The following is a 51,581-nucleotide window of genomic DNA, read 5'->3' as shown; positions in this document are numbered from 1 at the left end:
CATAAACGTCCTGCCTGACCGGCTACTGCTGTTCAGCGGCGCTGACGGCGATCATCAGGTGGGGGAGTTTCAAGTGACCATACCCGGGGGATTTTGACCGACCCACGGGGGACAGGCCGCCACCCGATTTCCGACAACGTTGCTCAGGAGGGGCGCCGCGAGCGAGCTTCACCGGCAATATCGGCGATCACCGCTCCAATCACCAGCGCGCCGCCAATGAGCGCATGCACGGCGGGCAACTCCCGGAAGGCGACCCAGATCCAGAACGGCATCAGCGGCGTTTCCAGCGTCGCGATCAGCGAGGCCTGTCCTGATGGCAGCAAGCGTGAGCCGAGCATGTAGAAGGTCAGGCCGAGCGCAACCTGAAGGCAGCCGAACATCGCGAGGATCGCAATGCCATTGCCGCCGACATGAGCGATGTCGTGGGCGAAGGGAAGGCTGACGAGGCTCCCCATGAAGTTCGACAGCGCCGCTGCCGCCACCATCGAGGTCTCGCGGTGACGCCGGACCACGACGGTCATGGCGGAGATGGCGAGCACCATCAGGCAGCTCAGCGCGACGCCGCCGAGATCGGCGCCGGCCTGAACGCCGCCGACCGTGATCACCACGCCGGCAAAGGCGATCAGGCTCGCGGCCAGCGTACGCCACGTCGCGGCTTCGCCGAGCCACAGCCACGCCAGCGCAGCCGCGACGAAGGGCTGGGTTGCGATCAGCACCGCGACGTTCATGACCTTGGTCATCTGAAGCGCGGGAATGAACGAGACCATGCCGACCGCGGACAAGGACGCGACGAGCAGGCCGCCCCTCCCCGGCACGACCAATTGCCACAGCGCGGCGCGGCCCTGCATCACGACGAGAAACACCGTGATCAGGCTGCCCGCGAACAGTCCGCGCCAGAACAGGATGGTCCACGGGTCGAACGGCAAGAGCCGCGTGAAGAACGGCGCCGTGCTCCAGGCAATTGCCGCGGCGATGACGAGGGCAATGCCGAGACCACGTTCCGAACGAGGCTGCCCCATGTTGATGCGCCCGACTAGGTCGGCTTCTTCGGCCGCGAGACCAGCTCGATCATCTTGCCTTCATCGTCGTCGGGCATCGCGGCCTTGGCCTGCGCGTAGGACTCGACCGCAGCGCGCGATACCAGCGGCTTGTCGGCCAGCAGGCTTTCGGCGAGCTTCACCGCATAGGCCGCATCCTTGTGCCGCAGCGCCGCCGTAAACGTCGCGCCGCTGAAATCGCGGGCGACCATGCGCCTGGAATGACGCTGCACCTGCGGGCTGGCGGCGACACCGGCCTGGATCGATTCCAGCACCAGGTTCATGTCGAGCCCGGCCTGTTCGGCGATGGCGAGGCCTTCGGCAAGCCCGGCGATCTGGATCGCACCCAGGAGATTGTTGATGAGCTTGTAGACGGTACCGGAGCCGACCGCGCCGAAATGGCGGATGGTCGAGCCGATCGGTTCGAGAAACGGCCGCGCACGTTCGAGATCGGCTGCGTCGGCGCCGGCGAGCAGCGTCAGCTTTCCGGCCGCGGCCGCATCCGGCAATCCCGTCACGGGGCAGTCGATGTAGATCAGCCCGCGCGCATTGAGCTCACGGCCCATCTCGCGGGCGTGGTCATAGGAGACGGTGGAGCACTCGATCGCAATGGTGCCGGCCTTTGCCGTCTTGGCCGCGCCCTCAGGCCCGAGCCAGACCGCGCGCGAGGCTTCGTCATCGGCGACCATGGTCACGACCGCATCGGCATCGATGGCGGCATCCTCAGGCGACGTTGCCCAATGCGCGCCGCGCGCGATCAGGTCGTCCGCTTTTGCCTTGCTGCGATTCCACAGCGTCACCGTGAAGCCGGCATCGAGATAGCGGCCGGCCATGCCGTGGCCCATCCGCCCCAACCCGATGAAGGCGACGCGGGACATCAGTCGACGTCCTCGATGTCGGCGCCGGTGGTGCCGAAGGCGCGCTGCGCCAGGGTTGCGGCCATGAAGTCGTCGAGCTCGCCGTTCAGCACGCCCGAGGTGTCGGAGGTCTGCACACCGGTGCGCAAATCCTTCACCATCTGGTAGGGCTGCAGCACGTAGGAGCGGATCTGGTGGCCCCAGCCGATATCGGTCTTGGCGGCCTGGTCGGCGGCGGCCTTCTCCTCGCGCTTCTTCAGCTCGATCTCGTAAAGCCGCGCGCGCAACATGTCCCAGGCCTGCGCCCGGTTCTTGTGCTGGGAGCGGCCGGCCTGGCAGACCACCGCAACGCCGGTCGGAATGTGCGTCAGGCGCACCGCAGATTCGGTCTTGTTGACGTGCTGGCCGCCGGCGCCGCCCGAGCGCATCGTATCGACACGGACGTCGGCTTCCTTGATGTCGATCTTGATGCTGTCGTCGATGACGGGGAATACCTGCACGCTCGAAAACGAGGTGTGCCGCCGCGCGTTGGAATCGAACGGCGAGATGCGCACCAGCCGGTGCACGCCCGCCTCCGTCTTCAGCCAGCCATAGGCATTGTGGCCGGAGACCTGGATGGTCGCGGACTTGATGCCGGCCTCTTCGCCCTCGGACTCCTCGAGGAATTCGACCTTGAAGCCGTGCGTCTCGGCCCAGCGCGTGTACATGCGCAAGAGCATCTGCGCCCAGTCCTGGCTCTCGGTGCCACCGGCGCCGGCATGGACTTCGAGATAGGAATCGAAACGATCGGCCTCACCCGACAGCAGCGCCTCGAGCTCGCGCCGCGCGACTTCCTTCTTGAGGTTCTTCAGCGCGGTTTCAGCCTCAGTGACGACGCCCGCATCGCCCTCGGCTTCGCCGAGCTCGATCATGCCGATGTCGTCTTCAAGCTCCTGCTCGACCTTGCCGATGCCCGAGAGCGAATCCTCAAGCGAGGTGCGCTCCTGCATCAGCTTCTGGGCTTTCTGGGGATCGTTCCAGAGGTTGGGATCTTCTGCGAGCTTGTTCAGCTCAGCGAGGCGCGCCGTCGATTTCTCGACGTCAAAGATGCCTCCTCAGCAGCCCGACTGACTGCTTGATCTCTTCTACCAACCGTTCGATTTCGGCGCGCATGTCGTTCTCTGATCTCGCGGAATCCCGCGTGCAATTCAGATTGGGATGTAGCGGCGGCGGCTGCAAAGCGCAACCGCCGGAACCGCGATCGTCAGTCTTATCCGCTAGTACAGCCCGCCGGTGCCCGGCCGCATGAAGAAGCCGGAATCCGGCTGCTGCTGCTGCGACGCCGGCACGCCGCCGCGCCCGTCGGCATCGGCAACGCCGATGACCGAGTAGTTGTCAGGCGGCGCCGTGCCCGGCTTGAAGGCTTCGAGAATGGTTCCGCCGGTCTCGCCGGGGCCGGCGCGCATGCCGGTCTTGGAGACGACGCGCACGAGCTTGATGCCGGCCGGCACCTTGAACGGAACCGCGGGCTTGTCGGCGAGCGCGAGTTTGAGGAAGTCGCGCGCGATGGGCGCGGCCAGATGGCCGCCGGTCGCGGCGTTGCCCCTACCGAGCGCGCGCGGCTTGTCGTAGCCCATATAGATCGCGACGGCGACGTCGGGCGAGAAGCCGACGAACCAGGCGTCCTTGGCCTCGTTGGTGGTGCCGGTCTTGCCGGCGATCGGCTTGCCGACTTCCTTGACCACGGTCGCGGTACCGGCCTGGACCACGCCTTCCATCAGCTCGGTGATCTGATAGGCGGTCATGGAATCCAGCACCTGCTCGCGGCGGTCGATCAGCTGCGGCTCGGCCTGGTTCTTCCAGCCGCCCGGCGCGTCGCAGCCGCGGCATTCGCGCTGGTCGTGCTTGAAGATGGTGCGGCCGTAACGGTCCTGGATACGGTCGATCAAGGTCGGCTTCACCCGGCGACCGCCATTGGCGAGCATCGAATAGGCCGTGACCATGCGCATCGCCGTGGTCTCGCCGGCGCCAAGCGCGTAGGACAGATAGTTCGGCAATTCATCATAGACGCCGAAGCGGCGCGCATATTCGCCGATCAGGGGCATGCCGATGTCCTGCGCGAGGCGCACGGTCACGGTGTTGAGCGACTGCCGCAGCGCGTTGCGCAGCGTGACGGGTCCCTGGAATTTGCCTGACGAGAAGTTCTCGGGCCGCCACACGCCGGCGCCCTGGCCCTGGTCGATTTCAATGGGCGCGTCGAGCACGACGGTCGAGGGCGTATAGCCGTTGTCGAGCGCGGCCGAATAGACGATCGGCTTGAACGACGAACCCGGCTGCCGATAGGCCTGCGTGGCGCGGTTGAACTGGCTCTGGTCGAACGAGAAGCCGCCGACCATCGCGAGCACGCGGCCGGTCCAGGGATCCATCGCCACCATCGCGCCGGACACTTCGGGAATCTGGCGCAGGCGGTACTGGCCTTCGACCGGCTGTCCCTCCTTGGTGTAGAGCGGATCGGCATAGATCACGTCGCCGGGCTGCAACACCTGCGCCACCGACGTCGGGGTCTTGCCCTTGGCATTGCCCTGGGCCGCCCTCGCCCAGCGCACGCCGTCGACCGTGACGATGCCGGTCTCGCGCTGCTTGCTGATGGCGCCGCCGAGCTCGCGATTCGGCTGGAAGCCGATGCGCGCGGACTGGTCGCTGGTCTCAAGCACCACCGCCATGCGCCATGGCGAGATGTCGGACAGCGACTTGATCTCGGCGAGCTTCACGCCCCAATCTCCCGAAATATCGAGCTTGCTCATGGCGCCGCGATAGCCCTGCTGCTCGTCATAGTTGACGAGGCCGGCGACCATGGCCTTGCGCGCCATGACCTGGATCTTCGGGTCGAGCGTGGTGCGGACGGACAGACCGCCTTCGTAAAGCTTCTTCTCGCCGTAGCGCTCGAAGATGTCACGGCGGACTTCCTCGGCGAAATATTCGCCGGCGAAGGTGTGGGCGCCGTTGGAACGGTTGGTGACGGCCAGCGGCTCCTTGCGCGCCTTGTCGGCGTCGGCCTGCTTGATCCAGCCGTTCTCCAGCAGACGGTCGATCACGTAGTTGCGGCGCTCGATGGCGCGATCGCGGTTGCGGACCGGATGCAGCGTCGCGGGCATCTTCGGCAGCGCGGCGAGATAGGACGCTTCAGCGACCGTCAGCTCGTTCACCGATTTGTCGAAATACACCAGCGAAGCGGCCGCGATGCCGTAGGCGCCGAGGCCGAGATAGATCTCGTTCAGATACAGCTCGAGGATCTTGTCCTTCGAGTAGGTCTTCTCGATGCGCATCGCCAGCAAGGCTTCCTTGATCTTGCGGGCGAAGGAGACCTCGTTGGTCAGAAGGAAGTTCTTGGCGACCTGCTGGGTGATCGTGGAGGCACCCTGCGGACGCCGGTTCGAGCCGTAGTTTTGGATGAAGAGCACGCCGGCGCGCGCCATGCCGGTGTAGTCGATGCCGCCATGCTCGTAGAAATTCTTGTCCTCGGCCGCGAGGAAGGCATTGATCACGAGCTTCGGCACCGCCTGGATCGGCAGGTACAGCCGGCGCTCCTTGGCGTATTCGCCGAGCAGCGAGCCGTCGACCGCGTGCACGCGGGTCATCACCGGCGGCTCGTAATCCTGAAGCTGAGAGTAGTCGGGCAAGTCCTTGGAGAAATGCCAGATCAGGCCTGCCACGGCTCCGACACCGACAAGGAACACCACCGTTCCCGCGGCGAACAGGAAGCCCATGAACCGCACCAGCAAGCGCATTATATGTTTATCCGTTCAAACTCTGGATCAGCTCAAGGCACCCAAAACAGGCGCCAACTCCACGTCGCGAATTCACTCAATTACATCAGTGCCGGACCAAGACGCTTGCCGAACGGGATTCTCGCCGATTCCGGAACCCCCTGCGGCATTTTTATAAAGCGCCCGCTGTGGCCAAACTAGGGCTTTTGCAACGGGACGGAAAATCCCTCTCAATTCGACGCCTCCCGGTCGTCAATTCGACGAACCCCCGTTCGTCAATTTGACGATCCGGCCGTGGCCATCCGCTTGGTCAGGAACCCGTCGATCGCCTGCGCCATCGAGCCCACGGCCTTGGACCGCCAGCCCTCGGAGACCAGATGCTCGAGGTCGCCCTTGTTGGAGACATAGCCGATCTCGACCAGCACCGACGGCACGTCCGGCGCCTTGAGCACCCGGAAGCCGGCCGACTTGAGGGGATGCTTGTGCATCCGCACGGACGACTTCATTTCGCCCATCAACAGGCGGGCAAAACGGCTTGAAAAGGTGCGAGTTTCCCGCTGGGTGAGGTCGATCAGGATGTCCGCGACGTCGGTCGGCTCCTCCGCGAGGTTGAAACCGGCGATCGCATCCGCCCGGTTTTCCGCGTCCGCCAGCCGCTGCGCCTCGGCGTCGGAGGCCTTGTCGGACAGCGTGTAGATGGTTGCGCCCTGCGCATCGCCCTCGGCCTTCGGCAGCGCGTCGGCGTGGATCGAGACGAACAGGGCGGCCTTGAGCCCGCGGGCGACTTTGACCCGGTCGTTGAGCGGAATGAAGGTGTCGTCGTCCCGTGTCATCACCACGCGGAATTTGCCGGTCTTGTCCAGCCGGTCGCGCAGCGCCAGGCCGAAGGCCAGCACCAGGTTCTTCTCGCTCTCGCCGTTCGACTGCGTGCCGTTGTCGATGCCGCCATGACCGGGATCGATCACGACGATCGGGCGCCCGTCGACCTTTTGCTGCCCGGCTTCCGGAGCTGCGGCGGCAGGAACCGTTGCCGGCGGCGCGTCGGCGATTGCGGGCCGCAGTTCGGGGCGCCTCTCGGGGACGAGCGACTGTACGAAGGCGGCACGGTCGACCTCCTCCAGCTCGAGCACGAGCCGGGCCGGCTGGCCATTGGCGGCCTCCAGCACGTAGGACTTGGCGATCTTGGCCGGGCCTGTCAGGTCGAACACGATTCGCGAGCCGCCGGGCATGACCAGCCCGTAGCGGAAGGCCTTGACCAGTCCCCGTCCCTCGACCCCGGTGCCCGCAGGCAGTTGAAAATTGACTTGAGGCACATCGACCACCACCCGGTAGGGGTCGGCGAGCGTGACGGCGCGGAAGGTGACGGCCTGATCGATGTCGAGGATGAAGCGGGTCTGCTTGCCATCGCCGGCCAGCCGGGCGGCGGAGGCGGTTGGAAAAATCGCTACCGCAACAGAGGGTTGCGGCTGGCTTTCCGCCGCGCTCAGGCGCCAGGAATCAGCGCACACCAATGCTGCGGCACACAGAAGCGCGCATCCCAGCAAAACCCTTTGATTTGTGCGGCTCGTCACCGATTCAGTGCCTCCGAGCGGCCCTTCTAACGCAATAGAACCACAGGGTTAATCGCCGCTTAATGACAGATATACGAAACTCCCCGACTGTGACCGCCGTGCGACGCTCCCTTGCACGGTTGGTCCATTCCACGTATGTACGGAGTGCTGACGGCCGATATTTCCGGTTGTGTCGCGTTCAGCCTCCCGGTGCAGCGCCGGAACTCTCAAGTTTTGGGAATTCCAGCGTTTTTCCGTTCCCCTCAAAGACCAGCGCGGTGCGCGGCAGCGAGGTGGAGCGGGTCAAGCCCCGGTGGCGGACGGTCCCTGGTTACCACCGCGTTTCCGGGACGGTTTTGACAGCGACGTGACTCGTTACCCGGTCCCTTAATCCCAAGGGAGCGGTTCGTAATCCCCAAGGCGAGCGCGCTCGCGCCATGCCTGGCCAGCAGCAACTGATTGAGGGGCGGCCCCGCCGCCCAATGTTTCATACGGGCCGACGCTTGATGCGCCAGACTGTGCCGACGAATTCTGAAGGACCGTTCGCGACGCTGCGGAGTGACAATCCCGCGCGCCGCTTCGGCCCTCCAGCTTCCGTTTCGGCAAGGCGCGAGAGACGGCGTTTCGGCCTTCCCCTCACCCCCGAATCAGGTGGACCGTCGCGTCACCCGGCAGCGCAGATCGCGCCCACGGTGAATCGCGCCCGCCGCCGCCAAGAGTTAAGACATGCCCAACAAGATGTTGATCGATGCCACCCACCCGGAGGAGACCCGGGTCGTCGTGGTCCGCGGCAATCGCGTCGAAGAGTTTGATTTCGAGACCGCCCAACGCAAGCAACTGCGCGGGAATATCTACCTCGCCAAGGTCACCCGGGTGGAGCCCTCGCTCCAGGCCGCCTTTGTCGAATATGGCGGCAACCGCCACGGCTTCCTCGCCTTCAGCGAAATCCATCCCGACTACTACCAGATCCCGGTCGCCGACCGGCAGGCACTGATCGAGGCCGAGGAACAGGCCCATCGCGAGGCCGAGGAAGAGAGCGAGAACCGCTCCCACGGCCGCCGCCGCTCGCGCCACCGCAACTCCCGCCGCCGCAGTCAGGGCGAGCGCGTGCGTAGTGACATCGTCGAAGGCCTCGACGCAGGTAGCGATCCCGCCGCCCAGCCGGTCGAGGGCGAAGCCCCGCACACCGAGGGCGCACCGCACGAAGGCGAGCATCTGCATGCCGATGCGGAGCATCATGGCGAGCACGACGGCCAAGAACATCACGACCACGAGCATCAAGACCACGAACCTGGCGATCATGATCGCCACGATCATGACCACGAAGGCCATGATCATCACGATCATGGGCACGACGACCATCGTCACGATCACGACCATGGTCATGACGGCCCGCACGATCATCACGACCATGATCATGCCGACGAGACGCCCGCGCCTGTCGCAGCCTTCGGCGCCGAGCCCGTGGTCGCGACCGAGACCGCTGCCGAACCGCAGGAGGCTGTCGCCTCCGAAGCCCATGCCGAGGCTCATGCCGACGCTCTCGCCGAAGCCGTGACCGCCTCCACCGAACCGGCTGACGCCGTCTACGCTGCCGGCGAAAGCACGGATGCTCGTCATCACGAGTCCGATGAGGAAGACGACGAGGACGAGGACGGCGAGGAAGCCGAAGAGGAACACGTCGAATCCGTCGGCGGCGACGACGTCATGGAGGAAGTGCCGGAGCGCACCTTCCGCCCGCGCCGCCAGTACAAGATCCAGGAAGTCATCAAGCGCCGCCAGGTGATGCTGGTGCAGGTCGTCAAGGAAGAGCGCGGCAACAAGGGTGCGGCGCTGACCACCTATCTCTCGCTCGCCGGCCGCTATGCCGTGTTGATGCCGAACACCGCGCGCGGCGGCGGCATCAGCCGCAAGATCACCAGCGCCCAGGATCGTTCCCGCCTGAAGGAAGTGGTGCAGGATCTCGACGTGCCCGAGGGCATGGGCATCATCCTGCGCACCGCCGGCGCCGCCCGCACCAAGCCCGAGATCAAGCGCGACTTCGAATACCTGATCCGGATGTGGGAGACGGTGCGCGACCTGACGCTGAAGTCGCAGGCCCCGACCCTGGTCTACGAGGAAGGCTCGCTGATCAAGCGCTCGCTGCGCGACCTCTACAACAAGGAGATCGACGAGATCTCGGTTGCCGGTGAGTCCGGCTACCGCGAAGCGCGCGACTTCATGAAGATGCTGATGCCCGCCAATGTCAGCGCGGTGAGGCAGTATCGGGACGGCCAGCCGCTGTTCTCACGCATGGGCGTCGAGAGCCAGCTGGACGCGATGTTCTCTCCGACCGTGCAGCTGCGCTCCGGCGGCTACATCGTGATCAACCAGACCGAGGCGCTGGTCTCGATCGACGTCAACTCCGGACGGTCGACCCGCGAGCACCATATCGAGGACACCGCACTCAAGACCAATCTGGAGGCGGCCGAAGAGGTCGCCCGCCAGCTCCGCCTACGCGACCTCGCCGGCCTGATCGTCATCGACTTCATCGACATGGACGAGAAGCGCAACAACCGCGCGGTCGAGCGCAAGCTGTCCGATTGCCTGCGGCAGGACCGCGCGCGCATCCAGGTCGGCCGCATCTCGCATTTCGGCCTGCTCGAGATGTCGCGCCAGCGCATCCGCGCCAGCGTGCTGGAATCCTCGACCGATCCCTGCCCGCATTGCGGCGGCACCGGCCATGTCCGCTCAGTCTCCTCGGTTGCGCTCCAGCTTTTGCGCGGCCTCGAAGAGATCCTGATGAAGGGCGCGACCCACAATCTCGTGGTCCGCACCCGCACCGACGTCGCGCTCTATGTGCTGAACCACAAGCGTGGCCATCTGCGCGACCTCGAGAACGGCTTCAAGGTCACGCTGGCCGTCATCGCCGACCCCAGCGTCAGCGGACCGCAGGCCTATCTCATCGACCGCGGCGAGCAGGTGCATACGCTGGAAGCAGCGAAGGCGCTGCTGGCGGCACAGGCCGCCGCAAGCCCGCCGCCCGTAGCCGAAGAAGTCTATGACGACGAGGAATTCGATCCGGAGCTGGAATCCGAGGTCGAGACCGAGGAAACCGAAGGCCTCGCCGAGGAGCAGGCTGGCGGCGAAGCGGCTTCCGACCAGGACGGCCAGCGCCGCAAGCGCCGCCGGCGTCGGCGCGGCCGCGGTGGCCCGCGCGACGGCGAGTTGCGCGAGGATGGCGCTCCGGCGTCTTCCGATGCGGCGGCGGCGGCCAGCGAAGGTGAAGAGGAATCCGAGTCCGAGCAGGACGGCGAAGAAGGTGAGGACCAGGCGGCCCGCAGCGAGCAGCAGGGCAACGGCGATCGCCGCCGCCGGCGTGGTCGTCGCGGTGGACGCCGCCGTCGCGGTGGCAACGAGGAAGGTCTCGCCGGCTCCATCGGTGACGAGCTCGCAGCCAATGCGCCGTCGGAAGCGACCGACGCCGTCGCCGATTTCGACAGCTTTGGCGGCGAGGCTGCGCCCTCGATCGCGCAGGCCGAACACACCACCGCCGAGCCCGAGGTCAGCCAGCCCGAGCCGCGCGCCGAGGTGCAGATTGAGGCGCCGGCCGAGCCTGAGCCCGCTCCTGCCGCCGCGGACGAAGAGCCGGCCGACGACAAGGCTGCGCGTCGCCGCTCCACGGTCCGGGAAAAGGTGAGCTTCCTGTCGAGCAGCGCGAGCGAGCCAGCAACACCGGTTGCGGCAGCGCCAGAGCCAGAGCCAGTTGCTCCGCCCGCACCGGCCGCCGAGCCCGCGCCGGAAGCGGCAACCGAAACTCCGGCCGCCCCGCGTCGCGCCGGCTGGTGGTCTCGCCGGTTCGGCGGCGGCGAGTAGGCGAACAAATCAGTTAAGACCGCCCGGCCAAACCGGGCGGTTTTGATTTGGCAAGGTCAGTACGATGCAAAGCGCAATTGTCCTCGGCGGCGGAATGATCGGCGTGAGCGCGGCGCTGCACCTCCGGCAGCGCGGCTGGTCGGTCACGCTCGTCGACCGCAGGGAGCCGGGCCGCGAGACCAGCTACGGCAATGCCGGGATGATCCAGGCCGAAGCCCTGCGTCCCTATCCGATGCCGCGCGACCTCGCTTCGCTCCTGAAGATCGCGACCGGCCGCACCAATGACGTGCGCTACAGCCTGTCGTCGCTTCATCTCCATATCGAGCCCCTGCTCCGCTACTGGTGGCATTCGGCGCCAAAGCGGCATCGCGAGGCGATCGACGCCTGGGCGCGGCTGATCGCCTATGCGACGGCGGAGCACGACATCCTCATTCGCGAAGCCCATGCCGACAATCTGATCCGCCGCGCGGGCTACCGGCATCTGCATCGCGACGCAGCTTCCTTCGATCTCGCCGTCAAGGCGGCGGAACAAGACCAGCGCGAATTCGGCGTGAGGTTTCGCGCGCTCTCGGGGGCCGAGCTCGCCAAGGCCGAACCGATCCTGCGCGACGACCTGCCCGGTGCGATCCATTGGCTCGACACCTGGACCGTGTCCGATCCCGGCGCACTGGTCACGGCCTATGCCGAGCTGTTCGAGCGCCTCGGCGGCACCATCGTGCTCGGCGATGCCCAGACCTTGCGGCAGACCGCGACCGGCTGGTCGGTCGATACGGACCAGGGAGCCATCGACGCTGCGGCCGCCGTCGTGACGCTCGGGCCCTGGTCGCCCAATCTCCTGCACAAATTCGGATACCGCATTCCGCTGGTGCGCAAGCGCGGCTACCACATGCATTACAGCGGCGGCGCATCACTCGACCTCCCGCTGGTCGACAAGGCGGGCGGCTACGCCATGGGTCCGATGGCGAAGGGCATCCGCATCACCACAGGCGCGGAATTGACCGGCATGGACGCGCTCGCCACGCCCGTGCAGCTCGCCAGTGCCGAAGCTTCGGCGCGACAGCTGATCGACCTGGGCAGGCGCGTCGAGCCGGATCCGTGGTTCGGCACCCGACCCTGCACGCCCGACATGCTGCCGGTGCTCGGGCAAGCGCCGCGTCATCCCGGCCTCTGGATGAATTTCGGCCACGGCCACCAGGGCTTTACGCTTGGACCTGCGACCGGCCGCCTGCTCGCCGAGATGATGAGCGGCGAGACGCCGGCGATCGATCCGACGCCATACCGGCCTGAGCGCTTTTAGCTGTCGGCGCGCTCGGCCAGCATCTTCCTGATGCGGTCGGCGTCTTCGGGCGTCGCCGGATTGTAGACGATCATGCTGAGATCGGAGCGGCCCTCGACATTGAAGCTCGAATATTCGAACGACATCGTGCCGTGAACGGGATGCCGCAGCCGCTTGGTGCCGTCGCCATGATGGCGCACGTCATTGTCGCGCCAGAGCGCCGCGAATTCCGGACTGGTCCGACAGAGCTCGTCGACGAAATCGGCGACATGCGAGACGGCGCCTGCCCGCGCCGCGTCTGCCCTGAATGCGGCCACCACGAAGCGTGCCACGCTGTCCCAGTCATATTGCGCGGCGCGCACGCGCGGATCGCAGAAAATGAAGCGCAGGATGTTGCGCTGTCCCGGCGGGATCGCACCGTAGTCGGTCAGCACGACGCTTGCGGCGCGATTCCAGGCTACGACGTCCCAGGTCGCGGTGCGTACCAGCGCCGGGCTGAATGAGAGCGCATCGAGCACGCGTTGCAGCCGCGGCGAGACGCCTTCGCTCGCCTGGTAGCGCACCTCGGGCGGGCGGCCGAGGCCGATCAGGAACAGGTGCTCGCGCTCGACATCGGTCAGCATCAACGCGCGCGCGATCCGATCGAGCACGTCGGCCGACGGCGCCCCGCCGCGGCCCTGCTCCAGCCAGGTGTACCAGGTCGAGCTGATATTGGCGCGCTGGGCCACTTCCTCCCGGCGCAGACCCGGCGTGCGCCTGCGGCTGCCGGAGAAGCCGAACGCGGCTGCATCGAGCCGGGTGCGACGGTCCTTCAGATAGGCCCCAAGCAAGTTCTCGGCGGCAGTGCTCTCGCTCATCCTGTTAGCTATTATACCCTGATAATGTCACTACTTTACCCGGATAACTCTAGCGCAGATGGTTCTCCACCAACACCAGGAGATTTCGCATGCGTGTTTTCGTTACCGGTGCCACCGGCTTCGTCGGCTCCGCCGTCGTTCGAGACCTGATGGCCGCCGGCCATGGCGTGCTCGGCCTCGCTCGCTCCGATGCCGGTGCCGCAGCGCTCACCGCGATGGGCGCCGAGGTCCATCGTGGGTCGCTGGAGGATCATGCGTCCTTACGCAGCGGCGCCGCCGCTTCGGACGGTGTGCTGCATCTCGGCTTCAACCACGACTTCTCGAAATTCGCCGACAATTGCGAGCTCGACCGCCGCGCGATCCTCGCGCTCGGTGAGGAGCTCAAAGGCTCCGACCGCCCCCTCATCGTCACGTCCGGTGTAGCGCTGCTGGCGCCCGGACGGCTCGCGACCGAAGACGATGCGGCGGCCCGCCACTTTCCGCGCGTCTCGGAAGCCACTGCCGAAGACCTCGCAGAGCGCGGCGTCCGCACCGGCATCGTGCGGCTGCCGCCCACGACCCATGGCGAGGGCGACCACGGCTTCGTGCCGCGCCTGATCGCGCTCGCCCGGGAGAAAGGCGCCGCGGCCTATATCGGCGAAGGCCAAAACCGCTGGCCGGCCGCGCACCGCCTCGACGCCGCACGCGTCTATCGTCTCGCGCTGGAGCAAGGCGCGACCGCGCGGCGCTATCATGCGATCGCCGAGGAAGGCGTGCCGTTCAAGGCGATTGCAGAGGTGATCGGCCGAAGGCTCGGCGTCCCGGTCGTGTCCAAATCGCCTGAGGAAGCGGCCGCGCATTTCGGCTGGTTCGCACAGTTCGCCGGCATCGACGTTCCGACCTCAAGCGCCAAGACGCGCGCTTTGCTCGGCTGGGAACCCAAAGAAAAAGGGCTGATCGAGGATCTCGACCAGCCCCACTACTTCAAGGTCTAACGGCGTGCGGCGCCGCCACCAGCAGATCAGTCCGTCGTGACGGCAGTCTCTATGTCCGTCGGATCGATCTGCCTGGCGAGGTTGGCGTTGAGCTTGTCGCGGTCGAGCTCACCTTCCCACCAGGCGACGATCACGCAGGCCACGCCGTTGCCGCAGAGGTTGGTCAGCGCGCGGCACTCGCTCATGAACTTGTCGATACCGAGCACGATCGCCATGCCCGGCACGAGGCGCGGATCGACCACGGCGAGCGTCGCGGCCAGCGTGATGAAGCCCGCGCCGGTGATGCCGGAGGCACCCTTCGAGGTCAGCATCGCCACCACCAGGATAGTGAGCTGCTGGCCGAAGGAGAGATCGAAGCCAAGCGCCTGCGCGATGAACAGCGTCGCCAGCGTCATGTAGATGTTGGTGCCGTCGAGATTGAACGAATAGCCCGTGGGCACCACGAGACCGACCACCGACTTCGAGCAGCCGAGGCGCTCGAGTTTCTCCATCAAGGACGGCAGCGCGCTTTCCGAGGACGAGGTGCCGAGCACGATCAGCAGCTCGTCCTTGATGTAGGCGAGGAACTTGAAGATGGAGAAGCCGGCGAAGCGCGCGATGGTTCCGAGCACGACGAACACGAACAGCGCCGCGGTCACGTAGAACGTCGCGATCAGGCCGACCAGGTTGAGGATCGCGCCGGTGCCGAACTTGCCGATGGTGTAGGCCATCGCGCCGAATGCGCCGATCGGCGCCGCGCGCATTACGATGGAGATGACGCCGAACACCGCATGCGCGGCGTCATCGATGAAGCTGCGGATGGTGTGGCCGCGCTCGCCGAGGCCCATGATGGCGAAGCCGAACAGCACCGAGAACAGCAGCACCTGCAGGATCTCGCCTTGCGCGAAGGCGCCGACCACGGTGTCGGGGATGATGTGCAGGATGAAGTCGACCGACCTCTGGCCCTCGGCCTGCTTGGCGTAGTTGGCGACGGCCTGCGCGTTGGCGGCGGCGCTGCCGAAGCCCGCACCCGGCTTCACCAGGTTGCCGATGATGAGTCCGATCACCAGCGCGAAGGTCGAGACGACCTCGAAATAGACCAGCGCCTTGACGCCGATGCGGCCGACCTTCTTGGCGTCCTGGATATGCGCGATGCCGGAGACCACGGTGCAGAAGATGATCGGCGCAATCACCATCTTGATCAGCTTGATGAAGCCGTCGCCCATCGCCTTGATCCACTCGTTGGTGGCGAGCGACGGCCACAGCCAGCCGACCAAGGCGCCGAGCACGATGGCGATCAGCACCTGGACGTAGAGAACCTTGTACCAAGGCTTGGCGGCGGCCGGCGCGACCGGCGCCCCCGCCATCGTTGTCGTCGTCATTGTTTCACTCCCCCTCAAACTCAGAGCCAGCCAAGATCAACTTGGCCGGCTCTGTCAATCGGAACTGCTCGGAACGGTGCGCTTTACCCGCGTCGGTCGACGATCCGGCGGGCCGCCGGCATCAGCGCGGCGCCCAGCGCGTTCTTGACCACCGATGCCGCAATGAACGGCGCGACGCCGACCGCCCAGGCCTTGGTTGCGCCAAGGCCGATGACGTAGGCCAGCCAGCCGAAGCCGGCGATGAAAATCACGACATGGGCGAGCGCCATCGCTCCAAACAGCAGCACGACGTTGCGATCCCAGCCGCGCTCGGCCAGCCAACCGGTGATGAAGGCAGCCAGCACGAAGCCATACAGATAGCCGGCAGTCGGGCCGAGCAGCGGTGCAATTCCACCGACCGGACCGGCGAACACCGGCAGCCCCATCGCGCCTTCGGCGAGGTAGGCGATCATGGTTGCGCTGCCAAGGCGCCAGCCATAGGCGGCGCCGATCATCAGCACGACCAGCGTCTGCAGGGTCATGGGCACGTAAGGCAGCGGCAGATTCACCTTGGCTGATAGCGCCATCAAGGCGGTGCCGAGCGCAATCAGCACGACGGCGCGAAGTGCGCCGACGGTTTCACCCGGACGGGTCGGCCACATCAATGCGGCGAGAGGAGAATGCGGCGTGGCGACGGACGGGAGGGAACGGTCAGACAAAGTTGAACTCCGCGGGTTGGTGTCGAAGCGGCTGTCGAAAACTCGCGGCTATTTAAGCCAGTGAGCGATCCGGTCAACTGCCTCCCGCATCTCCGCCGCCGAACGCGCATAGGAGAGCCGTATGAACGAACGACCATGGATGGGATCGAAATCGAGACCCGGCGTGGCCGCAACGTGCGCCTGCTCCAGCATCTGCTTGGCGAACTCGAAACTGTCCGAAGTGAAGTCCGAGACGTCGGCATAGAGATAGAAGGCACCATCGGCAGGCAGGAACTTGCTGAGGCCCGCCTTGGGCAATCCCTCGATCAGGATGCGCCGGTTTTCCTGATAGCCGTGCTTGATCTCCTCCATCTCGGCCGCGCCGTCGAACGCCGCCTCGGCCGCGATTTGCGACAATGACGGCACCGAGATCGAGAGGTTCTGCTGCAGCCGTTCGATCGGCCGCACCAGTATCTCGGGCACGACCATCCAGCCGACGCGCCAGCCCGTCATGCAAAAATATTTCGAGAACGAGTTGATCACGAGTGCGTGCTCCGACAGCGCCGCCGCCGTCGCCGCCGGAAACGCGTAGTCGAGCCCGTGATAGATCTCGTCAGAGATGAAGCGGATGCCGGCGTCTTCTGCCGCAGCGATCAGGCCGGCCAGCGCCTCGCGGGACATCATCGTCCCCGTCGGATTGGCAGGGCTGCCGACCAGCACGCCCTTCAGCGGTGCCTTGCGGTGCGCCGCCAGCAGCGCCTCGCCGGTCAGCGCAAGGCGCGTGTCATTGCTGGTCTCGATCAGCACCGGTTCGCAACCGAGCGCGGTGAGGATGTGACGGTAGGGCGGATAACCCGGCACCGTCACGGCGACCCGGTCGCCGGGCGCGAACATCGACAGGAAGGCCAGGATGAAACCGCCGGAGGAGCCTGTCGTCACGACGATCCGCCCGGGGCTGACATCACAGCCATAGGCATCCCGATAGTGGCGCGCGATGCGTTCGCGCAATGAGGGGATGCCGAGCGCGGAGGTGTAATCGATCCGCCCCGCCTCGAGCGCCGCATGGGCGGCCGCGATCGCGGTCTTTGGGGCGCCGGTTGCGGGCTGGCCGACCTCCATATGGATGACATGGCCGCCTGCCGCCTCGATTCGGGCCGCGGCGGCCATCACGTCCATCACCATGAACGGGGGAACATCGCTGCGGCGGGAGGGCTCGAGCCACTGCCCCACCCGGTTCCTCAATGTCGCATCGTGCATCGAATTCTGCTATTTCGCTGGCGAACCGGTCGGTTCGGTCCGGAAAACGGGGCGCTTGCGCCCCAGACTGGCCGCATTGTACGGCTCATAAGGGCATATCTCGTATCCGGTCCGCCGCCAATCGCCAAAAACCAATCACGAAACTGCTTGATCAAGACCGTTTGACACAGACCGCCTGATGTTGCTCCAGATCGCATTGCGCAAGAAGGCCTCCGCCGTCACCGCCCTCGTCACTGCCGCGGCGGTCGCGCTGTTGCCGATGCCGGCCGCGCATGCGCAGGCCAAGGGGCCGCCGATCCTGCGCGACACCGAGACCGAGCAGTTGCTACGCGAATACACGCGCCCGATCCTGCGCGCCGCCGGTCTGGAAAAGCAGAACATCCAGATGGTGATCATCAACGACGGCTCGTTCAACGCGTTCGTTGCAGGCCGCCGCATCTTCGTCAATTACGGCGCGATCATGCAGTCGGAGACGCCGAACCAGATCATCGGCGTGCTCGCGCACGAGACCGGACATCTGGCCGGCGGCCATCTGTCCAAGTTGCGCGAACAGCTCGCCAACGCCCAGACGCAGATGATCATCGCCATGTTGCTCGGGGCCGGCGCGATTGCCGTGGGCAGCACCCGCGGCAGCAACAGCGCCGGCAATAACGGGCTCGCCAATGCCGGTGCTGCCGCCATCGCCGGACCGCAGGAGATGATCCGCCGCACGCTGCTGTCCTATCAGCGCCAGCAGGAGGAGAACGCCGACCGCGCCGGCGTGAAATTCCTGACCGCGACCCAGCAGTCGCCGAAGGGGATGTACGAGACCTTCAAGCGCTTCACCAGCGAGAGCCTGTTCGCGTCCCGCGGCGCCGATCCCTATCTCCAGTCGCATCCGATGCCCGCCGAGCGCGTCGCGTCGCTTCAGGAATTCGCCAGTTCCAGCCCCTATTGGGACAAGAAGGACGATCCCGCGCTCCAGCTCCGCCACGACATGGCGCGCGCCAAGATTTCCGCGTTCATGGAGCGGCCGGAGACGGTCTACCGCCGCTACCCCCAGACGAACGACAGCATGCCGGCGCGCTATGCCCGCGCCATCAGCACCTATCTGCACGGCGATTTGCGCAGCGCCCTGGCCCAGATCGACGCGCTGATCCAGGTCCAGCCGAACAACCCGTATTTCTACGAGGTGCGCGGCCAGGCCCTGCTGGAGGGCGGCAAGCCGGCCGAGGCGATCCCCGCCCTGCGCAAGGCGGTGCAGCTGTCCAACAACGCGCCCCTCATCGAGATGTTACTTGGGCAGGCTCTGGTTGGATCGGATAATAAGGCTTACACGGATGATGCCGTTCGGATTCTCCGGGCCGCGGTGGCACGGGAACCGGAGGCTGCGCTCGGTTATATGCAACTCGCGATGGCCTATGGCCGGAAGGGCGACTATGCCGAGGCGGATCTGGCGTCGGCGCAGGCCGCTTATCTGCGCGGCGACAACAAGACCGCCCGCGAGCTCGCCACGCGCGCGAAAACCCGTTTCGCCGTCGGCACGCCCGGATGGGTCAAGGCCGACGACATCGTGGCGGCCAAGCCGCCGCGCAACTAACGCGACCAAGACGACGCCTGACACCACGACGTCACGACACCGAGCTTAAGTCCGCCGGGACGTTTTCCGAAACCAGCTTTCGATAAGAGGATTTGCCTATGCCTTCGCTGCGCCTGCTTGCTCCCGCGCTGTTCGCGCTCGCCATGTTCGGCGCAGCCGCGCCCGCGTCGGCCGACAGCTTCTCCGATGCCCAGCGCACCGACATCGAGGCGATCATCAAGAACTATCTCGTCACCCATCCCGAGGTGCTCGAGGAAGCGATGACCGAGCTCACCAAGCGCCAGGCCGCGGCCGAAACGCAGAAGCACGAAGCCAGCATCGCGCAGAACTCCGATGCGATCTTCAACTCGCCGCGCCAGGTCGTGCTCGGCAACAAGGACGGCGACGTCACCTTCGTCGAGTTCTTCGATTACAATTGCGGCTACTGCAAGCGCGCGATGGGCGACATGCTCGACCTCATGAAGGCCGATCCGAAGCTGAAGGTGGTGCTGAAGGAGTTTCCGGTGTTGAGCCAGGGCTCGGTCGAAGCGGCGCAGGTCGCGGTCGCCGTGCGCATGCAGGATCCCACCGGCAAGAAATATCTCGACTTCCACCAGAAGCTGCTCGGCGGCCGTGGCGCCGCCGACAAGGCGCGCGCGCTCCAGGCGGCCAAGGAAGCCGGCCTCGACACCGCGAAGATCGAGAAGGACATCGGCAGCCCCGAGGTGCGCGCCACCATCGAGGAGAATTTCAAGCTCGCCGAAGCGATGGGCATGAACGGCACGCCGAGCTACGTGATCGGCAAGCAGATCGTGATCGGCGCCGTCGGTCTCGAAAGCCTGAAGGAAAAGATCGGCGTTGCCCGTTGCGGCAAGGCGACCTGCTAACAAGGCGACCTGCTGATCTCGCATTTCACAACTGACCCATGCGACGAGGCCGGCTGAACAGCCGGCCTTTTTCGTTGACCGCAGCTCTGCGCGAATACTGGCGCGAATCCGGCGCGCGCATTCATCTCGCGTTCAAGAAACAAATACCCCGGAACCGCCGATGTTCCGGAACAACTCAAATCTCCTTTCGTTGGTGGCGCGGGCAATGACGCAAAAGAAACACGTGAGGAGAAATTCGATGTCTAACCGCTTTCTGATCTCGGTTGCCGCACTCGCGCTCGTGGCGGGCACCGGTCTGGCGAACGCACAGGGCACCATGAACCGCGACAGCGGTGGTGGCGCCGGTGCGCAGCCGACGCAACATTCGCAGCCCGCCGGCGGCGCGGCTGAACGTGGCGCGATGGGCAAGGAAGCCGCTCCCGAAAAGGGCACCGTCGGCCAGGCCGGCGGCGCCATGAAGCCCGGCGGAGCAGCCGAGGAGAAGTCGTCCGGCGCGACGGAGAAATCCGGCGCTATGGAAAAGTCAGGCGGGATGGAAAAGTCCGGCACGATGAACAAGAACGCTGCTGACGAGAAGGCCGGCGCGGCGAAGGGTGAGCACGCCCAGGGTGCGCAGGACAAGTCGAAGAGCACGATGGACAAATCCCAGATGGACAAGTCCAAGAGCACCGAGACTGACACCAAGAGCGGCAACATGAACGCCCAAACCAAGGGCGCGGACAGCAAGGCTGCCGACACCAAGTCTCAGACCACGACCGGCACCGCGCCCGCGACCGCTGCGGCACCGCCTGCCGAGAAGCGGACCGAGATCTCAACGGCGATCAAGTCGACCAAGATCGAAGAGACCACCAACGTCAACTTCAACATCTCGGTCGGCGCCGCAATCCCGGCGTCCGTTCGCTTCCATCCGCTGCCGCCCCGGATCGTGGAAATCTATCCGGAGTGGCGTGGCTATGACGTGATCTACGTCCGCGGACAGTACATCATCGTCCGTCCGCAGACGCGCGAGATCGTGTACATCATCGAAGGCTAAGCCACTTCACTGACGTCCCAAGGAGCCCTTGCCGAGAGATCGGCAGGGGCTTTTGGCCTATTGGGTGGGCTCCCCTGCCTATCCTACCCGCCAGCCACCCTTTTGACTGGTTAACAAGCAATTTCCGTAGCTTCCGCACAGGTTTTTGCACCCCGGATGAGCTGTTTGAAGCCCGCTGGGAGGTCCTTCAAGGCTTCCCCTAGGGCGCTTTGTTACCTATAACCCCCGCCACGCCGAAGCACCTCTTGCGGGATTGGAATGGCCGAACCAGCAACCGACACGATCCTCGTTCTCAACGGGCCGAACCTCAACATGTTGGGGACGCGCGAGCCCGAGAAGTATGGCCATGCGACGCTGGCCGACGTGGAAACGCTGTGCCGCGAAGCGGCGGCGGCATACGGCCTCAAGGCCGACTGCCGGCAGTCCAACCGCGAAGGCGAGCTGATCGACTTCGTCCACGAGGCGCATGCCCGCAAGATGAAGGGCATCATCATCAATGCCGGCGGCTATTCGCACACCTCGATCGCGCTGCACGACGCGCTGCTCGCGGTGCAGATTCCGACCGTCGAAGTGCACGTGACCAACATCCACGCCCGCGAGAGCTTCCGTCACCATTCCTACACCGCGCGCGCGGCCTTCGCCTCGCTCTGCGGTTTCGGCATCGAAGGCTACCGCCTCGCCATCCAGGGCCTTGCCGCCAAGCTCGGCATCAAGCCCAAAGCCTGACGCTCCCTCTTCACACAGAACATTCGGATCAGAACATGGCGCGCCAGCCAGACGACAAAGCAGCCGTAAAGTTTTCCAGCGAGGATACCGCGCTCGTCCGCGAGCTCGCACTTCTGCTCGATGAGACCAGCCTCACCGAGATCGAGATCGAACGGGCCGGCCTTCGCCTGCGCGTCGCCCGCAACATCAGCGTCGCCGCGACCATGCCGATGCAGATGGCAGCCGGTCCCGCCGTCCTGCCAGCGGCCGCGGTTGCCGCCGCGCCGGCCGCGGCCGACCTGTCGAAGCATCCCGGCGCGGTGATCTCGCCGATGGTCGGCACCGCCTATTGGGCGCCGGAGCCCGGCGCCAAGCCGTTCATCGAGGTCGGCAGCAAGGTCTCGATCGGCCAGACGCTGCTGATCATCGAAGCGATGAAGACCATGAACCAGATCCCCTCGCCGCGCGCCGGCACGGTGACGCAGATCCTGGTCGAAGACGGCCAGCCGGTCGAGTACGGCGAGCCGCTCGTCATCATTGAGTAATGGTCGTGGGCGGTCAGCCGCCCTAGCCGCCTCCCGCGCGCCAGTCCCTTAAGGACACCATGTTCGACAAGATCCTCATAGCCAATCGCGGCGAGATCGCCCTTCGCATCCTGCGCGCCTGCAAGGAGCTCGGCATCGCGACCGTGGCCGTGCACTCCACCGCCGACGCCGACGCCATGCATGTGCGTCTGTCGGACGAGAGCGTCTGCATCGGGCCACCGCCGTCCAAGGACAGCTATCTCAACGTGCCCGCGCTGCTCGCGGCCTGCGAGATCACCGGCGCGGACGCCGTGCATCCCGGCTACGGCTTCCTCTCCGAGAACGCGCGCTTCGCCGAAATCCTTTCCGAGCATAATCTGCATTTCATCGGCCCCAAGGCCGAGCACATCCGCCTGATGGGCGACAAAATCGAGGCCAAGAAGACGGCCAGGAAGCTCGGCATTCCCGTGGTGCCCGGCTCGGACGGCGCGGTCGGCCCCGAGGACGACGCGATGGCGATCGCCAGGAAGATCGGCTTCCCCGTGCTGGTCAAGGCAGCCGCCGGCGGCGGCGGCCGCGGCATGAAGGTCGCGCAGAGCGAGGCCGACCTCCAGGTGGCGCTGTCGACGGCGGCCAACGAGGCCAAATCCGCCTTCGGTGACGCGTCCGTCTATCTCGAAAAATACCTCCAGAAGCCGCGTCACATCGAGATCCAGATCCTCGGTGACGGCCGCGGCGGCGCGATCCATCTCGGCGAGCGCGACTGCTCGCTGCAGCGCCGCCACCAGAAGGTCTGGGAGGAAGGTCCCTCGCCCGTCCTTGCCGCCGCTGCACGCGCCAAGATCGGCGAAACCTGCGCCAAGGCGATGCGGGAGATGAAATATCTCGGCGTCGGCACCATCGAATTCCTGTTCGAGGACGGCGAGTTCTACTTCATCGAGATGAACACCCGCATCCAGGTCGAGCATCCCGTCACCGAGAGCATCACCGACATCGACCTCGTGCTGGAGCAGATCCGCATCGCTGCCGGCGGTGATCTGCCGGCCAAGCAGAGCGAGATCCAGATCATCGGCCACGCCATCGAGTGCCGCATCAACGCCGAGAACCCGCAGAGCTTCCGCCCCTCGCCGGGCCGCATCACGCAATATCACCCGCCCGGCGGGCTCGGCGTGCGCATCGATTCCGCGGTCTATCAGGGCTACACCATCCCGCCCTATTACGACTCCCTCGTCGGCAAGCTCATCGTCCACGGCAAGACCCGCGCCGAATGCCTGATGCGGCTGCGCCGGGCACTGGACGAGATGGTGGTCGAGGGTATCGAGACGACGCTGCCGCTGTTCCGCGACCTGGTGCGCCAGGACGACATCATCAACGGCGACTATCATATCCACTGGCTCGAGCAGTACCTCGCGGGCAAGGAACCGGTCGCGGGGTGACCCCTCTCCCGTGGAACCCTTTGGCCCCCATCGCGTTCTGGACGGGGACAGTTCCGAGGGGGCCTTTTGAGTTCCGTTGACGTGACGAAGCGAGACCGTCGTGACGACTGAAGCGCAACGACGGCGCTCCATGTGGCAGATCCTGCTGTTCTCGGCGGGTCTTCTGGTGTTGACCGTGATCAGCGCCGGCTCGGTCTACCTGGTCAACAAGGCCAGAGACGATAGCAAATGGGTGATTCACACCATCGAGGCGGAGAACCAGATCAACGCCCTGCTGCTGGAAATCCGGCGTGCCGAGAGCGCCGCCCGCGGCTATCTCCTGACGCAAGGGGCGGATTTCAAGGCTGACCATGAGAAGGCCGTGGCAGCGATCATACCTGCCCTCGACAAGCTCACGCGCCTGACCCGCGATAATCCGGACCAACGCGGCAACATCGAGAAGCTGAGCGCGGCCATCGAAATCCGGCTGGGGCAATTCAAGCAGGAGCTGGACTTCATCGGCCAGAATCGGCCGGACAAAGCCATAGCGCAGGTCCGCGAGGCCGCCTCCACCGACACCACGGCCGAGATCAGCAAAGTCGCGGTCTCCATGATCCAGGAGGAGGAGCGCCTGTTCCGGCTCCGATCGGTCAATTCCGACCGTAGCCAGACGCTGGCGGCCTCGATGACCGGCATCGGTTCGGGCCTCGTGGTGCTGCTGACCCTGATCTCGATCTGGCTGGTGCGGCGCTCGGTGCGGGCCCGCGACGAGGCCGAGACGCGCCTGCGCGACGCCTACGCCAACCTCGAGACCGTGGTCGACGAACGCACGGCAGACCTGCGCGAGGCCAACAACGAGATTCAGCGCTTTGCCTATATCGTCAGCCACGACCTCCGCTCGCCACTCGTCAACATCATGGGCTTCACCAGCGAACTCGAAGAGCTCGGCGGCGACATTTTCCGCCGTATCGGCGGCCTTACCCATGTCCCGGCCGATGGCCCGCCGCTGGCTGACGGCGAGGTCACGCTCGAAGGCCCCGACAAGCAGCTTTCAGCGGATTTTTCCGAAGCGCTCGGCTTCATCAAGTCGTCGATCGCCAAGATGGACCGCCTGATCTCGGCGATCCTCAACCTCACCCGCGAGGGCCGGCGCGAATTCGTGCCCGAGAAGATCGACACCCGCGAGTTGATCGAAGCCATCGTGTCGACGCTGGCGCATCAGTCCGCCGAAGCGCAGGCCGAGATCCATGTCGCACCGCTGCCGGATCTCGTCAGCGACCGCCTTGCGCTGGAGCAGATCTTTTCCAATCTGATCGACAACGCCATCAAATATCTCAAGGCCGGCGCCCCCGGCGAGATCAGAATCCGCGGGCGCACCAAGCTTGGCTACGCTATCTTCGAGATCAGCGATAACGGCCGCGGGATCGATCCGAAAGATCACCAGCGGATTTTCGACCTGTTTCGCCGGGCGGGAACCCAGGACAAGCCTGGTCAGGGCATCGGTCTTGCGCATGTGCGTGCACTTGTGCGCCGCCTCGGCGGTACCATGTCGGTATCATCGGAACTGAATACCGGCAGCACTTTCACCATCACGCTGCCCATCACCTGGAACACAAGCAACCGGAACGCCGACCAATGACTCAACCCGTCACCATCATCATGATCGAGGACGACGAGGGCCACGCCCGGCTGATCGAGCGCAACATCCGCCGATCCGGCGTCAACAACGAGATCATCCCCTTCGCCAACGGCACGGACGCGATGAAGCACCTGTTCGGCGCCGACGGCACCGGGCTCGTGCAGAAGGGCAATGCGCTCCTGATCCTGCTCGATCTCAATCTCCCCGACATGACCGGGATCGACATCCTGAAGCAGATCAAGGAGAACAAATATCTGAAGGCCTCGCCCGTGGTGGTGCTGACCACCACTGACGATTCCCAGGAAATCAAGCGTTGCTACGAGCTCGGCTGCAACGTCTACATCACCAAGCCCGTGAACTACGAGAATTTCGCCAATGCCATCCGGCAGCTCGGCCTGTTCTTCTCGGTCATCCAGGTCCCGCCCGCCGCCTCATGAACCAGCACCCGCCTACACTGCTCTATATCGACGACGACGCGGCGCTGGCCCGCCTGGTCGAGCGCGGCCTGACGCGGCGCGGCTACAAGGTCGTTCATGCCGCAAGCGGCGAGGAAGGCCTGGAGCGTATCCGTCGCGCGGGGACCCAAAACAGCGCCGACGGCTGCATCGACGTCGTGGCGCTCGACCAGTACATGCCCGGCCTCGACGGGCTGGAGACGCTCGAGCAGATCATGGCGATAGCAGGCGCACCGCCCGTGGTGTTCGTCACCGCGTCGCAGGATTCCAGCATCGCGGTCACCGCGCTGAAGGCGGGCGCGGCCGATTATCTCGTCAAGGACGTCAAGGGCGACTTCATCCCCCTGCTCCACGTCGCCGCCGACGGCGCGCTGCGCCAGGCCGAATTGCAGAAAGCGCGCGAGGAAGCCGAAGCCGAGATCCACGCGTCGCGCGACCGCTACGCCGCACTCGCCGCCGAACGTGAGCTGCTGCTGCGCGAGGTCAATCACCGCGTCGGCAACTCGCTCCAGATCATCGCCTCGCTGCTGCATCTGCAGGCGAACTCGGCGGGCCAGGAAGAGGTCAAGGCGGCGCTGACCAACGCGATGGGCCGCGTCGCCGCGGTCGCGCAGGTGCACCGCCGCCTCTACACCTCGCAGGACCTGAAGAGCGTGGTGCTGAACCAGTATCTGGATTCGCTGCTCGAAGATCTCAGGCGCTCGGCCGAAGGCAATCGGATGTCGCGGCTGACGGTGAAGGCCGAGCCGATCGAGATCGATCCGGACCGCGCCGTCGCCGTCGGCATCATCGTCAACGAGCTGGTGATGAACGCGGTGAAATACGCCTATCCGGACGGCGCCGGCCCCATCCATGTCGAGCTGACCTCGCAGGGCGAGGATCTGCTGCTGGCGATCACCGACGACGGCGTCGGCGACAAGGTCAAGGCGGATCCGCGCTCGACCGGCATGGGCCAGCGCATCGTCGCGGCGATGGCCACCAAGCTCGACGCCACCGTCGAACGCGACCCCGCCCATTCCGGAACTCGCGTCATGCTGAGGTTCCGCCGTACGCCCGCAGCCCCCGACAAGACCAACAACGCCGCCGCAGGCTAACCCTCGCCCCCTTCGCAACACCTCCACGATCCTGCTATTGTCGCGGCATGACCTCGCGCGACTCCGCTTCGTCTGAAATCACGCCGGCCGTGCTGTTGCGCGCCTATGCCTGCGGCATTTTTCCGATGGCCGAGAGCGCCGACGATCCGACCCTGTTCTGGGTCGAGCCGGAATTGCGCGGCGTCATCCCGCTCGAGGGATTTCGCGTGGCCTCGCGGCTCGCGCGCACCGTCGGTACGGACGCCTTTCGCGTCACCGTCAACACCGCGTTCAAGGCAACGATCGCCGGCTGCGCGGCGCCGCAGGCGGGACGCGAGGACACCTGGATCAACAAGCGGATCCGCGACCTCTATGGCGGCCTCTACGAGCTCGGCCATTGCCACAGCGTCGAGGCCTGGCAGGGCGACGACCTCGTCGGCGGGCTCTACGGCGTCAGCCTCGGACGCGCCTTCTTCGGCGAGAGCATGTTTCATACCGCGCGCGATGCCTCGAAAGTCGCGCTGGTGCACCTGGTCGCGCGGCTGATCCATGGCGGCTTCGAGCTGCTCGACACGCAATACGTCACTGATCATTTGAAGAGTTTTGGCGCGGTCGAGATTTCGCGTCGGCGCTACACCGCACTGCTCGACAAGGCGCTCGCCGGCGACCCTGGTGATTTCCTGCGGTTGTCGGCCGGTGACGCGATCCCGGGCGCACGCGCGCTCGACATCATCGCCTCGCGGCCATGATCGGTGAAGGCGCCTAGCGCCCGAACCCGGGGATGCCGAACAGACCCGGCCGTTGCTCCGGCGGCGGCGGGGGTGGCGGCGCCGGCTGCTGCTGCTGGATCGGCGGCAAGGGCTGCGGCGGACGCTGCTGCACGGCCTGCTTCGGTGGTGCCGCCTTCTTCTGCGCGGGCGGCGGAGCCGGCGGCTTTGCCGCGGTCGGATCGGGCGCCGCGGTCGCGATGGTCTGCTGCGGCTCTTTGCAGTCAGTGAGCCAGATGTCGTAGATCGGATGCTCGACGCCGTGCAGGCCGGGGCTCGCCGCATACATCCAGCCCGAGAAGATGCGCTTCACCTCACCCTGCAAGGTGATCTCGTCGACCTCGACGAAGGCATCGGTATTGGTGGCTTCCGTCGCCGGCCGCGTATAGCAGGCGTCGGTCTTGACCCGCAGCGCGCCGAACTGGACGGTCTCGCCGATGTCCTCGTCGAAATTGATGATGCGTCCGGTGATCTTGTCGAGGCCGGAGAAGGTCGCCTTCTTGTTCACGATCTTCTGGGCCGGCGGCTCGGTCACGACCTCGTCGCCCGGCTGGAGGCTCGCCGGGGTCTGCGGGACAGTGCCGCCCGGCCCGCCCTTCTGCTGGGGCTGGCGCTGACCGGGCGCACCCGGGGCGGCTTGCGGATTGGGCGGAGCGACTGCCACGGACGGCGGCTGGTTCGGCGGAGCGACGGTTGAGCCCGGCGGCGGCGCCAGGGGCTGGGATTCGACCGGCCCCGGCATCACGTTACCTTGCCGGCCCGGCGGCGGCGCCATCGGGCGCGACGGCAGCACGCGGCCCTGCGGCGGCAGCTCGGGGACCTCTTCGTCGTCATCGGGGATCTGAGGCTGCGGCTGACCACGCGGAATCGCACCCGGCGGCCGCGGCGGCGGGTCGGAGAAGATCGTGCCGATCTGCGCCTGCGCGGGCGTCGCAACCGTCAATGCGGTGGCGGCCAGAAGCGCCGCAAGACCTGGCAGGGCAAGTCTTGTAAGGGTAAAGGTTCGAATCATCTTCTCGCGCGGCTTCAACAGCGAATCGGGCTTGCTGGACATTCTACAGGGGATACCGCCGCTCGCAGGCCATCCGGTTAACACGGCGAATACGGCGGGGGAAGGGCGGCATCCCTGCCCTGCCCGCCGCCGTCTGGCCAGACCGGCGGCCGGATGGGATAGTTGACCGGCCCCTCCCCGGGGCCGAGGCGGGCAGCGCCCCCGAAACGACGTCCAACGACAACAGAAAGCCCAAGGTCGCTCCCATGCCCGTCGTGCTCGATCCCGATGCCGCCGCCGTCTACAAGGCGTTCCAGGACGCGGGCCGCCCCGCCTACGAGACGCTGACGGCAGCGGAAGCCCGCGCCTATTACGGGCAGGCCCGCTTTGCCACCAACCCCGAGCCGCCGGAACTGGCGCGCGTCGCGGCGCTGGCGATCCCGGCGCCGCACGGCGAAATCCCCGCCCGCATCTACGTCCCGAAGCAGCCGCGCCTTCAGAACGGCCTGTCGCCGGCGCTGGTGTTCTTCCATGGCGGCGGCTGGGTGATCGGCGATCTCGACTCCCACGACGTCGTCTGCCGCCAGCTCGCCGTCGAGGGCGCGCTGATCGTGATCTCGGTCGATTACCGCCTCGCGCCCGAGCACAAGTTTCCCGCTGCCGCCGATGACGCGATCGCCGCCACAAAATGGATTGCCGCGAATGCGCGCGAGCTCGGCATCGACGCTGCGCGCCTTTCGATCGGCGGCGACAGCGCCGGCGGCAATCTCGCCGCCGTGGTCGCACTCACCGCACGCGACGGCAATGGTCCAGAGATCGCGGGCCAGGTCTTGATCTACCCGGCAACCGATTTCGCCATGACGCACGGCTCGCACCGCGAGCCCGAGACCAGCGTGCTGCTGACGCATTCGGTGATCCGCTGGTTCCGCGATCACTATCTCAACGGCACCGCCGACATCCAGGACTGGCGCGCCTCGCCGGCGCGCGCGAAAAGCCTCGCTGATCTGCCGCCGGCCTATGTGCTCACAGCCGGCGCCGATCCGCTGCGCGACGAAGGCGACGACTATGCCGAGCGCCTCAGGCAGGCCGGCGTGCCCGTCACGTACAAGCACTATCCCGGGCAATTCCACGGCTTCTTCACGATGGGCAAATTGCTCCAGCAGGCCAACCTCGCCGTCGGCGAGATCGGCGCGTGGCTGAAGGGATTGGGCTGACGCTGCCGTCCCGGATGCCATCCCTTCTCCAAACCGTCTTCGCCCTCCCCCTGCGCGCGCTGACATGGCTCGGCAGCCAGGGCACCCGTGCGGTGGCCGCCGTGGTGTTCATTGCGGCCGCGGTACCGCCGCTCGGCATGCTGCTGCGGCCCTACGTCACCGAGGCGATCTTCGGGCTTCTCTGCATCTCCTTCATGCGGGTCGATCTGGCCGCGCTCTACAGCCATTTGCGCCGGCCGGCGCTGGTCGCGACTGCCACTGCCTGGACCACGATCGGCGTGCCGCTGATCGTCGGGCTGGTCGCCCATGCAACGGGGCTCACGGCTCGCTCGCCCGGCCTTGCGCTGGCGCTGATGCTGCAGAGCATGGCCTCGCCGATGATGGCTTCTCCGGCGCTTGCCGCGCTGATGGGCCTCGATGCCACGCTCGTGCTGGTCACGCTGGTGACCTCGACCGCGCTGGTGCCGTTCACGGCCTCGCTGTTCGCGGGCCTCTTCCTCGGCGACATGCTCACCATCTCGCCGCCGGCGCTCGGCCTGAAGCTGCTCGGCATCCTCGCGGCATCGCTGCTGGCCGCAACCTTGATCCGATGGGTCTTCGGCGCGGCTGCGATCCAGCGTCACAAGAAGCCGATCGACGGCTTCAACATCATCATCCTCCTGACCTTCGCAGCCGCGATCATGGGCGATGTCGTGAGCGACCTCGTGGCCCAGCCGCTCTTCACGATCGGCCTGGCGGCGCTGTCCTTCGCGATCTATTTCACGCTGCTCGCCGTCACCACGCTGCTGTTCCGCCGCATCGGCTATGAGCGCGCGCTGGCGCTCGGGCTGATGGTGTCACAGCGCAATCTGGGCCTGATGCTGGCCGCGACCGCTGGCGCGCTGCCGCCCACCACCTGGCTCTATTTCGCGATGACGCAGTTTCCGATCCATCTTGCGCCCTACATGCTGACGCCGATCGCGCGGCGATTCACGGCGCGCGCGGACGCGTCCGCTGCAAGCAGCACGACCCAGGGCGCGCGCCCGTAAATCCGGAATGAAGCCGGCCCTCTCTGGTTGATCACCACCCGTGGCCTCCCTCGGCAGCGCCGCCAGCGCGCTCCGAGCATATCCACGGCCGCTTTGGCCAAACGATTCCAGCGCCTCACCAGATCCAAATGATCCGCTCGGGCACGAAGCTGATCCGCGGGAGCATTCACCGCCCGGGCCGCCAGGCCTACCCGTTCGCGAAGCGTAGCCACGACGGTGCAAGCGCGCCGTGCCAAACGGAGGAAAGGCCATGACCATGTCAGCCAATCATCAGCCCATGCTCTCACGTCGCGGTTTCTGCCTCTGCTGCGCGGCCGCCGCCGGCTTCGCTGCAACGGGCGGTTGGTTCAGCCCCGCGACAGCCTACGCCAAGGCACGCAGCATCGTCGATCTGATCCGTGACGAGGCTGCCAAGACAAAGATCAAGGTCCACAAGCTTCGCGGCAATGTCAGCATCCTCGAGGGCTCCGGTGGCAATATCGCGGTGCTGACCGGACGAGACGGCAAGGTGTTCGTCGATGCCGGCATCACGGCCTCTCGGCTGCGCATATTGGAAGCGGCGAACAGTCTCAGCCGCGATCCGATCACGCACCTGATCAACACGCATTGGCACTTCGACCATGCGGACGGCAATGCATGGCTAAACGCAGAGGGAGCCGAGATCACGGCGCACGAAAACACCCACAAGCATCTCATGTCCACACAGAGGGTCGAGGATTGGGATTTCAATTTTACGCCCTCAGCCCTTGCCGCCGTTCCGACCGACATTTTCGACACGGACAAGACCCTGAAGCTGAACGGATCGACCCTTCAGCTCAGATATTACGGACCGGCGCACACCGACAGCGACATATCAGTCAATTTCAGCGAGGCGGACATTCTCCACGTCGGTGACACCTACTGGAATGGCATCTATCCCTTCATCGACTATTCGACCGGCGGAAGCATCGGAGGCATAATCAAGGCCACGGAAGCGAACCTCGCGGCCGCAACGAAGCAAACCATCGTCATTCCCGGCCACGGCGCGCCGGTGAGCAACAGGCAAGAGCTGTCGGCCTATCGCGATATGCTGGTCGCCATCCACGACAACGTGGCGAAACTCAAGAGCCAAGGACGCTCTCTCGAAGAAACGATCTCGGTCAAGCCGACCGCCGCCTTCGATGCCAAATGGGGCCAGTTCGTCATCACGCCGGAGTTCTTCGTGCGGCTGGTTTACCACGGCGTCTGAGGTCAATCGCCGCAAGCCGATGGGCCTGCGGCGGTAACGCCTAACGCTCGCGCGCAACCTCGATCCTTAAGCGCTTGATCGCCTCGAACTTCACCTTGGGAGGACGCAGTCATAGCGGCGGCGCAGCCGGCTTTGAGGCCTTGAAGAGATAGCGGTTGGTGCTGAAGAAGTATTGTCCCGCCCCGCCCAGAAGCTCGAACTCGCTGTGCCAGGCTTCGAGATCATCGGCTGAAACGTCGTTCCTGCGGGCGACGAAGTCCCGAATGCCCTGAGCCAGCCCCTTACTGTAGCTATCGTCATCGTACTGCAAATTCAGGATTGGAAAGACCGACGCTCCGTCCAGGTGAAGTCGTGCATTAGCTAATCTGTGGGCCATCGACCTTGGGAGACGCGGGTGAGCGCAGTGCGCTTCCCATGATTTCATCACCGCGGCCATACGTTCCGGGCTTTCGGAATGCCACACCACCGCGTCCCAGTCCGTTGCGACAAAAATCGTGCGGCCCCCCGGCTTGAGCACGCGAAATGTCTCTGCGAGGACGCGGTCGACATCGGGCACGTACTCGGCAACCTGCGTGCACACGACGACATCGAACGACGCATCCGCTTGACTCAATTCCGTCGCGTTGCCGATCGCATATGAAATCCAGGCGGAAGCCTTCTGCCGGTTGCAGACCGCGATCAGGTCAGTCGACACATCGATACCGCCGACAGCACCATCAGGCCCGACGATCTGCGCCATGCTTTCGCAGAGATAGCCGGGACCGCATCCGATATCGAGAACGCTCTCGCCGGGAGCCAGATTTAGCTGCCGAAGAGTCTCCGCGCGCTGGGCGGTCACGTCCCCCGTGAGATAAAGTCTCTGAAGCCGTTTCGCGTTCTCGTTGCTGTACTCCATCCCGCCCATCTTCGCCTCCACGCTCGAGTGCCAGGTGAGAGTTCCTAGCCCGCCCGCGCCGCGCGCCGCAGCGCCTGCGGCGGCTGGCCGAAGGCGCGGATGAAGGCGCGCCGCATGCGCTCGGGGTCGCCAAATCCGGTCGCCTCCGCGACGAGCTCGATCGCCTCGCGCGAGGACTGCACGCGCTCGCGCGCGACCTCGATCCGTAAGCGCTCGATCGCCTTCGACGGCGTCGTGCCGGTCTCGGCGGCAAAGGCGCGGGCAAAATGCCGCGCGCTCATGCCGGCACGATCGGCGAGATCTTCGACCGTCAGCCGGGCGTCGAGGTTCTCGCGCGCCCAGGACAGCAGCGTGCCGAACCGGCCGTTCGGTGTCTTCAATTCCAGCAGTGAGGAGAACTGCGACTGGCCGCCGCTGCGGCGATGATACAGCACGAGCTGACGGGCGGCCTGTTGCGCGATCTCCTCGCCATGGTCCTCGGTGACCATCGCGAGCGCGAGGTCGATACCCGCCGTGATGCCCGCCGACGTCCACACATAGCCGTCATGCGTGAAGATCTGGTCCGGCTCGAACTTCACCTTGGGATAGCGCGCGACGAAATCCCGTGTGCGGCCCCAATGCGTGGTGGCGCGGCGTCCATCGAGCAGGCCCGCCTCGGCCAGCACATAGGCACCCGAGCAGACGCTCGCGACCCGCACGCCTCGCTTCGCCAGCCGCTGCACGAAGGCCCGCGTGACCTCGCAGCGTGCGGCGTCCGTCACGCCTGCGCCACCCGCGATGACCAGCGTGGTGATCGCGTTTGCCGACCTGAAGTCGCGCGCCATCATTTCCACGCCGGACGAGCTGCGCACGGGCCCCGCGTTCAGTGCCAGCACGCGGATTCCGGTGGTCGTCTTGCCCGTGCAGCGCGCCGCGATCTCGAACACCGAGATCGGGCCGGCCGCATCGAGCAACTGGAAATCCGGGAAGATCAGGATGCCGATCATGGTGATGTCCGAAAGTGAGGGAAATACGCCATTTTGGACGGAATGGCATCATGAGAGGCTGCGTCCGTCAAGCCCATCTTTGGAGGACCTGCCCATGTCGTCACCGCTCCAGATCGGTCTTTTGGTGTTTCCGCGCGTCACCCAACTCGACTTCACGGGCCCCTTGCAGGTGTTCTCCTCCGTCCCCGGCGCCAAGCTGCACCTGATCTGGAAACGGATCGAGCCGGTGCCGAGCGACTCCGTGCTGACGCTGATGCCGACCACGACATTCGCCGACTGTCCTCAGCTCGACGTGATCTGCGTGCCCGGCGGCGGCGGGACCAACGACCTGCTCAACGACGAAGAGGTACTGGATTTCCTGCGCAGGCAGGCCGAAGGCGCCAAGTACGTCACCTCGGTCTGCACGGGGGCGCTAGCACTCGGCGCTGCCAGCCTGCTCAAGGGCTACCGCGCCGCCACCCATTGGAGCGCGATGGAGATGCTCGGCCAGTTCGGCGCAACGCCGACCAAGACGCGCGTCTGCATCGACCGCAACCGCGTCACCGGCGGTGGCGTCACCGCCGGGATCGATTTCGCGTTGACGCTGGTGTCGATCCTGGTCGACCGCGCCACGGCGGAAGCGATCCAGCTCCAGATCGAATACAACCCGGCACCACCGTTCACTTCCGGCTCGCCCGACACCGCACCGGCCGAAGTGCTGGCCTTGCTGAGAGAGCGCGGCGCCGCAAACCAGGCCCGCCGCCTCGAGGCGGTCAAGCGCGCGGCTGAGCGGGTGATGTAGCTCTGATGTCCCGGACGCGGCGCAGCGTGCAACGCTGCTCCGCTGAGCCGGGACCCACACCACACGGATTGCTGGGAGAAATGGGCCCCGGCTCAGCAGCGCACCACTTCGTGCTGCGCAGCGTCCGGGGCACGAGACCTCCCGCAAGTCCCCAAAAGAAAAAGGCCGCTCGGTTTCCCAAGCGGCCTTTCCTGTCTTACGGTGGCTGCACATTCCATCGGGCGATTTCGAACTTCCAGACCGGGGGCCTATCTCCCGATCGAGTCCTGGTCGGCGGCCGCTGCATCTCGGGACAGTCGCGAGCTGTTGCCCGAACCGAACGCGATGGTCTCCCATCTCCGTAAGATGGGACCATTGAGCCGCATCGCTCGCGTAGCTGCAACGCCCGCGCAGGCGCTGTCCCCGCTGTTCCCGTTGTCCACAGCAAGGTGAGGCGGATGCTGGTGCATCCAACCCCACGGCAAGGATTCGGACGGAGATCGGAAAGCTAGCCGGGCGTCCAGGGTTGATAGTCGCCGGTCGCCTTGGGACGCTTGCCGCTGGCAAGCGTCGAGCCGGAGGGCCGATAGGCGTTCGGCGTGCCGGTGGGGTTCGGCTGGTGCGGCTTTTGCCACTCGCGCGGCTGGTAGTTCTCTTCAGTCGGCGGCACATCGACGACGTGATGCATCCAGCCGTGCCAACCCGTGGGAATGCGGCTCGCTTCGGCGTAGCCGTTATAGATGACCCAGCGCCGCTCGAAGCCGAGTGTCGGATCGATCGCGCCGCCGCGGGTCCGATAATAGCGGTTTCCCTGCTCGTCCTGGCCGACCAGCTCGCCGTACCGCTTGGTCCAGAGTTGGGTGCCAAAGGTCTGGCCACTCCACCAGGTGAAGAACTTGAGGAAGAACTGTTTCATACGGCTAGGGCCCTGCTTCGTGAGGCCCTGATGCCATCCGGGCGGCGAAATGTCCAGTTCCGCGGGGACGGCCGTGCCCCCGCAAAATATGGTGCCCCGGCGCAAGCACTGCCGCAAATCGGACGCGATCCGTTCATGCCGGGTACAGCGGCGGCATGGAAACCTGCGCCACACGCGCACACCGGCGTGAACCCTGGAACCGCGGGCCCTTCAAGAGGTTTGCTTCAGGGAATAAGGAGTTTGAACATGAAAAGTCTGAGAATTTTGAGCGCCGCGGCAGCGGTCGCGTTGGTCCTTCCGTTGGCGACGCCGAGCTTCGCCCAGGGCCGTGGTGGCCACGGCGGTGGCGGCGGTGGTCATTTTGGCGGTGGCGGCGGCGCCCATTTCGGTGGTGGCGGCGCCCGCATGGGCGGCGGCAGCTTTGGCGGCGCGCGGATCGGCGGCGGCGGCAATTTCGCAGCCGGAGCCATGCGCCCGAGCGCCGGCCTACCCATGCGTCCGACCGCAGGACCAGGCTTTAGCGGCGGCGGTGGCCGTCCCCTCGCAGTCGCGGGTAATAACTGGCGTGGCGGCGGCGGCAACTGGCACGGTGGCGGCTGGCGTCGTCACGGTGGCGGTTTCTGGCCGGGCGTCGCAGCCGGTGCTGCGATCGGCGGGCTAGGCTCTTACGCCTACTACGGTGGCGGGTACTACAACGATCCCTATTACTATGGCGACGACAGCTACTATGACGAGCCGTCGGTCGCGGTGGTGCCGGACAACGGTGGTGACTCGTCGGCTTATTGCGCGCAGCGCTTCAAGTCCTACGATCCGGCCTCGGGCACGTATCTCGGCTATGACGGCCAGCGTCATCCCTGCCCGTAAGCAGATCGACAACGCTTGACGGAAGAGGCGTCGCATCGTTGCGGCGCCTCTTTCGTTTGTCGCGCGCTCATCGCCTGTTTCGCGCGCAGCCCGCGCATCGCGTGGGAGGATCTATGCACGCGAGCGCGAGGGACCTTTATTCACCGCACCGTGCATATCTACAATGATCCAATCCCAAATTGACCCGTCCCGCGATTCGCCTATATCACCGATGAATGTTGGGACTTCGATCTACTGGGAAATGTCATGCCGCGTATCCTCGTGGTAGATGACGATCCGATGGTCGGCGCGACCATCGAGGTCCTGCTCCAACGTCAGGGCTTCGATGTCACGATGGCTGACGGCGGCGAAACGGGGCTGGCTGCGCTCGAAGCGCAGACGTTCGACGTGATGCTGGTCGACATCTTCATGCCGCACATGCGCGGCTTCGAATCCATCCGCATCTTTCACGAGCGCGCGCCGGCGATCCCTCTGATCGCGATGTCTGGCTACGCCTTCGCCTCGTCTGCGTCGCCCTCCCCCGATTTCCTCCGCATGGCACTGGAACTCGGCGCGACACGCTGCCTGCGCAAGCCGTTCACGCCGGACGCGCTCCTGACCACGATCCGGGAATGCCTCGGCGAGGCCGCGCAGCCGAAGGACAAGAAAGAAGCCCCTTGATCCCAACGCAGCGCGTCATTCTCGGTGCTGGACTTGCAATCCTCCTGATCATCACCGCCGCCTCGATCGGACTCGACGTCAAGTCGCGGTACGATGCCGCCTGGGTCAATCACACCATCGAGACGCAGAAGAAGATCTCCGATCTGCGCGTGCTGATGCGGCGCGCCGAGAGCGCCGCGCGCGGCTACGAGATCTATCGCAACCCGAGCTTCAGCGACGAGTTTCAGGCGGTGCACGCCCAGATCGCACCGGCGCTGGCCGACCTCAAGCGCAGCCTGCGTGACAATCCCGATCAGGTCGCGCTCATCGATGGCACCGAGCCGCTGGCGCTGCGCCGGGTCGAGATCGCCGCAGAGGTGATGCGCCGGCGCGCCGAGAACGACCAGGCCGGCGTTGCCGCGCTCCAGGGCAAGGGCGAGGGCCGCGGCCTCATGGACACGGTGATGGGCAATCTCGATCAGCTGAGCGCGGAGGAAGAGCGATTGCTCGCCGCCCGCGCCCTAAGTTCCCGCCGCACCGGCATCGTCTTGCTCGGCATCGATGTGATCGGCGCGCTGGTGATCCTGCTGCTGGTCGCGATGCTGATGCGCGAGAGCCAGCGCACCACGGTCGCGCTGAAGAGCACCCTGCTGGAGACCACGGCGGCGAAGGAGCAACTCGAGGCGGCCGTCGCCGAGCGCACCGAGCATCTCGTCAACGCGCATGACGAGCTGCGGCTGTCGGTGAACGTGCTCCAGAGCACGTTCCACAGCATGGCCGAGGCTGTGCTGGTGATCGACGCCGAGGGCACTGTCCTTCTGTCCAATCCGGCCGCGGAGCGCATCTTGCTGCATCGCGCCGGCATGAGCCTGCGCAATCTGCGCGCCCTGTCCGACGTGTTTCACGGCGATGGCGTCACGCCGCTCAGGGCCGACGAGCTGCCCTCGACGCGCGTGCTGCGCGGCGAGCAGTTCGAGAATCTGGAGATGATCGTCCGCCCGCATAACGGCAACGATCCCCGCCATCTGATGATCAGCGGCCGGCCGATGCGCGACGGACAAGGCAACGTCTCCGGCGCCGTGCTGGTCTATCACGACGCGACCACGTCGCGCGAAACCGAGCGGCAGCTGCACCAGTCGCAGAAGCTGGATGCGATCGGCAAGCTGACGGGCGGCGTCGCGCACGACTTCAACAACATGCTCACGGTGATCTCCGGCAATACCGAGACGCTGGTGGCGAGCCTGAAGCAGCAGCCCGAGCTCCAGCGCGTGGCCCGCCTGATCGACGATGCCGCCGAGCGCTGCGCCGAGCTGATCCAGCATCTGCTCGCCTTTGCACGAAGGCAGCCGCTCCAACCGCGCAATGTCGAGATCAACGGCGCGATCGCCGATATCGCCAAGCTGCTACGCCCCACGCTCGGCGAGCAGATCCAGATCGAGACCGTGCTGGAACAGGGACCGATGACCGCGCACATCGATCCGTCCCGCCTCACCAATGCCGTGCTCAACATGGCGATCAACGCCCGCGACGCCATGCCGAACGGCGGCAAGCTGCTGCTCGAGACCCACCACGTCGTGCTCGACGAGGCCTATGCGCAGGCCCACGCCGAGGTGCAGCCCGGCCCCTACGTGATGCTTGCGGTCAGCGACACCGGCACCGGCATGTCGGCGGACATCCAGCAGAAGGCCTTCGAGCCGTTCTTCACCACCAAGGAGGTCGGCAAGGGTTCGGGCCTCGGCCTCTCCATGGTCTATGGCTTCGTCAAGCAGTCCGGCGGCCACATCAAGATCTACAGCGAGGAAGGCCACGGCACCACGATCAAGCTCTATCTGCCGCCGGGCGACGGCATGACGGATGCGGCCGCCCCAGTGGCGCCGCAGGCCGAAGGCGGCGCCGAGACCATTTTCGTGGTCGAGGACGACACGCTGGTGCGCAACTTCGTCACCGCGCAGCTGCAGAGCCTCGGCTACGACACCGTCGCCGCGCCCGACAGCCGGGCCGCGCTGGACATGATCGAGGCCGGCCAGGACTTCGACCTCCTGTTCACCGACGTCGTCATCCCCGGCGGCATGAGCGGCCGCGAGCTCGCCGAAGAGGTGGCCAAGCGCCGGCCGGGCGTGAGGGTGCTCTACACCTCCGGCTACACCGACAACGCCATCGTCCACCACGGCAAGCTCGACGACGGCGTGCTGCTGCTGACAAAACCCTACCGCCGCAACCAGCTCGCCGAGATGATCAGGAAGGCGCTGAACGGCGGCGGGATGACGGCGGGCTAGAGCATTTTCTCACGGCTTCGAAAGCGCGCGGATTGTCTGTGCGCTGACTGAGAACTGCACTGAATTACGAATGCTCGCTGACGTCATCCGCGGTCTCGCGGCGGGTGTCGATGTTGTTTCCGGGTGACAGGCGACCGAAATCAAACGGTATTCCTGGCGGGCAAGACCATTCTCGTTGAGCCGCTTCGGCGAGCGAATATGTTGCGGTCTGTTTCTGAGGATTTCACCTCGGAATGGCCTGCGGGGCGGTGCCAAGTCTGCCGGTAATAAAATTGATAATTGAATCGAGAATTGGTTCTTGTCCGACCCGGCGCCGTTTCAGGCTCCCCGCATTGTTGGCGAGCACGGCCGTCGCACTGGCGCTGACGATCGTGTCGGCGCGCGCCGACGGCGGCGCCGGCGGAGCCGGTAGCAATGGCACGGGCGGCGGCGGTGGCGCGGCCGGTACCAGCGCCTCTCCTAATGGTGGGAATGGCGGTGACAACGCGACCGGACAAGGCGCGGGCGGCGGCGGCGGCGCTGCCGCAGGCGGCACCGGAGGCTCCGGGGGCACGGCCACCTCAGGCGGCAACGGCGGACTGGGTGGTGATGGCGGCAACGTTGTCGGTGGCAACGGCGGAAACGGCGGCAACGGCAACTCAGCCCTGACTGCGGGTAGTGGCGGTGGCGGTGGCGGCGGCGGTGGCGGTGGCGGTGGCGGTGGCGGCGAAGGTGCGCTCGGTGCCGGCTCCGGTGGAGCGGGTGGCGCTGGCGGTCACGGCGGCGCCAGTGCGAGCGGCGCCGATGGTTCTGCTGTCATTGGCGGCCTTGATGCGAGCGCGGGAGGGGGCAGCGGCGGCATCGGTGGCGGCGGCGGTGGGGGTGGCACCGGCGTAGAGGTCAGCGTCGGCGGCAGCACGCTTTCGATAGCGGCGACCGGCGGCGCGGGTGGGGTTGGTGGCAGTGGCGGCGCCGGCGGGAGCGGCGGCAATGGAGCCAGTGCTCTCTCCCTGGGCGTCGCTGGTGTGACCGGCGTGACCGGTGGCAACGTCCTCGGCAGCGGGGGCGCTGCCGGCGGCGGCGGCAATGGCGGCACCGCCGTGCAGGTCACCAGCGCAGGCACCACGACGGTCCAGCAAACGGTCGCCGGCGGCGATGGCGGCAGCGGCGGGCGCGGCGGTACAGCGGGTCACGGCGGGAGCGGTGGTGCGGGCGCTTCCGGCGCCAATGTTCTCGGCGCGCTCGATGGCGGGACCGGTGGAAACGGCGGCAATAGCGGGGTTGGTGCCGGCGGCAATGGTGCGATCGGCGGCAGCGGTGGCGACGGCATCCAGGTCACGGGTGGCGGCACCGTGACGATTTTGCAAAGCGTCACGGCAGGTACCGGCGGCAGCGGTGGCGCTGGCGGTGCAGGCAGCGCCGGCGGCATGGCCGGCAACGGCGGCAACGCGGGATCCAGCATCGGGCTCGGCGTAGCCGGCGGGCGCGGTGGCAATGGTGGCACCGGCGGCAGCGCCAGCGCCCACGCAGGCGATGGCGCCAATGGTGCCGACGGTGGCGTTGGTCTGCAGGTGACGAGCGGTGGCACGCTCTCAATTTCCCAAACGATCATGGGAGGCGCCGGTGGCAATGGCGGCGCTGGCGGCAACGGCGCCAATGGCGGCGCAAGCGGGATCGGCGGCGCCGGCGGCACAGGCGACAATGGCGCCAACGGGTCCTCCGGCTCCGGCTTTCTCAATGGCAACAACGGTCTGGTTGGTGGCGCTGGCGGCAACGGCGGGAATGGTGGCGCCGGCGGAAATGGCGGCATTGGCGGTAGCGGATCCAGCGGCGGCGATGGTGTCCAGCTCACGAACGGCGGGACCGTTACAGTTTCGGGCAGCATCGCTGGTGGCACCGGCGGGATTGGCGGCTCCGGCGGCAATGCCGGCAACGGCGCCGCCGGGGGCAACGGCAGTGACGCCGGCGCAGCGGGCACCGGCGGTGCTGGCGCGAGTGCCCTTCTCCCGGCCGTCGCTGGCGGCAGCGGCGGCAGCGGCGCCGCCGGCGGAATGGGTGGCAACGGCGGGAGCGGAGGAAGCGCCGGCAATGCCGGCGTAGGTGGTCATGGCGGCGCCGGCGGCGCCGGCGCGACCATTTCAAACGGTGGCACGCTGACCAATCAAGGCATCATCACCGGCGGCGATGGCGGCCGCGGCGGCACCGCAGGCAGTGGCGGCAACGGCGGCGCCGGTGGCAATGCGGGCAACGGCGGTGTCGGCGGCGTTGGCGGCGCTGGCGGCAACGGCACCGCTGGCGTCAACGTGGTCGGCTCGACCGATGGCGGCAATGGCGGCAACGGCGGGACCGGCGGATTTGGCGGTGCCGGCGGCAATGCCGGCAACGGTGGCAGCGCCTCGAGCCGCGGCGGCGATGGCGGCTATGGTGGCACCGGCGGCGTTGGCGCCGCCTTCTCCAACGGCGGCACGCTGATCAATCGCGGCACGATCACCGGCGGCAATGGCGGCATCGCCGGGGCCGCGGGCATGGGTGGCCTCGGCGGCACCGCGGGCAGCGCCGGCAGCGGTGGTGTCGGCGGCTCCGGCGGCGTCGGCGGTGCCGGGGCCTTGGCCGCCAGCGGCGGCACGAACGGCACCACGGGGACGAACGGCTTCTCCGGCGTGAGCGGCAGCGCCGGCGCGAGCGGTAGCTCCGGCAGCAGCACCGTCACCGCCGGGGTCTCCGGCGCGGTCGGTGCAGGCGGCGCCGGCGTCATCGGCACCAATCTCAGCATCATCAACAGCGGATCGATTTCAGGCGGTCTCGCCGGCGACGGCGTCACGCGTGCCAACGCCATCACCTTCACCGGCGGCGCGAACACGCTGCAGCTTCAGGCCGGCTACAGCTTCAGCGGCAACGTCGTCGATCAGACGGGCAACGGCGCCTTGCAGTTCGGCGGCAACACCAACCCCACTGCTTCTTTCGACGTTTCGCTGATCGGCGCCGCTGCGCAGTATCGGGGCTTCGCGAGCTTCGAGAAGACGGGCGCTTCGACCTGGACGCTAAGCGGCACCAATAGCGCTGCATTGCCGTGGTCGATCGCCGCCGGCACGCTGCTGGTGAACGGCTCGCTGGCCAATTCGACCATGACCGTGAACGCCGGCGGCACGCTTGGCGGCACGGGCACTATCGGCGCAGCGACGATCAATGCTGGTGGCACGTTCATGCCTGGAGCCGTCAACACGCCCGGGACGTCGACGATGGTCGCCGGCAATCTGGCCTTCCAATCGGGCGCGCTCTACGTCGTTGCGGTCAATCCATCGACGTCGAGCTTCGCCAATGTCACGGGCGCGGCGACGTTGACAGGCGCGACCGTGGTCGCGAATTTCCTGCCCGGCAGCTATGTCTCGAAGACATACACGATCCTGACCGCGGCCGGCGGACGTGGCGGCACGACGTTCGCGGGCATCACCAATGTCGGACTGCCGACGGGCGCCAGCGATACGCTGAGCTATGACGCCAACAACGCCTATCTGAACCTGACCGCCGCCTTCACCAATTACACCGGCCTCAACGTCAACCAGCAGAACGTCGCCAACGCGCTGACCTACGCCTTCAACAATAACGGCGGCCTTCCGATAGGCTTCTTCGGGCTCGATCCCGCCGGCTTGACCCAGGTCTCCGGCGAGAGCGCCACCGGTTCCCAACAGACGACGTTCAACGCGATGAACCAGTTCATGGGCGTGATGACGGATCCATTCATCTCCGGTCGCCGCGGTCCCGTCAGCGCCGGCGGCCCGCCGAATGCATATGCCGAGGACAGCTCGGCCTACGCGGCACGCGGTCGAACTGTTGGCGAGCGCGACGCTTATGCTGCGATGTCCACCAAGGCGCTGGCAGCTCCGACCTTCGACCAACGCTGGAGCGTGTGGGCCGCCGGCTTCGGCGGGTCGCAGACCACGGCCGGCAACGCCATCATCGGCTCGAACAACAGCGCGAGCAGCATCTACGGCATCGCGGTCGGTGCGGACTATCGGATCTCGCCGGACACGCTCGCGGGATTTGCGCTGGCGGGCGGCCGCACCGGCTTCAACGTCAACGGCCTCGGCTATGGCAGCTCCGACCTGTTCCAGGCCGGCGCCTTCGTTCGCCATAACGTCGGTGCGGCCTACATCATTGCTGCGCTGGCTTATGGCTGGCAGGACATCACGACCAACCGCATCGTCACGGTCGCCGGCATCGACCACCTGCGCGCCGAGTTCAACGCGAAAGCGTATTCGGGTCGCGTGGAGAGTGGCTACCGCTTCGCCATGCCGACGCTGGGCGGTCTCGGCATCACGCCCTACGCCGCAGGGCAATTCACCACATTCGACCTGCCGGCCTATGCCGAAAGTGTCGTCGCCGGTTCGCCGTTGTTTGCACAGACCTATGCCGCCAAGAGCGTGACCGACACGCGCAGCGAGCTCGGCATTCGCACCGACAAATCATTCGCCATGCAGAACGGCATCGTCACGCTGCGCGGCCGCCTTGCATGGGCGCATGATTTTAATCCGGATCGTTCGATTGCTCCGACCTTCCAGTCGCTGCCGGGCGCAAGCTTCGTCGTCAACGGTACGGCGCAGGCGCCCGACTCCGCGCTGACCACAGCCTCGGCCGAATGGCAGTGGACCAACGGCTGGTCTGCCGCCGCGACGTTCGAGGGCGAGTTCTCGAATGTCACGCAAAGCTATGCCGGCAAGGGCGCGATCCGCTACGCATGGTAATGCCTGGTTCTCGAGCTAGCGCGTCGCCAGCACCACGGCCGCCAGCGTGAAGATCAGCGCGGCGATCTGGCCCGGCCCCAACGGCTCGCCCAGCGCCAGCGCGGAGGCGACCACGCCGATGACAGGCACGGCCATGGTGCCGATCGCGGCCACTGACGCCGGCAGGCGCGCCAGTGCCGCGAACCAGCTGACATAGGCGATGCAGAACTGCACCACAGTGGAATAGACCAGCAGCCACCAGCCGACCGGCGTCACCAGCGAAAGATGCGTGGTCTCGACCAAGAGGCCGATGATCGAGATCGGCAGGCAGCCGATCCCGATCTGCCAGGCCGCGGCCGTGATCGGCGGCAGGTGGATCGGGTACTTCTTCGAGAACACCGTGCCGACGGCGAAGCCGATCGCGCCGCCCAGCGCCATGATGATGCCCGGCAGCTTCTCCACGCTCGCGGCAAAGCCGTTGCCGCCCATGATCGAGGCCAGGCCGACGAAGGCCATCACCAGCCCCAGCGTGCGCAGCACGGTCGGCCGCTCGCCCAGCACCGGCCAGGCAATCAGCGAGGCCCAGACCGGCATGGTGTAGGCGATCAGCGCCGCCTCGCTGGCCGGCAGCCAGAGCAGAGCCAGGCCCATCAGCACCATCCAGCCGGTGACGTTGAGGACGGCGGCGGTCAGTAAGCGCGGCCAGATCCCTGGCCCCACCTTGAGGCTCTGCCGGCGGATCAGCGCGAGGACGGCGAGCAGCACTGCGCCCAGCACCCCGGTCACCCCGCGCAGCGTCAGCGGCGGCAGCTCGGACAGCAGGAACTTCGTCACCGGCCAGTTGAAGCCCCAGCCGATCGAGGTAATGGCGAGGAACATCAGGCCGGCCGGGGCGATGCGCGGTCGCGCATCCCGGCGAGTCGAATCAAGCATGTGGGGTACCCGGCAAAATCGCGGTCAGCTTGGCGCGGATTCGCGCGCGCCACCACCACCCCGGCGGGCATGCCTGCCCTCACCTTCCGTAGCCCTACGTGAGTCCCGCTGAGGCAAGCCCGGTCCCGAAAAATATACCTGCCCTGTGAACAGCGGGGTGAAGGGTCCGTATCGTCATGGGATGCAAATTTTTTTGGTTGGGAATCCCTGAGGACTCACTGATACTTGGCTCAACAACAGGCGCGGGCTTGCCCCCTGTTATCCCCCGCAATCCACCATATTTAGTATTTGATTCAGGAACTCGCACTAGTTCTTGACGGGCGCAACGGAGAGTCCTAGCTTTCGGTCCGTTCGGCGCGAGTGAGTTTGCGTCCCGCCGGCACTCCCCCAAAGGGTCTCGCAAATCGTCACTCCGCCAAGCCAGCCAAAGGCCGCGGATGAGGGCTTGTCTGCCCTCGAAATGCAGACCTTCGGCGCCAGAACGGGCCGGCAACAGGCTCGGATGGCATTGGTTGAAGTGGCGTGTGGGGCGTTGAACGCATGTCGCGCACATCCCCTTGGGGGCGGATGGGTGTGGACATGCCGGCGGATGAGAACCATCGCGCCGGGAGAAACTGGGCCGGATCCACCGGCTGAACTGCGAAGCCTTTGGGCCGATGAGGCCCTCGGAGGAATCGCGAACCGAAATAGCGACCCGGGCGCCTTGCGGAGGCAGTCCGGCAGATAAAAGGACGGGGCAAGACCATGCGGATTGAGCGGCGCCACACCACTTCAGGACAGTCACCTTACGCCGGGATCGATTTCCGGCTGACCACGTCGGAGATCCGGAATCCCGACGGCTCGGTCGTGTTCAAGCTTGAGAACGTCGAGGTGCCGACCGAGTGGTCGCAGGTCGCCTCCGACGTGCTCGCCCAGAAGTACTTCCGCAAGGCCGGCGTCGCCGCGCGCCTGAAGAAGGTCGAGGAGGAGTCCGTTCCCTCCTTCCTGTGGCGTTCCGTGCCCGACACCGAGGCGCTCGCCGCTCTCCCCGAGAAAGAGCGCTATGTCAGCGAGCTCAGCGCCAAGCAGGTGTTCGATCGTCTCGCCGGCTGCTGGACCTATTGGGGCTGGAAGGGCAACTACTTCTCCTCCGACGAGGACGCCCAGACCTTCTATGACGAGATCCGCTACATGCTCGCCATGCAGATGGTCGCGCCGAACTCGCCGCAATGGTTCAACACCGGCCTGCACTGGGCCTATGGCATCGACGGCCCCGGCCAGGGCCACTATTACGTCGACCCCTTCACCGGCAAGCTGACCAAGTCCAAGTCGGCCTACGAGCACCCGCAGCCGCACGCCTGCTTCATCCAGGGCGTCGGTGACGACCTCGTCAACGAAGGCGGCATCATGGACCTCTGGGTCCGCGAAGCGCGCCTGTTCAAGTACGGCTCCGGCACCGGCTCCAACTTCTCCCGCCTGCGCGGCGAAGGCGAAAAGCTCTCCGGCGGCGGCCGCTCGAGCGGCCTGATGAGCTTCCTCAAGATCGGCGACCGCGCGGCGGGCGCGATCAAGTCGGGCGGCACCACGCGCCGCGCGGCCAAGATGGTCGTGGTCGACGTCGATCACCCCGACATCGAGACCTATATCGACTGGAAGGTGAAGGAGGAGCAGAAGGTCGCAGCCCTCGTCACCGGCTCGAAGATCAACCAGAAGCACCTCAAGGCGGTGCTGAAGGCCTGCGTGAACTGCGAAGGCTCGGGCGACGATTGCTTCGATCCCGAGAAGAACCCGGCGCTGCGCCGCGAGATCAAGCTCGCGCGCCGCAGCCTCGTGCCTGACAATTACATCAAGCGCGTGATGCAGTTCGCCAAGCAGGGCTACAAGGACATCCAGTTCGACGTCTACGACACCGACTGGGATTCGGAAGCCTACCTCACGGTATCAGGCCAGAACTCCAACAACTCGGTCTCGCTGAAGGACGACTTCCTCCGCGCCGTGGAAACGGATGGCGACTGGAACCTGAACGCCCGCACCTCCAAGAAGGTGACGAAGACGCTGAAGGCGCGCGACCTCTGGGAGAAGATCGGCTACGCCGCCTGGGCGTCGGCCGACCCGGGCCTGCACTTCAACACCACCATGAACGACTGGCACACCTGCAAGGCGTCCGGCGACATCCGCGCGTCCAATCCGTGCTCGGAATACATGTTCCTGGACGACACGGCCTGCAACCTGGCGTCTGCGAACCTGCTGACGTTCTACAACACCACCACGAAGCAGTTCGACGTCGCGGGCTACGAGCACCTCTGCCAGCTCTGGACCATCGTGCTCGAAATCTCCGTGATGATGGCGCAGTTCCCGTCGCGCGCGATCGCCGAGCTCTCCTACGAGTTCCGCACGCTCGGCCTCGGCTACGCCAACATCGGCGGCCTCTTGATGACCATGGGTCTGTCCTATGACAGCAAGGAAGGCCGCGCACTCTGCGGCGCCCTCACCGCTGTGATGACCGGCATCACCTACAAGACCTCGGCGGAGATGGCGGCCGAGCTCGGCACCTTCCCGGGCTACAAGAAGAACGCCGCGCACATGCTGCGCGTGATCCGCAACCACCGCCGCGCCGCCCACGGCCAGTCCAACGGCTACGAGGCGCTCAGCGTCAACCCGGTGCCGATGGACCTCGTGTCCTGCCCGCAGGCTGACCTCGTCAGCCACGCCCAGGCCGCCTGGGATGCGGCGCTCGAGCTCGGCGAGAAGCACGGCTATCGCAACGCCCAGACCACGGTGATCGCGCCGACCGGCACGATCGGTCTCGTGATGGATTGCGATACAACGGGCATCGAGCCCGACTTCGCGCTGGTGAAGTTCAAGAAGCTCGCCGGCGGCGGCTACTTCAAGATCATCAACCGCGCGGTCCCCGCAGCGCTCCGCGCGCTCGGCTATCGCGAGAGCGAGATCGCGGAGATCGAGGCCTACGCCGTCGGCCACGGCTCGCTCTCCAACGCGCCGGCTATCAACGCCTCGACGCTGAAGGCCAAGGGCTTTACCGATGAAGCCATCGCCAAGGTCGAGAAGGCCCTGCCGACTGCCTTCGACATCAAGTTCGCCTTCAACAAGTGGACCTTTGGCGAGGATTTCATCCGCGACCAGCTCGGCATCGGCGCCGAGGCGATCGCAGCCCCCGGCTTCGACCTGCTCCAGGCCGTGGGCTTCACCAAGCGCGAGATCGAGGCGGCCAACGTCCACATCTGCGGCGCGATGACGGTGGAAGGTGCCCCGCACCTGAAGGCCGAGCACTATTCGGTGTTCGACTGCGCCAATCCCTGCGGCAAGATCGGCAAGCGCTATCTGTCGGTCGAGAGCCACATCCGCATGATGGCGGCGGCGCAGCCCTTCATCTCGGGTGCGATCTCCAAGACCATCAACATGCCGAACGACGCCACGGTGGAGGACTGCAAGTCCGCCTACATGCTGTCGTGGAAACTCGCCTTGAAGGCCAACGCGCTGTATCGCGACGGCTCCAAGCTCAGCCAGCCGCTCAACTCGCAGCTCATCGCCGACGACGAGGACGAGGACGAGGAGGATGCGGTCGAGTCGCTCTACGAGAAGCCGATGGCGGCGCGTGCCACCCAGGTCTCGGAAAAGATCGTCGAGAAGCTGGTCGAGCGCATCATCGTGATGCGCGAGCGCGAGAAGATGCCGGATCGCCGCAAGGGCTACACCCAGAAGGCGGTCGTCGGCGGCCACAAGGTCTATCTGCGGACCGGCGAATATGACGACGGCCGTCTCGGCGAGATCTTCATCGACATGCACAAGGAAGGTGCGGCGCTGCGCTCCTTCATCAACAACTTCGCCATCGCGGTCTCGCTGGGCCTCCAGTACGGCGTGCCGCTCGACGAATATGTCGACGCCTTCACCTTCACCCGCTTCGAGCCGGCGGGCCCCGTGCAGGGCAACGACAGCATCAAGTACGCGACCTCGATCCTCGACTATGTCTTCCGCGAGCTCGCGGTGAGCTACATGTCGCGCTTCGATCTCGCCCATGTCGATCCGACCGAGTCGAACTTCGACGCGCTCGGCAAGGGCGTCGAGGAAGGCAAGGAGCCGGACGAGACCCAGCACGCGACCAAGCTGGTCTCGCGCGGCCTCACCCGCTCCCGCACCGACAACCTCGTGGTGATGCGCGGCGGCTCCGCCGCGGTCACCCAGGGCAACGACAGTGCCCCGACCGGCGGCAGCAAGGTTACCGCGCTCGCCTCGCACGGCACCTCGGCCCGCGCCGGCGATGCCATCGAAGGCGCCGTCGCGCTGAAGCAGGAAGCCAGCCACGACCTCTCCCCCACGGAGAAGTTAGAGGCCCTCCAGTGGAGCAAGGCCGGCAGCACCGCACAGACGCTCGTCCCCACCAAGGCCGAACGCCGCGCGGAAGCCAAGGCCAAGGGCTACGAAGGCGAGATGTGCTCGGAGTGCGGCAACTTCACGCTGGTGCGGAATGGCACCTGCATGAAGTGCGATACCTGCGGCAGCACGACGGGGTGTTCGTGAGCACCACGTTGTAGTCGCAGCCTTAGCGAGACCCGCTGATCGACTCAGCGGGTCTTTTGCTATTGGTCCACAGCGAATATTCAGTTGCAAACGCACCCGTGGCGGGCGAGCTAACCATGAAGTTCCGACTAGGATGGGTGGAGCGTTCGCTCCACCCATCCTACCTCACGGCTCATCATTCGCCGGCGCGTTGCGGCGTGCTTGCCTTGCGGCTTGTCTTGCGTCTTTTCTGGCAACCCAGTGCGAGCGAAATCGCTTCGCGGCATGAAACGCCCGCGGCGCCACGACCTGAAACGCCATGGAGGCAACGCCGGCGACAAATCCCTTCACCACGTCAAAAGCGAAATCGGGTCCAAAATACTCCCACATGACCCTGCGTCCTTCTTCGCGAAGGCACCGCCGGGCAGTCGTGGGCTGACATGAAAAATGGAAAGGCCCCGTCCGTCACCGGCGGGGCCTCAAGAAAAATCCCTGCACGCGCCGTTGCGCGCACGCGAAAATCTCTCGGTTCACCCGCTCATGGTGGACACGATGAAAGAGCTGCAAAGCATGGCCGTGCGATTGAAAACGCCCATAGCGATCATCCCGAAATTGCCAAATGCCGACCCGCCGGTGCGCATCGCCGAGCAAGCGCACGAGGGTATAGTGTCGGTGCTAAAGAAGCAGACCCGAGGGCTGCCGTCTGTGTGCCATTTCACAATTGGCGGAAGACTTTTATAAGGCGTGATGAGCAAGCGTGGCCCGCAGGAAGGACCGCCATGAACGGCAATCGCTACTACGGGGTTCGGGTCGAGGGCGCCAAATACGGCGTGGGTTTTGGCTCCGCACTCGCCATCGCAATCTCCTACACCAACAATCATTCGATCCTGTGGGCGATCATCCACGGCATCTTGGGCTGGCTCTACGTGGTCTATGTCGCCCTGTTCGGGTGACGACGAACGCGCGAGGACCAGGACGCCCGCAATTGCGAGCCACCGGGTCCGCGCGGAGCGCGGCCCGATGACAGGCTCTGCGAAGCAGTCCAGGCCGTCACCCGCGAATTGCGCCTTGCCGATGCCCGGCAAAATCTCACCACATGGCCGCCACGCAAGCGACAACCCACAATCGCGATTTCAGCGCAAACACGACGGAGGCTTGCGGCTTCAGCGATATTCAGGAGTTATTTGCAATGTTGAGTGCGGGCGAAAATAAGACAACGGGAAAATCCGGCCGGCGCGGCGCGAAGAAGAAGGCCGGGCAACGGACCAGGGCCGGCGAGCAACACGCAACTGCGGCCCATCAATTGCCGGATGCTTCGGCGGAGATCAGCCAAGAGACTAAGCAAGAGAACAAGCAAGAGAGCACCCAAGAGAACAGGCAAGAGGCCGAGCAAGAGATAAGGCAAGAGACGAGCCGAGAGATCAGTGCCCAGATACCCTCGGCTGCAGCCTTGCCAGGCGAGGCTTCCGGGATGGAGATCGCTGCAAGCGCGCCCGTCGCGCCGGTGGAACCCTCCCAGGCCAGCCCGCAGGCGATTGCCGATGCCTATAGCGACTACACGAGGACGTCGCTTGAGCACGCCTGGACCTTCCTGGGAAAGCTCGCGGCGGCGCGCTCACCCGTCGAGGCCTTTGAGCTTCAGATGGAGTACGCGAAACAGGTGTGCGGATCGTTGATCGCCGAATCCCAGAAGATCGCCGAGTTGCATGGACAATTGACCAGACAAAGGGTCATGCATTTTGAGGGGTTTGTGGCCAAGCTCACCCAGACGACGCTCGAAATCCGCGCGACACGTCACTAACGACAACTGCGTATTCCGACGCCGGGGGAGCGAGCGTAGCCCGGATGCAGCGACTTGTCCGCCGTAGCTCGAAGAGCGAAGGCGGAAGCGAAATCCGGGCTACCTGCCGCGGTCTCGGCATCGGCTAACGCTTGATCCGGAAAAGTGCGAAGCGGTTTTCCGAAAAGATCATGCTCAAACAACAACCTAAAGCGCGATGACGATTCGTCCCAATCTCATCGCGCTTTAGCCGGTTGTCTGTAAGCGCGTATTTTACCGCACAGGCTACGCGCGCGGCTGGCCGCGGCGTCGCGTGACGCCGGGCCCCAGCAGTGTCATCGGAACGGCTTGGTTGACCTGAGCGTTCGAAC

General features: G+C 65.8%; 40 protein-coding genes. 25 read left to right on the top strand and 15 right to left on the bottom strand.

The window, feature by feature from the left end; genetic code table 11:
- Positions 1-143: 143 nt before the first annotated feature.
- The 6 genes from QJT78_RS26195 to QJT78_RS26170 form a co-directional block, all read right to left on the bottom strand.
- On the bottom strand, positions 144-1,019 hold the full coding sequence (locus tag QJT78_RS26195; RefSeq protein ID WP_028148751.1) for a DMT family transporter: 876 nt from the start codon (positions 1,017-1,019) through the stop codon (positions 144-146).
- Between the two features lie 14 nt (positions 1,020-1,033).
- Positions 1,034-1,915, bottom strand: a complete 882-nt coding sequence (locus QJT78_RS26190) for an NAD(P)-dependent oxidoreductase (protein WP_038944041.1) — start codon at positions 1,913-1,915, stop codon at positions 1,034-1,036.
- Positions 1,915-3,046, bottom strand: a protein-coding gene (prfB, locus tag QJT78_RS26185; RefSeq protein ID WP_100213929.1) for a peptide chain release factor 2 whose coding sequence is annotated in 2 segments (ribosomal slippage) — positions 1,915-2,976 and positions 2,978-3,046 — 1,131 coding nt in all. Because the reading frame shifts where the segments join, the coding sequence is not laid out codon by codon here. The genes QJT78_RS26190 and prfB overlap by 1 nt, the downstream gene beginning before the upstream one ends.
- A gap of 104 nt (positions 3,047-3,150) precedes the next feature.
- Positions 3,151-5,661: a penicillin-binding protein 1A gene (locus tag QJT78_RS26180; RefSeq protein WP_014495579.1), complete on the bottom strand. Its 2,511-nt coding sequence runs from the start codon at positions 5,659-5,661 to the stop codon at positions 3,151-3,153.
- Positions 5,662-5,915: 254 nt separating this feature from the next.
- Positions 5,916-7,211, bottom strand: coding sequence for an N-acetylmuramoyl-L-alanine amidase (locus tag QJT78_RS26175; protein ID WP_038944040.1), 1,296 nt, complete (start codon positions 7,209-7,211; stop codon positions 5,916-5,918).
- 615 nt (positions 7,212-7,826) lie between these two features.
- On the bottom strand, positions 7,827-8,723 hold the full coding sequence (locus QJT78_RS26170; RefSeq protein WP_281460357.1) for a hypothetical protein: 897 nt from the start codon (positions 8,721-8,723) through the stop codon (positions 7,827-7,829).
- Between QJT78_RS26170 and QJT78_RS26165 the strand changes: the two genes are divergently transcribed.
- The gene (locus QJT78_RS26165; protein ID WP_063711522.1) at positions 8,655-11,045 is read left to right on the top strand and encodes a ribonuclease E/G; all 2,391 of its coding nucleotides are present in this window, start codon (positions 8,655-8,657) and stop codon (positions 11,043-11,045) included. The two genes, QJT78_RS26170 and QJT78_RS26165, sit on opposite strands and share 69 nt — an antisense overlap.
- A gap of 64 nt (positions 11,046-11,109) precedes the next feature.
- The gene (locus QJT78_RS26160; protein WP_028148747.1) at positions 11,110-12,342 is read left to right on the top strand and encodes an FAD-dependent oxidoreductase; all 1,233 of its coding nucleotides are present in this window, start codon (positions 11,110-11,112) and stop codon (positions 12,340-12,342) included.
- Here QJT78_RS26160 and QJT78_RS26155 read toward each other — a convergent pair.
- On the bottom strand, positions 12,339-13,178 hold the full coding sequence (locus QJT78_RS26155) for a helix-turn-helix transcriptional regulator (RefSeq protein ID WP_212480702.1): 840 nt from the start codon (positions 13,176-13,178) through the stop codon (positions 12,339-12,341). The two genes, QJT78_RS26160 and QJT78_RS26155, sit on opposite strands and share 4 nt — an antisense overlap.
- An 89-nt stretch (positions 13,179-13,267) precedes the next feature.
- Here QJT78_RS26155 and QJT78_RS26150 point away from each other — a divergent pair, with 89 nt between their 5' ends.
- Positions 13,268-14,152, top strand: a complete 885-nt coding sequence (locus QJT78_RS26150) for an SDR family oxidoreductase (protein ID WP_212479017.1) — start codon at positions 13,268-13,270, stop codon at positions 14,150-14,152.
- 26 nt (positions 14,153-14,178) lie between these two features.
- Here QJT78_RS26150 and QJT78_RS26145 read toward each other — a convergent pair whose 3' ends face one another.
- The 3 genes from QJT78_RS26145 to QJT78_RS26135 form a co-directional block, all read right to left on the bottom strand.
- Complete coding sequence (locus QJT78_RS26145; protein WP_028148744.1) at positions 14,179-15,513, bottom strand: dicarboxylate/amino acid:cation symporter; 1,335 nt, start codon at positions 15,511-15,513, stop codon at positions 14,179-14,181.
- An 83-nt stretch (positions 15,514-15,596) separates the two neighbouring features.
- Positions 15,597-16,154 carry a biotin transporter BioY gene (locus QJT78_RS26140; RefSeq protein ID WP_028148743.1) on the bottom strand — a complete coding sequence of 186 codons (558 nt, stop codon included), beginning with the start codon at positions 16,152-16,154 and terminating at the stop codon, positions 15,597-15,599.
- Between the two features lie 105 nt (positions 16,155-16,259).
- A complete protein-coding gene (locus tag QJT78_RS26135) occupies positions 16,260-17,447 on the bottom strand; it encodes an aminotransferase class I/II-fold pyridoxal phosphate-dependent enzyme (RefSeq protein ID WP_038944035.1) in 1,188 nt (395 codons plus the stop codon).
- A gap of 178 nt (positions 17,448-17,625) precedes the next feature.
- Here QJT78_RS26135 and QJT78_RS26130 point away from each other — a divergent pair, with 178 nt between their 5' ends.
- The 10 genes from QJT78_RS26130 to aat all read left to right on the top strand — a co-directional run bounded on the left by QJT78_RS26130 (position 17,626) and on the right by aat (position 27,485).
- The gene (locus QJT78_RS26130; protein ID WP_038944034.1) at positions 17,626-19,026 is read left to right on the top strand and encodes a M48 family metalloprotease; all 1,401 of its coding nucleotides are present in this window, start codon (positions 17,626-17,628) and stop codon (positions 19,024-19,026) included.
- Between the two features lie 98 nt (positions 19,027-19,124).
- Entirely contained in the window at positions 19,125-19,892 is a 768-nt protein-coding gene (locus tag QJT78_RS26125) for a DsbA family protein (RefSeq protein ID WP_028161223.1), read from the top strand.
- A 238-nt stretch (positions 19,893-20,130) separates the two neighbouring features.
- Positions 20,131-20,925 (top strand): DUF1236 domain-containing protein, encoded by a 795-nt coding sequence (locus QJT78_RS26120; RefSeq protein WP_028148739.1) that lies wholly within the window; start codon positions 20,131-20,133, stop codon positions 20,923-20,925.
- Between the two features lie 258 nt (positions 20,926-21,183).
- On the top strand, positions 21,184-21,651 hold the full coding sequence (aroQ, locus tag QJT78_RS26115) for a type II 3-dehydroquinate dehydratase (RefSeq protein ID WP_014495592.1): 468 nt from the start codon (positions 21,184-21,186) through the stop codon (positions 21,649-21,651).
- A gap of 35 nt (positions 21,652-21,686) precedes the next feature.
- Positions 21,687-22,175, top strand: a complete 489-nt coding sequence (accB, locus tag QJT78_RS26110) for an acetyl-CoA carboxylase biotin carboxyl carrier protein (protein WP_028148738.1) — start codon at positions 21,687-21,689, stop codon at positions 22,173-22,175.
- A gap of 59 nt (positions 22,176-22,234) precedes the next feature.
- The gene (gene accC, locus QJT78_RS26105) at positions 22,235-23,590 is read left to right on the top strand and encodes an acetyl-CoA carboxylase biotin carboxylase subunit (RefSeq protein WP_028148737.1); all 1,356 of its coding nucleotides are present in this window, start codon (positions 22,235-22,237) and stop codon (positions 23,588-23,590) included.
- 100 nt (positions 23,591-23,690) lie between these two features.
- Positions 23,691-25,208 (top strand): ATP-binding protein, encoded by a 1,518-nt coding sequence (locus QJT78_RS26100; protein ID WP_085966002.1) that lies wholly within the window; start codon positions 23,691-23,693, stop codon positions 25,206-25,208.
- The gene (locus QJT78_RS26095) at positions 25,205-25,645 is read left to right on the top strand and encodes a response regulator (RefSeq protein WP_014495596.1); all 441 of its coding nucleotides are present in this window, start codon (positions 25,205-25,207) and stop codon (positions 25,643-25,645) included. The genes QJT78_RS26100 and QJT78_RS26095 overlap by 4 nt, the downstream gene beginning before the upstream one ends.
- Positions 25,642-26,757 carry a histidine kinase dimerization/phosphoacceptor domain -containing protein gene (locus QJT78_RS26090; protein WP_028148735.1) on the top strand — a complete coding sequence of 372 codons (1,116 nt, stop codon included), beginning with the start codon at positions 25,642-25,644 and terminating at the stop codon, positions 26,755-26,757. Before QJT78_RS26095 ends, QJT78_RS26090 begins: the two co-directional genes overlap by 4 nt.
- Positions 26,758-26,804: 47 nt before the next feature.
- Positions 26,805-27,485 (top strand): leucyl/phenylalanyl-tRNA--protein transferase, encoded by a 681-nt coding sequence (gene aat / locus QJT78_RS26085; RefSeq protein WP_281460356.1) that lies wholly within the window; start codon positions 26,805-26,807, stop codon positions 27,483-27,485.
- Positions 27,486-27,498: 13 nt separating this feature from the next.
- Here the strand turns inward: aat and QJT78_RS26080 are convergent, their stop codons facing one another.
- A complete protein-coding gene (locus QJT78_RS26080; RefSeq protein WP_038944030.1) occupies positions 27,499-28,557 on the bottom strand; it encodes a DUF2155 domain-containing protein in 1,059 nt (352 codons plus the stop codon).
- Between the two features lie 203 nt (positions 28,558-28,760).
- On the opposite strand from QJT78_RS26080, the gene QJT78_RS26075 reads away from it, so the two are divergent.
- From QJT78_RS26075 to QJT78_RS26065, 3 genes are all read left to right on the top strand, one after another.
- On the top strand, positions 28,761-29,708 hold the full coding sequence (locus tag QJT78_RS26075) for an alpha/beta hydrolase (protein ID WP_028148732.1): 948 nt from the start codon (positions 28,761-28,763) through the stop codon (positions 29,706-29,708).
- A gap of 14 nt (positions 29,709-29,722) precedes the next feature.
- Positions 29,723-30,736 (top strand): hypothetical protein, encoded by a 1,014-nt coding sequence (locus QJT78_RS26070; protein ID WP_028148731.1) that lies wholly within the window; start codon positions 29,723-29,725, stop codon positions 30,734-30,736.
- Positions 30,737-30,992: 256 nt separating this feature from the next.
- A complete protein-coding gene (locus QJT78_RS26065) occupies positions 30,993-31,964 on the top strand; it encodes an MBL fold metallo-hydrolase (protein WP_028148730.1) in 972 nt (323 codons plus the stop codon).
- Between the two features lie 109 nt (positions 31,965-32,073).
- On the opposite strand, the gene QJT78_RS26060 is transcribed toward QJT78_RS26065, so the two are convergent.
- Positions 32,074-32,868 (bottom strand): methyltransferase domain-containing protein, encoded by a 795-nt coding sequence (locus QJT78_RS26060; RefSeq protein WP_038944028.1) that lies wholly within the window; start codon positions 32,866-32,868, stop codon positions 32,074-32,076.
- Positions 32,869-32,903: 35 nt separating this feature from the next.
- Positions 32,904-33,845 carry a GlxA family transcriptional regulator gene (locus tag QJT78_RS26055; RefSeq protein ID WP_038944027.1) on the bottom strand — a complete coding sequence of 314 codons (942 nt, stop codon included), beginning with the start codon at positions 33,843-33,845 and terminating at the stop codon, positions 32,904-32,906.
- 94 nt (positions 33,846-33,939) lie between these two features.
- Here QJT78_RS26055 and QJT78_RS26050 point away from each other — a divergent pair, with 94 nt between their 5' ends.
- The gene (locus tag QJT78_RS26050) at positions 33,940-34,626 is read left to right on the top strand and encodes a DJ-1/PfpI family protein (RefSeq protein ID WP_028148727.1); all 687 of its coding nucleotides are present in this window, start codon (positions 33,940-33,942) and stop codon (positions 34,624-34,626) included.
- A gap of 487 nt (positions 34,627-35,113) precedes the next feature.
- Here QJT78_RS26050 and QJT78_RS26045 read toward each other — a convergent pair whose 3' ends face one another.
- On the bottom strand, positions 35,114-35,521 hold the full coding sequence (locus QJT78_RS26045; RefSeq protein ID WP_028148726.1) for an NADH:ubiquinone oxidoreductase subunit NDUFA12: 408 nt from the start codon (positions 35,519-35,521) through the stop codon (positions 35,114-35,116).
- A 246-nt stretch (positions 35,522-35,767) separates the two neighbouring features.
- Here QJT78_RS26045 and QJT78_RS26040 point away from each other — a divergent pair, with 246 nt between their 5' ends.
- From QJT78_RS26040 to QJT78_RS26025, 4 genes are all read left to right on the top strand, one after another.
- The gene (locus QJT78_RS26040; RefSeq protein ID WP_028148725.1) at positions 35,768-36,385 is read left to right on the top strand and encodes a BA14K family protein; all 618 of its coding nucleotides are present in this window, start codon (positions 35,768-35,770) and stop codon (positions 36,383-36,385) included.
- Between the two features lie 246 nt (positions 36,386-36,631).
- On the top strand, positions 36,632-37,045 hold the full coding sequence (locus tag QJT78_RS26035; protein ID WP_028148724.1) for a response regulator: 414 nt from the start codon (positions 36,632-36,634) through the stop codon (positions 37,043-37,045).
- Positions 37,042-39,300 (top strand): CHASE3 domain-containing protein, encoded by a 2,259-nt coding sequence (locus QJT78_RS26030; protein ID WP_028148723.1) that lies wholly within the window; start codon positions 37,042-37,044, stop codon positions 39,298-39,300. The genes QJT78_RS26035 and QJT78_RS26030 overlap by 4 nt, the downstream gene beginning before the upstream one ends.
- Before the next feature lie 335 nt (positions 39,301-39,635).
- Entirely contained in the window at positions 39,636-44,021 is a 4,386-nt protein-coding gene (locus tag QJT78_RS26025; RefSeq protein WP_281460355.1) for an autotransporter domain-containing protein, read from the top strand.
- 15 nt (positions 44,022-44,036) lie between these two features.
- Here the strand turns inward: QJT78_RS26025 and QJT78_RS26020 are convergent, their stop codons facing one another.
- Positions 44,037-44,933 carry a DMT family transporter gene (locus QJT78_RS26020; protein ID WP_028148719.1) on the bottom strand — a complete coding sequence of 299 codons (897 nt, stop codon included), beginning with the start codon at positions 44,931-44,933 and terminating at the stop codon, positions 44,037-44,039.
- A gap of 744 nt (positions 44,934-45,677) precedes the next feature.
- Between QJT78_RS26020 and QJT78_RS26015 the strand changes: the two genes are divergently transcribed.
- The 4 genes from QJT78_RS26015 to QJT78_RS26000 all read left to right on the top strand — a co-directional run bounded on the left by QJT78_RS26015 (position 45,678) and on the right by QJT78_RS26000 (position 51,231).
- Positions 45,678-49,451 (top strand): vitamin B12-dependent ribonucleotide reductase, encoded by a 3,774-nt coding sequence (locus QJT78_RS26015; protein ID WP_038945421.1) that lies wholly within the window; start codon positions 45,678-45,680, stop codon positions 49,449-49,451.
- 531 nt (positions 49,452-49,982) lie between these two features.
- The gene (locus tag QJT78_RS26010; RefSeq protein ID WP_155257768.1) at positions 49,983-50,171 is read left to right on the top strand and encodes a hypothetical protein; all 189 of its coding nucleotides are present in this window, start codon (positions 49,983-49,985) and stop codon (positions 50,169-50,171) included.
- 38 nt (positions 50,172-50,209) lie between these two features.
- A complete protein-coding gene (locus QJT78_RS26005) occupies positions 50,210-50,383 on the top strand; it encodes a hypothetical protein (RefSeq protein ID WP_166096372.1) in 174 nt (57 codons plus the stop codon).
- Positions 50,384-50,526: 143 nt separating this feature from the next.
- Entirely contained in the window at positions 50,527-51,231 is a 705-nt protein-coding gene (locus QJT78_RS26000; RefSeq protein ID WP_028148715.1) for a phasin family protein, read from the top strand.
- The last annotated feature ends 350 nt before the right edge of the window (positions 51,232-51,581 follow it).

Source organism: Bradyrhizobium sp. Mp27 (assembly GCF_029953005.1).
Taxonomy (GTDB): Bacteria; Pseudomonadota; Alphaproteobacteria; order Rhizobiales; family Xanthobacteraceae; genus Bradyrhizobium; species Bradyrhizobium barranii.
The sequence above is the reverse complement of the archived record's forward strand: the minus strand, read 5'-3'. Positions and strand labels throughout refer to the sequence as shown.

Bases quoted from the DNA above. Each gene is read 5' to 3' on its own strand.
- QJT78_RS26195 (WP_028148751.1), bottom strand. From the start codon at position 1,019: ATGGGGCAGCCTCGTTCGGAACGTGGTCTCGGCATTGCCCTCGTCATC.
- QJT78_RS26190 (WP_038944041.1), bottom strand. From the start codon at position 1,915: ATGTCCCGCGTCGCCTTCATCGGGTTGGGGCGGATGGGCCACGGCATG.
- QJT78_RS26180 (WP_014495579.1), bottom strand. From the start codon at position 5,661: ATGCGCTTGCTGGTGCGGTTCATGGGCTTCCTGTTCGCCGCGGGAACG.
- QJT78_RS26170 (WP_281460357.1), bottom strand. From the start codon at position 8,723: ATGAGCCTCGGCATGGGCTTCGGAGGCGACAGCCTCCTGCGGTTCGGC.
- QJT78_RS26160 (WP_028148747.1), top strand. From the start codon at position 11,110: ATGCAAAGCGCAATTGTCCTCGGCGGCGGAATGATCGGCGTGAGCGCG.
- QJT78_RS26155 (WP_212480702.1), bottom strand. From the start codon at position 13,178: ATGAGCGAGAGCACTGCCGCCGAGAACTTGCTTGGGGCCTATCTGAAG.
- QJT78_RS26150 (WP_212479017.1), top strand. From the start codon at position 13,268: ATGCGTGTTTTCGTTACCGGTGCCACCGGCTTCGTCGGCTCCGCCGTC.
- QJT78_RS26145 (WP_028148744.1), bottom strand. From the start codon at position 15,513: ATGACGACGACAACGATGGCGGGGGCGCCGGTCGCGCCGGCCGCCGCC.
- QJT78_RS26140 (WP_028148743.1), bottom strand. From the start codon at position 16,154: ATGTGGCCGACCCGTCCGGGTGAAACCGTCGGCGCACTTCGCGCCGTC.
- QJT78_RS26135 (WP_038944035.1), bottom strand. From the start codon at position 17,447: ATGCACGATGCGACATTGAGGAACCGGGTGGGGCAGTGGCTCGAGCCC.
- QJT78_RS26130 (WP_038944034.1), top strand. From the start codon at position 17,626: ATGTTGCTCCAGATCGCATTGCGCAAGAAGGCCTCCGCCGTCACCGCC.
- QJT78_RS26125 (WP_028161223.1), top strand. From the start codon at position 19,125: ATGCCTTCGCTGCGCCTGCTTGCTCCCGCGCTGTTCGCGCTCGCCATG.
- QJT78_RS26120 (WP_028148739.1), top strand. From the start codon at position 20,131: ATGTCTAACCGCTTTCTGATCTCGGTTGCCGCACTCGCGCTCGTGGCG.
- aroQ (WP_014495592.1), top strand. From the start codon at position 21,184: ATGGCCGAACCAGCAACCGACACGATCCTCGTTCTCAACGGGCCGAAC.
- accB (WP_028148738.1), top strand. From the start codon at position 21,687: ATGGCGCGCCAGCCAGACGACAAAGCAGCCGTAAAGTTTTCCAGCGAG.
- accC (WP_028148737.1), top strand. From the start codon at position 22,235: ATGTTCGACAAGATCCTCATAGCCAATCGCGGCGAGATCGCCCTTCGC.
- QJT78_RS26095 (WP_014495596.1), top strand. From the start codon at position 25,205: ATGACTCAACCCGTCACCATCATCATGATCGAGGACGACGAGGGCCAC.
- QJT78_RS26090 (WP_028148735.1), top strand. From the start codon at position 25,642: ATGAACCAGCACCCGCCTACACTGCTCTATATCGACGACGACGCGGCG.
- aat (WP_281460356.1), top strand. From the start codon at position 26,805: ATGACCTCGCGCGACTCCGCTTCGTCTGAAATCACGCCGGCCGTGCTG.
- QJT78_RS26080 (WP_038944030.1), bottom strand. From the start codon at position 28,557: ATGTCCAGCAAGCCCGATTCGCTGTTGAAGCCGCGCGAGAAGATGATT.
- QJT78_RS26075 (WP_028148732.1), top strand. From the start codon at position 28,761: ATGCCCGTCGTGCTCGATCCCGATGCCGCCGCCGTCTACAAGGCGTTC.
- QJT78_RS26070 (WP_028148731.1), top strand. From the start codon at position 29,723: ATGCCATCCCTTCTCCAAACCGTCTTCGCCCTCCCCCTGCGCGCGCTG.
- QJT78_RS26065 (WP_028148730.1), top strand. From the start codon at position 30,993: ATGTCAGCCAATCATCAGCCCATGCTCTCACGTCGCGGTTTCTGCCTC.
- QJT78_RS26060 (WP_038944028.1), bottom strand. From the start codon at position 32,868: ATGGGCGGGATGGAGTACAGCAACGAGAACGCGAAACGGCTTCAGAGA.
- QJT78_RS26055 (WP_038944027.1), bottom strand. From the start codon at position 33,845: ATGATCGGCATCCTGATCTTCCCGGATTTCCAGTTGCTCGATGCGGCC.
- QJT78_RS26050 (WP_028148727.1), top strand. From the start codon at position 33,940: ATGTCGTCACCGCTCCAGATCGGTCTTTTGGTGTTTCCGCGCGTCACC.
- QJT78_RS26045 (WP_028148726.1), bottom strand. From the start codon at position 35,521: ATGAAACAGTTCTTCCTCAAGTTCTTCACCTGGTGGAGTGGCCAGACC.
- QJT78_RS26040 (WP_028148725.1), top strand. From the start codon at position 35,768: ATGAAAAGTCTGAGAATTTTGAGCGCCGCGGCAGCGGTCGCGTTGGTC.
- QJT78_RS26035 (WP_028148724.1), top strand. From the start codon at position 36,632: ATGCCGCGTATCCTCGTGGTAGATGACGATCCGATGGTCGGCGCGACC.
- QJT78_RS26020 (WP_028148719.1), bottom strand. From the start codon at position 44,933: ATGCTTGATTCGACTCGCCGGGATGCGCGACCGCGCATCGCCCCGGCC.
- QJT78_RS26015 (WP_038945421.1), top strand. From the start codon at position 45,678: ATGCGGATTGAGCGGCGCCACACCACTTCAGGACAGTCACCTTACGCC.
- QJT78_RS26010 (WP_155257768.1), top strand. From the start codon at position 49,983: ATGAAAGAGCTGCAAAGCATGGCCGTGCGATTGAAAACGCCCATAGCG.
- QJT78_RS26005 (WP_166096372.1), top strand. From the start codon at position 50,210: ATGAACGGCAATCGCTACTACGGGGTTCGGGTCGAGGGCGCCAAATAC.
- QJT78_RS26000 (WP_028148715.1), top strand. From the start codon at position 50,527: ATGGCCGCCACGCAAGCGACAACCCACAATCGCGATTTCAGCGCAAAC.